Source organism: Fulvivirga ligni, assembly GCF_021389935.1.
Classification (GTDB): Bacteria; Bacteroidota; Bacteroidia; order Cytophagales; family Cyclobacteriaceae; genus Fulvivirga; species Fulvivirga ligni.
Genome location: NZ_CP089979.1, coordinates 4,045,968 through 4,103,638 on the forward strand (window position 1 = coordinate 4,045,968; position 57,671 = coordinate 4,103,638).

Sequence of the window (57,671 nt, forward strand, 5' to 3'; positions counted from 1 at the left end):
AATAGGAAGCCGGCCACATGGTAAGCTCGAAGGTATTACCAAATCGAAATGGATTCTTCATCGCTGATTTTGCCTCCCGATTACACACTTCGTAAACCTTGCCGTTATCAGTGTAGGCCGTAGCGCATAGGTAAACCTCATCGGCTCCCTGAAGATCGTTGTCTTTGATATCGCCCTGATAAGTAAAGGTTACAAGATCATCTTTAGTGGAAAATACAGGTTGTACAGAGTTAATGTGAAGCTCACAAAAATCTATTACATCTCCCTCACCATCAGTTACTTCAAAACAATCTGTAACTAGCATGTCGGTGTAGTTTCCGGAGCGTGTACCATCTTCTGTTTCTGCAATAACAAACATGGGCCTTACCCGCATATTCTGAGCACCCAGCTTTACTTTCAGGTCTACATCTATATGTATATCTTCTTCATTTTGTACAGCATAGGTTTTGTCTGACCAGTAAACAATCCACTCCATGTCGTTAATCACATTAGGACCAACACCATATTTGTTTCTCAGCGCTACTTTCCAGGTTTGCTTTTCGCCACCACCTTCATCACTCCAGTTGGCAAGTGTATTATCTGGTATCAGCGACATGGTGCCCACCATGCCTTCTTCCAGGTCACTAGTGTAAGTGACAACAGTGTTTTGGGCTGCTTTCCAGCTTTTAGGAGCTAGAAATCCGATAACCATTCTGGCGCCACTTCTTCCATCCGCTACATCGAAAAATGGATGCACGGTGAAGGTAACTTCTTCGCCTGCTTTGCCTGACTCCGGGTGATCCACTTCGCCTTCGAAAGAAACACAGGTCATCATGAAAATGCCAAGGAGCACAATGGCCACTTTGCTGTGCCACCATCCTCGTTTTAACTTCAAATTGATCTTCATTACGTTCAGATTTTTCATTATTCAGCGGATCTTTTCATGGTATATTCATATACATTTGAGCTACAGCCGGGGCTAAAAACCAGCTTCAGTCGTCTCTCACCATCTACCACAGGATAGTTGAGCTTGGTTTGCACCGTTTCTTTACCTGTCTCGTCAAATGATATATTGAATGGATATAAGGGATCATCCACTGCCCAATTGCCTTCTCCTTTTACTATGAAGGGTACATAGTTATCAATGGTGTAGGTATAGTCCGGGTTGAAATGAATTTTGAATGTAGTGAAATCAAAACCTGCCGTAATATCCTGTCCGTTACGCGTAACAGCGGTAATCTGCCAGGTCCCGTCTATGCTTTTCTCTGCTTCTTCTGCTATCTGTGTATCATCATTAAGAGAACACGCCCATAGAGACACGCTGAGCAGTGAAAACAAGCATAATCGCTTTACTTGTATAAGTGCTTTCATATTCTTAAGGGGTTGATTTAAATTTTAGTAATATGGATTTTGAAGCATTTCAGGGCTTTTACCCACTTCGCTCTGAGGAATAGGCCAATAGTAGAGGGCATCTCTGAAGATGTGCTTTCTCACATTAAACTTATTGTAGCTTACAGCCTCACCATTGCGCTTTACTTCCATACCAGTCATGGTATTGGCCTGAGTTTCTTCGGCTATCATCCATCTTCTTACATCCCAGAATCGGAATCCTTCAAAGGCAAGTTCTACCCTTCTTTCATGATGGATCACCTCTCTCATAGCTTCTTTAGAAAGGCCTGCTGGTAGTATAAATGGATCTAAACCAGCTCTTTCCCTCACTGCTTCTACAGCTTGATATACTTCTGAGATGGGACCACTAAATTCATTAGTTGCCTCAGCAAAATTGAGTAATACCTCAGCGTATCTAATCAGAGGACGCGACTGTGGGCCTCCTATCCAATAGTTAGCAACTATCTCTCTGTGAAGCATTTTGTTAGTGTAATAACCTGTAGGAGTGCCTGTAAATACTGCATCTTCAGAAGCAGCGGATCCTTGATATGTGCCAGTATAGATATCAACCGGGGTCAATGATCCTGCAGGGACAATTAGCTGTGTCTGATCATAAATGATGGAATTATAAAATCTGGGATCTCTACCCACATAAGGATCTTGAGGATCATAACCAGACGATGGGTCAGTGATTAATTTACCGTTGCTCATGGCAAAAGCATCTACTGTTTCCTGATAAGGAAAGCCGCCACCACCTGTTCCACCTCTGGATGGTGGTTGGAAAAGCCTTTCTCGACCCTGGCCCTTATCTTCCATCTTCATCAAAATGATGCACTGGTCAATGGGATCACCATTACCTATAGCGTCGCTGGCTATAAAAAGGCTATAGAAACCACGGCCGGGTTCCTCTGAGTTATCGTTGAATAATTTAAAGACTTCCAAATTAATGAGGTCTTTAGCGGCATCTGCGGCCAGTTTCCAACGGTTAGCATCAAAGCTAGCATAACCTAGTATTTCCTTAAGATCACCAGAAGCAAAATCGCTACCGTTATGCAAAGGGCTGGCAGCGTGCAGTAGCATTCTGGCTTTAAGACCCATACATGCACCAGCTCCTACCCTACCAAAATCACGACCTCTAGGTCTGATGGCCAATACCTTAGCTGCTTCATCGCATTCAGAAACAATGTAGTTCACACACTGCTCATAAGTAGCACGCGCACCAGAAATCTCACCCTCAGCAGTGTAGATTTCATCTCCAATTAACGGTACACCACCATAATGCTGCACCAGCAGGTAATAGTACCAGGCCCTCAAAAATCTACCTTCAGCCGCGTATTGTGCTTTAAGGTTATCATTCAGAGGTGCATTTGGAAGGTTCTTTAATAGCTGATTAACCTTCCTGATGTTTCGATAAGGAATGTTCCAGGGATCACTGCTGATAATAATGGGATTTACGGTGCCAGTGATAAACTGTATGTCAGTGGTGATGGCATTGATAATTCTCGGTTCGGATTCATCAGATGCCGTTTGCAGACCTCCAGTGGTCTGAGGGAAAAATCCGCCACTATTAAAACGGGCCGGACTGTTACTGAACCCAATATCTCTGTAGATATCGAAGAGAAACTGGGTAGTGTACGCACTATCAGAAAAAACTACCTCTTCATTGAGGTTAGTGGTTTCCGTTTCATCAAGAAATCTCTCTTCCTGACAGGACCAGCCAAGTCCCCCTAATAATGTCAGGATTAGCAAATAGTAAGTGTTCTTCATAAGGGTTATATTTCATTAGCGTTGTTTTAATTGCAATTCGGAAACGATTGCTTAATTCATCTTAAATAAAGCCATCAGATCTGAGCATGCTATTGCCAATTGTTGATGTTTACTAAAACGATTTAGTAAATGTATAAAAATTTTATCGTTAATCAAGTATTTCTGCAATCGTTTTAGTAAATCGATTTAGGAAATAAATGATATAAAACATAACAACAATCTGTAAATTCAAATTAATTAACTGATTTACAGATTGTTAGCAATAAAATAATTGAAAGAAAATGTTATGAAGGGCCTAATGAAATTATTGTAACTACTTGGTGTACTGCACGTTAAACGAAACCGTTACTTCGTCACCACATTTTAAGGTACCTAGCAAAGCTGTGGGCGGGTCAATCTTAAAATCCGTCATTTCAAAACTCACTTTACCAACAAATTTCACCACACCATTTTCTACTGAATATTTCACTGGAATGGACATACTTTTTGAAACACCAGCTATTTCCAATGTACCTGTTGCAGTCAGATCAGAAGCTGATACACTTTTAGCTGTTTTAAATTGGAAAGTGATGTATGGATGGTCATCGGTTTTTAAAGCCTCATAAATATCCTTTTCCATAGATTCCTTACCGCTTTTAAGGCTCTCCCCTTTCACTTTGAAACTAAGCGATTGAATTTCCAACTTATCACCAGTGGTCAGTTTAGCACTCCCTGAAATGGTTTCAGCTTTTAGCTCCCAATCATGTAGTGTAGAGGTACCGAAAACCTCTAGTTTACTGTTTTTAGCATCCACAGAGTATTCCTGGGCATAAAGTGAAACTGTAGAGATTAAAGCAAGGATTATTGAAGTAAGGTATTTCATAAGGTTTAAGTAAATGATTAAGTGTTACAAATATAGTGAAAGGTTTTGCAAGGATGGTGCCATGAATACTGAGTATTAGGTAGACTCAAGCAACGCCAATTTGTGTTTTTGTCTTCCAAATAACATGGAACATATGCCAATGTTATCTACAGGAATCAAATTTTCCTACCAAAGAGATAGTGCCAGACTTACTTCAGTTTTACCATTTCATTAAAGCCATGATACTCTTCTTCTATGAGATCACCTTGCTCATTGTAAAATTTCGCAGAATCATATTTATATTTTGTCTTTAATCTATCGCTAAGGAGCTCCTTATAATCTTTGACCAGGAAGCAGAACTCCCCGTCAATGTTTCCATTTCGATGAAATGTCTTTATTCTCTGAACCAGAAATGTATCCATTTCAATTACTTCAAAACTTGAAGACCATGATTCTAATAGTTTAAATTCAGATGCAATATTTGGTTTTTCGGTAACTGTTCTAGTCAGTATGTTACCATATTTGTCGTATAATATCGACCGTTTGTCTATGCCAAGAGGCTTTCCATTTTGATAATATTTGGATTCTTCAGTCCAGTTTCCAATTTCCACAAAATTAAAGCTCTTTGATCCTTCTGGGCGGGTTACATATAATTGCCCTTTAGAAAAGCCCTCTTCACTTTTGCTGTACCAATCCCAAATGATGTATCCCTGTTGATCAATCTTACTAATTTGGTCAGAAGATAATCCCTTTTCGTAGTAAGCATGCTGATTGTCTTTGTGTCCATCCAAGACAGCACATGATGATAAAGCGATAATGGTAATAATAACAAGTATTCTTGTCATAGTATGCTGAGATTCGTTAAAGGTTACGATATAGATTGCTAATGTAGAGAAACAGCTTGCGCAGGGAAAGACTGTCACTGCTACCGAACACTAAGATGCCGGATATTATTTCGCTACGCTACATAATTCCGGCATGAGGGTATTAATACAGCTTGTACTTACCTCGCTCCAATCCTGACTTCGACCGTTGAAACCTTACTACAGCCCTATTTTATACATCAATCCGCTATCGGTGATGGCATACAAAGCTCCGTCTGTACCTTCTAGGACATCGCGAAAACGCTCATTTTCAGAGGCTAGTAAGCGCTCTTCACCTACCACCAGGTTATCTTTTATTACCAACCTTACGATATGTTGCCCACTTAAAGCTCCGAGGAAAAGGTTATTTTCCCATTCAGAAATTAGGCTTCCGGTGTAGAAAGTGATACCACTTGGTGAAACTACTGGGTCCCAATAGTATACAGGCTGCTCCATGCCGGCTTGTTGAGTAATTCCCTGTCCGATAGGTGAGCCGGAATATTCTATACCATAAGATATAGTAGGCCAGCCATAATCTTTACCTGGCTCTATCAAGTTCACTTCGTCACCACCTCTTGGACCAAACTCGGCTTCCCAGAGATCTCCTGTAGCAGGGTGAACGGCCAAGCCTTGTACGTTTCTATGTCCGTAAGAATAGATTTCTGGTAATTTATTTTCCTGACCTGCAAATGGATTACCTTCGGCTGGCTCACCGTTGGTAGTTATTCTAAGCACTTTACCCAAGGCAGCGTCTAACTCCTGTGCTTCAGGCCTTGATTCCAAATCAGATCTTTCTCCTGTGCTAACAAATAAATTTCCGCTGCCATCCCAGACTAATCTGCCGCCATAATGCAAGGAGCTATTAAATTCTGGAATCGCTGTGTAGATCACTTCTGCGTTCTCAATGTTGGTTTCGTCATCAGACAATCTCCCCTTGCCCACCGCGGTAGCTGTTCCTCCAGATCCATCTTGAGAAAATGTCCAATAGACTATTCTGTTGCTTTCAAAAGCAGGATCCACCGCCACATCTAATAGTCCTCCTTGACCAGAGCTATTCACTGCAGGAAGACCTGAAATAGCTGAACTTACCTCTCCCGAGGCTGATACAATACGCATGGTCCCTCCTTTTTCTGTAACAATTATCCGACCATCAGGTAGATTGGTCATACCCCATGGATTGCTTAGTCCAGTGGCCAGCTTAGTTACTTTATAAGCAGTTTTAGTAACTCTACCAGAAACTCTGGTCTGCCCAGAAAATGCCGCTGCATAGTCAGTATTGGGAGGCAATGTTTCTACAGGAGCTGTTACGCTATCGCTCTCTATAGGATCTTTTTCATCGGTAACTTCATCATTACTACCACAAGAAACACCAATTAGACCAAATACTATAGAAACAAGACAAATATTGAGGATCACTCTCATATTAAAGTGGGTTATTTTAAAGGTTTTAAGCTTATGCTTTGTAAGATTAACACTTATATTATGATTTAGGTATGAATTGAGGGAGGAATTTTTAGTGGGTCATGCTTGAGAAATCGGTAATGCAGTATTTCATATTGAATTATTTTACTCAGGCTTCACCTTCATTAATTGCAAATCCGCAGCGAAGCGTAGAGCCAGAGTATTTGCTGATCAAGACTGCTATTGAACATTAGAGATGCCGGATATTACTCCACTACGCTACATAATTCCGGCATGACGGTTCTTTTATTGTTTGACAATGCAGAACCGTTGATACCTACCTCACCACAACCGTCACTCCGGCCGCAGAGAAGCGGAGAGCCGGAGTCTCTGCTGATCGGGACTGTTTCTGAACATTAAAGATGCCGGTATTATTCGGCTACGCTGTATAATTCCGGCATGACGGTTCTTGTATAGTTTAACAGTCTTACCTGCTCTTACGCCTTTTCACCACATAGTGAACAAAACAAAAACGAGCTATTCAAATATGATAGCTCGCTTTGTTTTGTTTAGTATGGTCAAAAAATGCTTAATGCACTGCTGAAGTGTCTGTTTTTGCATGTTTATCATGCTTCATTAGAAACAACAGTGGTAAAACAATTATACAGGCTAGTCCTACTACATGAAATGAATCTAGATATCCGAGGATAGATGTCTGCTGAAAAACAGAAAAATCCAGAACTTTTAATGCCATGGTTTGGGCTTCTTGCTGCGGGTAGCCATTACCTACAAAGCCTTGAGTGACATTTTGAATCGTTGCTGAAGGAACTACATCTATATTATTAATATTAGAAACTAAATCATTTCTGAAGACAGAATTCATAGTGGTCATGCGATTACTTACCAGGGCTAGTCCGCAGGCACTTCCTAGCTGACGAGTCATGTTACAAATACCTGTACCTTGAGACAAATCGTAGCCTTGAAGGCCTTCAATGGCTAGCGTGATTACTGGCAGCATTAGAAAGCTTAGTCCCAGCCCCCTAAGGATCATCGGCCAAAAGAGGCTATCCCAATTGGAGGCTGGAGACTGCGCAGACATCCAGAAACAAAAAACACTGGTTATAACAAAACCTGTAAGCACTATAATTTTCGGGTTTAAACCTTTTCTAAATAGCACCTGAACGAAGGCAATTCCTACACCTGTCATGATAGCGCCAGGTGTTATACCAAGACCTGTTAAGGTGGGTGTCCAACCCAGGCTTATCTGTGTAAATAATGGATAAGAATAGAGCACACTGATTAACACGGCACCAATTACGAAGTTAAATAGTGCCCCTACTGCTACGTTGGTTCTCTTTAGCAAGCGCAGATCAGCAGCAGGATACTTTGTATTTAACTCCCAGATAATGAATGATATAATTCCCACTACGGCTAGCGAGGTGAAGAATATAATCTCTTTACTATCGAACCATTCATAAGAATTACCTTCCTCTAGTACGAACTGTAGGCTTCCCAGCCCAATGGCAAGCAGAATGATGCCGCCCCAATCAAACTTGCCCGTTTTCACCCTATTCTTCTCATCGGCAATATAGAACCATGAGAGCATGGTTACCAACATTCCTAGCGGCACGTTGATAAAGAATATCCAGTGCCATGAAATATTATCAGTAAGATAGCCGCCCAAAAGTGGACCTAAAGCGGGGCCCATGGCAATACTGCCACCAAAAATAGCCATACCGACAACCAGTTTTTTAGGTGGGAAAACTTCTCCTAATACGGTTTGCGATGTAGCTATAAGTGCTCCACCTCCAAGGCCTTGTATAAATCTCCAAAGTACTAGTTGAGCAAGACTATCAGACAATCCGCACATCAGGGAAGACAGGGTGAATATAGCTATAGAGGCTGTGAAATATATTTTGCGGCCGAACAAGTTACTCAGCATCCCGCTCAGTGGGATAATGATCACATTGGAAATGGCATACGCCGTAACCACCCAGGTAATCTCTTTAGTGGTAGCTCCTATGCTACCACTAATCTCTCTCAAAGCTACGTTGACAATAGTCATATCCAGCAGTTCCAGCATGGATGCAAGTACCACCGTGACCACAATGATTACTAAAGTCAACCCTTTGGGATATTGTTTTTCTTCTGTAGTTAATTCAGCTGTCATTACTTGCTGGCTTTAATGTCTACCACTACATTCATACCTGGTACCAGTTGCTGTTTTTTCTCGTTTTGAATGTTAGTAATGGCTATTTTCACTGGTACTCTCTGAGTTACCTTTACAAAGTTTCCAGTGGCGTTGTCAGCTGGGAGTAGTGAGAATTTAGGTCCTGTAGCTCCAGCAAGACTCTCCACCTTACCAGTCATTTCAATATCAGGGTAGGCATCTATAGAAATGTTTACTTCTGCACCCATTGTCACTTTATCCAACTGCGTTTCTTTCAAATTGGCCGTTACCCAAATGTTTTCTAAGTCGATAAGCATGCCTACAGCTGTACCAGGAAGGCACAATTGACCCACTTCCACTGATTTTTTTGAGATAATACCATCGCTTGGAGCTATGATAAAGCAGTTTTCTAATAAATATCTTGCTGACACCAACTGAGCCTTAGCTTCTTTCACCATGGCTTCAGCCATTTGTATTTGATACTCCTGAGCAGTTATTTGTGTGCCTGCGGTAGCTCTCTGTGCTGATAGCGCTTTATATTGTGCATCGGCCATATCTAAACCAGACTTGGCTGCATCATAAGCCTGAGGCGTAGCAGCTCCTTTTTTGTACATGGCTTCTATCCTTTCGAAATCATTTCTCGCCTGAGTAAGTTTGGCCTTGGCGGAAGAGATGTTTTCTGATGCCGCTCTGGTATTATAGGCAGCTGATTGCTTACCAGTTTGATTGGCCTGCACACCTAACATAGCACTTTCTAACCTGGCTTCAGCCTGGTGAAATTTGGCCTTGATATCCACTGTATCCATAATGGCCAGCGTATCACCCTTCTTTACCTGCTGATTCTCTTCAAATCTTAGGTCTATGATGTGGCCACTGGTGTTTACCCTTAATGGAATGATATCTCCATCAATCTGGGCATTGTCACTATTTTCAAAGTTAGCACTATGGATAATGGCTTTTGTGGCGAAAAACAGCCCCACTATTACCACGGCACTTATAATTACTATCCTGATCACCTTGCTTCCTTTTTTAGCAGTCTTTTTGTTATTTGCTGTTTCCATTTTATTAATATTCTTTAATGTCTTCTGATTATAAATTATTTACCAAGAATGGTGTTGTAGTTGATATAGGCCATTACTAGTTGTATCCTGTGCATGCTGCTGGTAATGATGGCCTGGGTCTCAGCGTTAAGCTTCAAAATGTAGTCTGTGGTGGTGATACTTCCGTTTTCATATTGCACCGCTGCCACTTCTTTTACCTCTGTACGGATCTGCTCCACTGAGCTATCCTTCACAATCAGCTCTTGCAGTTTTCTGATTTCTATCTCCTGTTCCGTCAGCTGGCTTTTGGTTCTTATCTCGAATAGTTCTATCTGATTTTGAGCCAGTTCCTTATCTATAAGGTTCTTCTTCTTTTGATGTGTAGACGTGTAATACCCTCCTACATTCCATGATAAGCTCAATCCTGCCATTCCGTAAAGACGGAAATCATTATTAAAGAAATCAAGTCCTGGGCGACCAAAATATCCGTTTCCAAATAGTGATAATCTAGGTCTGTTGCCTCTATCAATAAGTTCGTTTCTATAGTCTACTAACTCCATCTGAGTGCTGAGTTGTCTATATTCTGGTCTTAAAGACACTTCCTTTTCAAAAGACGGTTGTTCTACCTCTGGCAGTTCGAAAACAGTGAAAGCATCAAGCTCCTCTTGTACCAGAAAAGATAGGGTTGAAAGCAAGGTCAATCTTTCGGCTTTGTTTTCTACCATCTGCTGATCTACTCCTATCATTTCGGCTTCCAACTCTCTCATGGTGCTTCTTAGGGTAGTTCCACTATTTACGGCCGCTTCAATATTGTCGTATCTAGCTATCAGATCCTTTTTCATGTTAGCGAGTGCCTTGAATGATTCTTCATTGATAAGCAACCCTAAGAACAGATCATTTACTGTGCTTTTTACTGTAAGTAGCTCACCTTCTATTCTGTTAGTTTCAGACTTAAGGTTGAGTTGTTCTATAGTTTTGCTGGTGGCACTGGCTCCTCCATCAAATATGAGCTGAGATAATTCCAACCCTATTTTATATTGGTCTTTCTTCGGACTTTCAATGCTCGCAGGAATACTCTCAGGTAAGGATACACTGGAAACCTCAGACTGGTAAGATGCTGTACCTACCACATTAGTTTTTGGCAGCCAATTGCTTTCTATCACTTTAATGGACTCGTCACCCTTCCTACTGGCCAATAGCAACTGCCTGGTTTGTGGGTATCGATTCCGGGCCATGGATTGTAAACTATCCAGTGTATACCTGGCCCTTTCCTGGGACATGGCATCTTCCCCTACTAACAGCATCACTATGCAGACGCACACCTTACAGATGGTGTAAAAGTCTGTCCTGGAATAAAATTTAATCATTGATTCTGATATTAAAATGTTGATAAATAACTAATTATAAGATTTAGGAATGATTGTGCTGGCCGTTTTAAAGCCACCTCATTAAACTATACAGATGAATTAATCATTTGATTAATTTTTAAGCAAAAAATATATTAAGCTTTTATAGATTGTATGATCATGTTGCTAATCTCCACCTTGCGGTTCAGCACAAATTGTTTGTAATCCTCAGAACTAAGACCATATGACTCCTGTATTATGGGCTGAGAAATAATAGGAAAAACAGTTAAAGAGATGATGTTAATAAAAATCTGAAGGATGTTAGTTCCTGGTTTGAATACACCAGCTTCCACGTGTTGCCTTAGCTTAACCTCAAAATCTTTATGGATATTGCTTTCAGAAACTTTCTCTTTGATCAAGGCAGCAATCTTCTTCGGATTCCGGATTATCTCACCTGATATAAATGATGGAATCTGCGGATTAAGCATGAAGAAATCTGTATACTCGTTCACTATTCCGGTAATCTTTTCTTCTATTGACTCTTCACGAAGAATGCATTGAGACACTTTGCTTAAAAGCGTTGTAAATGTTTCATCATTAATGAGATAAAACAAGTTCTCTTTAGATCTGAAGTAATAATTAACCATAGAAAGATTACCACCCGCTTCCGCTGCAATTTCCCTCATGGTGGCCCCTTTAAATCCCTTCTCAAAGAATACCTTGCGCGCTGCGTTGATAATCTTTATTTCAGTGTCAGTAATTTCTTTCATATTAAATCAAATGTTTTAAACAACTGTTTAATTTATGCAAATATGAAATTAATTTTTAAAATTCTCAAAGAGTGTTGAGAAAAAAATTCAGCGCATCATTCAGAATTTATCTGAGTTTAGATTCAAGCAAACCTACCAATCGCCAACATATAGTCTTGATTGTCAATTGCATATAAAATAACAATCCCCAAAAAAAAGTCTTTGTTTGAACTTTAAAAAAAAAATAAAACAAGTTGAGGTTGAAGCTGCGAAATAGGTTTGGGTATACTACTGGTCTACTCTTGAAGTAGGCAGGGTCTATGAAGATTCAGGTAATCAAACTGTCTTTTTTCGAATAGGTCCTCCAAAGCTTCAACGCCTTCTTCCATTTTGAAATCACGCTCTCTCTCAGTAATAGGAATAAACCAATAGCAATGGAATCTTTTGCCTGCAAACTCAAAGATTTCCAATGCTTCTCCATCTAAGTAGGGCAAGGAGATAAATCCATGATCACAGTTCGAGCCATGAATACAGGGCTGACCGATATTTACACTATGGTGAAGGTTTAAGGCATCGGCGTTTCTATGAAAGGAGGCATTGAGCGTCAGCAACTCTACCAGCGATTCATTCTGTGTAGGGGAATAGACTACGAGTTCAATTAAATTATGGTCTTCACGGTCCACTGACATTCCAACTGTAAGGTATGCCCACATATTATGTACTCGATTGGGTGCAATCTCCAATACATAAAAGTCAGGATGCAGTTTATCCTGAGGACCCTTTTTCCACCTCCTGACATTTCCTGATGATCCAAAATAGTTTTTATAATGCCTACGAAGTGCTTCAGTGTAGTTCCGTTTGCGGAATAGCCTCATTTGCGCATGATCTTGTGAACTGTATGGGCAAATTACGCTAATTTACTATATCTACCAGTTCGACTCGATATAAAAGTGTAGAGTCAGGGTGTGGGAAGCTGTGCTCACCAGTTCTTCTACTTAAATTTGGTGGTACAATCAGCTCTTTAATTTCTCGCTTTTTCATTCCAACTAATGCTTCATCTACACCTGCAATGGCCTGGCTTCCTCCCACTAAAATCTTAACTGGGTTAGGTAAAGTCCTGGAATCAAACAGTAATGAATCATTCATATATGACATGGTTTCATGCACCAATACCTCCTGCCCTGCTTTAGCCGGTTCACCAGAGCCTTCCTTAAGGATTTTATACTTTAGGCCTGAAGAGCTCTCAATAAAGTCATCATTATTTGAATCAGATACTGCGTTACAGCTCAAGGCAATAGTGAAGCATAAAAGCAGTATTGGTGATAGTGTATGCGGGTTATGGCTTATCATGGTATGTAGGATTAAGTAATTTTGCTATTTAAAATCCAGGTATTTGATTTTAGAGGTCATGCTTTGATAATAAATAATATCACAGCAATGCTCAACAGTCGCCATGCTAACCTTGCCAAACTGTATAATTTACAACCACACCATTTTTAATTTCAAGATCCAAGAAACCAGTATCTATTCCATGTCTGGCCATGCCGAGGTAATAGCACATCTTCGAAATACTCTGTTCAGATGGAATGCCTAAAAGCTCAATTATTTCCCCGGTTGTCATCCCTTTCAGTTCATAATTAGTCGTTAGGCTATGAGCCATATCCCATCTTAGAGATTGGTTCGTTTCCGTTTCTTCCCATTTCTTCCATGCTTCTGAGTTAAACTCCGTCCTACTTGTGTAGTTTTCAATATCACCACTAAAAATCATGAAAATGGTAAGTGCAAAATAACAGATTACAAAGGCTGCTACAATTCCAAATGCAAGTTTTAGAGTTTTCATGATCTATTTCAAAATTGAATTGTAACGGGCTACTTCTTCTGAAGTTAAATACATAAAGTATGCATCTAGTGAATCTTTACTGAAAATTGAAATAAGCTTTAGGTGCTCTTGATGATAAGCCATATCTACATTTTGAGAAAAATTATGAATTTTCATCATCAAATCATCATCTATTATCCTCACTGCTTTTTCCTTTCTTTTATGCTCTCCAAATCTGATCCTTTGCCAATCGCTGCCGTCATCAGAATAATATATAAAATGTTCTTGATGAAGCCTGATGTCTCCATAATAATTTTGGTCAACAATCAGATGATTATGATGAGATAGTGGTTCATACGTCAATTTACAGATATCTCTGCTAGAATAAAATGTTGCTTCATGATTAGTGGCACCGGTGATAACTCCTTCTCCACCCCAGTTGCTATTATTCATAAATGCTTGTTTCCAACCTTCCTGAAATTCTTCCAATGAATTTAGGGTATATTTCACCTTGCTGGTGTTACTCAATTCTTGATCAAATTGAGAGAAATTTATTAAGTAATAGCATACCACGGATATTCCTAAGGCAACTAAAATGATGTTAGCTAGCGCTGTTTTCTTTTGCAACGGACCTTTTTTAACTATCGAATATTAAAGGAAAACTGTTTATCTAAATAATGAAAATGCTACTAGTACTTTATCCTTGCTATATTTACCAGAACTTTCGCATTCTTGGATACATGAAATTGATATTTTTCGCCCACTTGAAAATGACCCAGATGCTTTTCAAAGGTTAAATATTGTTCAGTTAAGCCCAATGATGTTTCAATCACAAGTTCATAAGTTACATCACCATAGTCATTTTTCTTCCTAACCCATTTCACAATTTTACCAGTAGTGATTACTTTTTTCTTAAAAAGAATGTCATTCAAATATTTGTTTCGTGCCCAATAATACAGAACAAATAATCCCGTGATTAACATATATCCAGGTATCATATCAAAATATTCGCTAATAGATGGAAACGACTTAGATCTTCCCCTTTTAAATGGAAATACAGGAGCGACTAAGGCAATGAAAAAAATTGATGCCGAATAAGTTATTTGTTCTATGATTCGATTTTTTGCTCTTTCTTTTACAAGTAAGACTTCGTTAGTCGATAGCTTTTTTGTCTCCATTCTTGAAATTTTAATCCGGCTTAAATTATCAAATCAGTTTGGATATTAGAATTTAGTTTTCCCATTGTATAAATGATAGTTGTTAACAACACGAATCATTATCAAGAGAACATCCGTTCATTATTTCTTCTCCAATTTTGAAAGGAATTTAAATACACGTTGGTAAGCATCTTTTTGTGCTTTCATATCTCCCCCTTCGTTACCCCCAAATCTAAAGTTATAACTTTTTCCATCTATCATCATTTCTCCTTGTCTCATAGATGAAGGATTGTTAGGATTGGATGATATTAAATGACCAGCATTTTCATATTGAACATTTTCAATATCAAAACTTGAATCTATTTTTTTAACTCTAGTCTCTATCATATCGGCCATCATGGCTGAGGGCCATACCTCATCCTCAACACCAGAGAACAATAGTACAGGACCATTAATGTCTTCCACATGAATTACAGCTCGACTAACTGAGGCACTGTCTGCCAAGGGCTGAGACCAATAAGTAAGTGTCTCAATAGTATCTGATTTGCCACCCTTTAGCTTAGCCATAGGAATATATGGTATAGGCTGATTATCAAATGTCCAACTTGGTTTAATTGTGTCTGAATTAAAAGGAAGCACAGTATTAGACCAGCTCACTGCAGAGGGACTATAAGAAATAACTCCATGCACCAAATTCGGATATTTTGAAGCTATAAGCAGTGCTAATTCAGCATTTCTGGATGCGCCCATTACAACAATTTTATCTGCATTCACTTCGGGTTGATCTTTCAACCATTTAATAGCTGTTTCAAAATACTCCAATGGAATTTCTTCCATAAGAGTGGGTAGGCCTTCCTGACGGTAGTATGGCAGAGACAACCCTACATAATTGGCCTTACTCAATTCCTGCCCCCAGAAATCACCCCAAACTCCACCTCCTATCAAGACTACGGTGGGTTGACTTATCACATCATCTTTAGCAAAAAAGGAAGCCGTTATACCCTTATGATTTACTGACTGGGGTTTTACCCCGTCAAACAAAAAGCTATCTATGAGGAAGTAAGCTCCTATTAAGATCGCTATTACGATTATGATCTTTACTAAAATCTTCATATGGTCATGGTCAAATATTAATTCTTTCTTAACATAAAATTTAAATATATATAATTTACTTATATATATCAAATGTATAATATATAAATTAGAGAGTAACTATAATCCATTACCATTATACTACCTAGTTGATAATAAAAACATATGGTCAAAATGATCACAAGATTTAATTATCTGGATAAAATTACTTACCTTATAACCCTTGTACCTACTCATGAATAACCTGAACCAACGTGTTTTACATACTCAAAAAACTGCTGTTTTGTCTACCCTTTTTGGTGCTCACTCACCACTGTCTGGCGCAGAGGGCCCGGCTCTTTTCTACTGACTCTGAGCTTTCTAATAGCTTGATAGGTGATATAGAACAGGACTATTCTGGCAGTATTTGGATCACTACAGAAGAGGGTATTAATCGATATGATGGTTCTAAATTCACTGCTTATAAGGAGGAAGATGGCATTCTTAATAACTACGTTAGGTTAGTTTATGAAGATTGCCATCATCAGCTCTATTTTGGTTATTTCAATGGCGTTCAGACCTTTGACCATGCCACTGACTCATTTCAAAATATACCTTTAATATTAGCCACGCAAGATACTTTCCCGGCACATGTGCTCAGCATGATAGAGCGAAAAGATGGCTCCACGCTTATCGGTACTTCTGGTCATGGTATTTTCAAAGTCATAGAAACCAGTAAGGGTAAGGTAGCGCGACAGCAGATAGATTTTATACCTAGCTATTTTGTCAATCATATGTTTGAGGATAGTGAGGAGAATCTCTGGCTCGCCACGCAAGATAAGGGCTTGTTTTGTATTCAGGCTAATGGCAATACTGTGAGCTATTTCGACCCGAAACATGGCATTGGTAATAATATAAACAGCGTCTGTGAAGATCATCAAGGCAATATTTATGCAGGAAGTTTAAGCAAAGGCCTTTTTAAGTTGAATAAAAGCACCGGTCGCTTTGATAAAATTCCAGATACCGGGTTTCCTCCCCCACCTATTATGGTGCTGCACACGCTGCCTAATAATCAAATCCTCATAGGTACCGATGGCCGTGGCACTAAGCTTTATGATCCTGAAAACAATATCATTTCTGACCTTAATTTCAACGTCTCCAACTTCGATTTTTCAAAATCTAAGGTACATACCATTACTGAAGATAATAATGGCAATTTCTGGCTCGGTCTATACCAGAAAGGTGTAGCGGTGATACCGGCCCGAATGAATAATTTCAAATATATGGGCTATCAGTCCGTGACCAAAAACATTATAGGTTCCAACTATATCATGTCGTTATATAAAGACCACAATGACATTCTATGGGTAGGCACTGATAGTGATGGATTGTATGCTGTAAAGGATGATGCGGAGCAAGTGGCCCATTATGCTTATTCCAAGGAAAACACTGGGTCGCCGTCTACGGTGATGTGTATTTTTGAGGACAGCAACCTTGATCTCTGGGTAGGCTCATACCTGGGCGGATTGTCAAAATTCAACAAAACTACTCAGCAATTCGAAAAGTTTGATCATTTGCTGGATCATCAGTCGAACCCTATACAGCGGGTGTACAGCATTACCGAAGGTGATGATAAAACACTGTGGATCGGTACATTAGGCTTTGGTTTGTATTCCATGAATCTGAACACTGGCGACATTAAAAACTACAATGCCATTCCTAATCCCATCCAACCGCATGATGCCTCAAACACCTTACACAATGCCTGGATTAGCAGCTTGCTGATAGCTGCAGATAAAAAGCTTTACTTTGGCACTACTGATGGAGTGGGTTGCTATGATCCTGATACTAAAACCTTTACTTCGCTTAACGCCCTCTACCCTAGCCTGTCATTACAAAACGTAATGACGCTGTTTCAAAACAAACAGGGTGAGCTGTGGGTAGGCTCATCTCATGGGCTGCTGAAGCTAGGACTTGAAAATCATTCCATAGTAAAATACACTGCTGATGACGGTCTGCCCAGTAATGTCATCGGTGGCATTTCTGATGATTTGAAAGGTAATCTGTGGATCAGTACCAATTATGGCATTTCAAAGTTTAACCCTTCAAATGAATCATTTGTAAACTATTATTTTCATGATGGCTTGCAAGGCAATGAGTTCAGCAGAAGAGCCTCTTTTAAAGATGAGAAAGGTCAATTTTACTTTGGTGGAATCAATGGCATTACCTATTTCAAACCAGAAGAAATTACAGACCATGTTAGAGATTTGGATTTAGCCATTACAGGCTTTTACCTGAATGATACTCCTGTGAAGAAGGGGCTAAAGTCAGGCAGATATCAGGTAATCGATACCACCGTAATGGCTGCTAACCACTATAATTTGGCCTATGACGATAATTCCTTCACCGTAGAGTTTTCGGCCATGGAATATATTAATCCAAAGCGTATCACCTATTTATATGCCATTGATGGCGGCCCGTGGGTAAGATTGCAAAGAGGCATTAATACCGTCACATTCAATAATCTTGATCCTGGCACCTATCATTTTCAGGTAAAGGCCAAGGATTTTACCACTTACTCTGAAACGAGAAACTTAACAGTAGTGATTCATCCTGTCTGGTATTTCTCGCCATGGGCCAAACTGGGTTATTTTCTATTAGGTATCATCATAGTGGTGGCCATTCTGCACCAGACTAACCAATGGTACAAAACCAGAAAGCGCATGCGAGAACATCAGTTAGCAGAACAGATCAATGAAGCCAAACTAGAGTTCTTCACCAACATATCTCATGAAATAAGAACGCCACTTTCCTTAATTCTTAATCCACTAAGAAAGCTGATTGCTAACGATGGTGATAATGACCGTCAGCGCGCTTATACCATCATGCGAAGAAATACGGAAAGAGTGCTGCATTTAGTCAACCAGCTGATGGACCTGAGAAAGATTGACCATGGAAAAATAGCTCTAAAATTTCGTAAAACGAATATTCTGAAGTTTGTACATGAGACCACAGAGATGTTTCAAGAGCAAATTCTGGCCAAGCACATCCATTTCCAGATATTAAGGAAAGAATCGCTCCCTAAGGTGTATATAGATCAAAACTTCTTTGATAAAACTATCCATAATCTTCTGTCTAATGCCATTAAGTTCACTCCTGAAAATGGTGAAATCACTTTGTCGCTAGAAACACATGAGGTTATTACATTCAATGGCACCTTTGAAAAGCAACTAAAGATCACCTGCAGCGACACTGGCATTGGCCTTAAAGACCAGGATCTGGAACGCATATTTGACCGTTTCTACCAGGTCTCGGATAATAACTCTTCCGTAGGTAATGGCATAGGATTGCACCTTACCAGATCGATTGTTGATTTACACCATGGGCACATTTATGCCCTGAATAATGCCAATGGCTTCGGTTGTAGCTTTGTGATCAGTCTCCCATTGGGCAAAGAACATCTGCAAGCAGATGAGATTATAGAACCTAACACCCAAAAGCCCAGACCGTCAGACCAAGGGGTGAAAATAACACCACCACCGGTGATGAGCACTAATGATGATGCCAGGGTAAAGTCTAAAACTAAAAAGCGGGTGCTGGTAGTAGATGATAATGCAGAAGTGCGCCAATACATATGCAATGAGCTGGCGTCTGAGTATCATATGAACGACTGTAATAATGGTAAGGAAGCTTTGTCCATCACCCTTGCCGAGAAGCCCGATCTGGTGATCAGTGATATTGTAATGGATGAAATGGATGGTATTACCTTTTGCAGGAAGCTAAAGCAGAACGTGAACACCAATCATATTCCGGTGATCCTATTAACCGCCAAATCAGGTGAAAAGGACAATATAGCCGGTTTAGGCACAGGTGCTGATGCCTATATCTCCAAGCCATTTAATATGGAGATATTGAAAAAAACCGCTGAAAACATTATCAAAAATCGTGAGCTATTGAAAAACAACTACAGTGGCCAGCAAGCTCAAAAAGATAAGATTAAAGACCTGGAAGTAGAATCTCCTGATGAGAAACTGATGCAGAAGATCATGGAAATCATTAACCAGAACCTTGACAACCCCACGCTCAATGTAGAAATGATAGCCAATGAAATAGGTATCAGTAGAGTTCATCTCTATCGTAAATTAAAGGAGATCACCAATCAATCGGTTAGAGACCTGATCCGGAACATAAGACTAAGACAGGCCGCTGAAATATTGAACACTAAAAACCTAAACATCAGTGAAGTAGCCTATGCTACCGGCTTTTCCAACCCCTCAAAATTCTCCACCAGCTTTAAAGAGTTTTACGGCGTATCCCCTACTGTTTACCTTCAAAACATACAGCGGGGTGATAGGTAGCGTGTGAAAATGTTTTATTGGGGTTTAAATTGGTGGTGAGTGTGGTTGATGGATTTGACTTAAGTAAAGTGAATACCTGCCTGTTTCCTAATATATAACCACTGGACATTTTATGCAGCTAAAGAAAATTACTTAAAACGATAAAAATCAGTTACTCTATACCGTGTCTGAGACACTAGTAATCATTGAAAAATTCGTAGTCTCAGACTACGAATAACAAGGGGCATTACAAATGCCCATGAAGATAGCAATCGCAATATAATTGCGATTGAGCTGGTTTTTAATGATTAAGACTATTTTAAACAGGGTCCTTGCTAGCTTCTCATTATTTCATTCATGCGTTCAATCGCTTCTGGCTCTCCTTTTTCAACTGCCTTTCTCAGGTATTCCATTCCTTTTTCTTCTTCACCCTTTTTTATAAGGAAATTAGCGTAGTGTAATTCTAAAAGATCAACAGGGAAAGTTTCAGTTTCAAAAGCCAACTGGAAATTTGTTTCTGCTTGCTCAAGATCATTTTTAGCCAGATGATATAAGGCTAGATTTCTATATGTATATGCATTGTCATTATTTTCGGTTTTCAATGCATTTTCAAGTTGCTGTCTTCCTTCTTCCAGTTGTCCCATTTGGATTAAGGAGTATCCTAAATTATCATATGCAAAACCGTAATTCGGATCTATCTCCAGTGCTTTTTGAAAATTCTGAATACTCTGTTCATAGGCACCGTTTCTCAACTGATAATAGCCCATATTGTTGTATACATCAACTTTTAGAAATACATCTTCAGTTAAATGCAAAACTTTTTGAATCGTATTAATGGCAGAATCAAAGTCACCATTTTGGTATTCCTCGTGCGCCTGATTAAATAAGTCATGTGCCTCCAATTCAGCTTTATTAAAAACGTTCGAAGGCGAATCATTTAGAAAAGAAATGGCTCTTTCAAATTGAAGTCTAAGGTCACGTGGCAATTCATTTTTCCAAATTGGATCATCTTGTTCAATTAGTTTTGAAAAGGTAGCTAATGCAAAAGCCATTACCTCATTCGGCATTTCAGAAACGTAATGCCATTTGGTTTCCCAAAAGCCATCATCCGTTCTCCCTACATCTGTCAAGTTTTGAGAAAGTGGAATTCCAAATCTGAAATAGATCCCTGCTATATAAATGAACAGAGAAGTATCCTCTCCAGTATCATATTGCACCTTGCTTTCAGACAGCCGGATTCTGATAAACTCATATATCAGGTTGAATATTAGTCGGTTGGGGCGTTTAGAGATACTTTTAGCGATGTGTATTTTATAATAATTGTCGCTTATTTCTGTATCCGTTTCGAAAGGCTTGCCTTGAATTTCATATGGCATTCCATAATTATCTCGTAAATCTTCATGTAGCTCAAACCCGATTTTACCAGACTCTAAGTTGAGCAAATTACAGAGATCTTCAATCAGATTTTTCACTTCTGGTTCACTAGTCGAAAAAGTCTTTGGAAAGAATTTGTCAGTAATTAGAATTTGTTCACTTTGTCTATTAGGATAGCCAAATATTTGAATCAACCACTTAAAATTATCCTCAACCCAATCTCTATCTGGTTCCGTTATTCGAAACTTTGGTTCTTTTGTTTTCTTATTGAATCCGAATAATTTCATTATATCTGTGTGAAGGACGCGTTAAATAACATTTTAAGCTGCCCAATCTAGACATTTTAATGAAAAACTCATAGTAATTAGGCGGAAGCCTATTTGTGATTCCTTATACACAAGTTTGGGAATTTATTGTTTTTAGATTATACGCCATTCACAATTATAGCATTGGTTTTAGCTCCCTTTTTCCTTAGCTCAATGGCTTTCTGGTATTCTTCCGAATTTGACCACTCTATAGCTTTTTCATAACTTGGAAATTCAATCACCACAATTCTTTGTGGATTCCATTCTCCTTCCTGAACGACTGACTCTCCTCCACGGATTAAAATTTTTCCTTCATATTTTTCTATAATCCCGGGGGCTAAATTTTTATATTCTAGATGTTTTTCGGTGTCAAAAACTTCTAAGTCAAGTATGGCATATGCAGACATATTTTTGTTGTTTATTTTCTTAACATTTAAATAATCAATAAAATTATTATTAAACACAACTAATCTCATTATACGTTTTATGGAACTGTATCTTGGTATTTAATCAACAACTTAGAATGAATTAGATACGGCCGTTAGAGAAGGCTAAAAATTGACTTTTATTTCGTTTTGGAGAGAAGTAATACTTTCTTGCCGTATTTATTTTCAGCATTACAGTTTTTTAATCACTTCTTTAGGTGCTTCTATATCTTCATGATGTCTAAACCCAAACTTTGAATAAAAATGAAATAAGTATTCAAAAGGTAAACACCATATGGTAGATGCATCGAATGGATTTTTCTCACATAAATTGCGAACTATATCCTGGGCAACTCCTAAACCTCTAAAACTTGGAAAAGCATAAATTCCTCCTAGTTCTATATTGTCCTCATCAATTTTAACTAATCTACCAAGTCCAGCATTTTCATTCCCAACTTTGGCAATAACAATATACTCGTTTTCGTAATTAGATTTCACAAAATCTACTTCACTATATTTCTCATTGATCCAGTTAATCTGACTTATTTCAGCCTGTATCACTGTTATTTTCTTCATTTTGGTGCTGGTTTCTTAAGATCGAAGTGTCTGGCTATAAAGTGTTATCGTAATTTATTTGTTATTTATAAGCAATACCAAGGGCCGTATAACTGACGTGAATCTCCTCTGATACATTTCACGCAACTGAATCTAATCATTTAAACAAAGAATTCATAGTGAATTAGTTGACCAGGGTTGGTGAGATTTTAAGTTTGATAGAATAGGCATGGTAATTATACCAATATGCGGAGGATGGCTCAACCCTTAATAGATTATTAAATGAAATAGTACAGTAAACAAATTAAGGATGCCAATATTGAATAAATTATAAATGATTTCTTTAAAAACTTGTAATTAAAAGTCAATCTTGAATTATGTTCACTTACAAGCATATTATATTCAGGATTTATTAAATATGACTCTACAATTGGTGGGGGATAAAGTTTTGCGCCTGAATCATTAAATTTGAAATTTCTAAATGAACTTATTTGGTACCCTAATCTTTGATCTGATTTCATTCTTGATAATGAGGCATTTAGAAACAATATTTTCTGAGTATAAATATTTCTAAACGCTACAAATCTGATATAGTTTAGAGCGTTCGACTGAAGAAAAATTATCGTTAAAAATAGTAATATCAATTGCAAATCATTCATACTATATATTGAGTCGCTAAGGAATTTGGGTATTGCTAATTAATGAACAATTCAAAGGTAATAATTTAAATCTGACACATATCCGCTTTCCGCAGTTGCTCGGCTCTGCCGCGTGACAATCATTTCTGAGGCCTCTGGCCGGTTAGGTACAAATGCATTTGGATAAGTATGGTTAGAATTAGGTTATGTCAGGCTTTACTTTATCTTTCAAATCTTTAGGTTTATAATATTTAGTGCTATATCGGCCAGAGGCCTAAATCATAATGATCACTCGGCTGGAGCCGAGCGATTGTTTAAAGAGTGTGGTTGATGGATTTGGCTTGAGTAAATGAATACCTGCCTGTTTCCTTATATAACCACTGGACATTTTATGAAGCTAAAGATAATTACTTAAAACGATAAAAATCAGTTGCTCGATACCGTGTCAGAGACACTAGTAATCATTGAAAAATTCGTAGTCGGAGACTACAAATAACCAAGGATCATAATCTCAAATTCGCTTGAATCAGGTTTCAATATTAGTTGCAATTGCCCCTAATATCTGAACCAATAGAATAGTTGCCCCTAGAGAGAGCATTGTGCTAACAATTAAGCAAACTATAATTCTTAACCATTTTTTTTGAATGCGATTTCTTAGAATGTTTGATGTAACAAGTTGCCTGAGACAAACAACATTGAGAATAATGAAAGTCCCACTCACCAAAAATATAAAGACACCTCCTAGAACGAGCATAATTTGAATATGTATGATGTGTTACAACGGACAATGCACCAGCCGGGCCGGCTTTTTTGTGTTTCAATTTGGCACTCGGAATAACAAGCTCCCAAGCACATTTTCAAGAGGCATGGTTGGTACATACTGTTGGCGTTCGTGTAATCAATACCGTGTCAGAGACACTCTTAATCATTGTAAAATTTCGAATAACTAGTAGGCTTATACATACATCTAACTAGGGCTTGATTCATTTCAGTCAAATATATCTCTCACGAACACCTCGGTACTATCAAGATTAGACCAAATGGTTTGGACATTTCTGCTGTCGTTGGTCGAATATTTGAATAACACTATTGTATCTCCCAAAGTGGATGGATTAAACCACTCTAGCTCGCCAAGTTGAATTGAGCCATTCCAATTCTCAGTTGATAGTTTCTCTCCACTAAAATCGTGTTTTGCTAAAATCCTATTGAGTTCTTTTGGGCATGTTTTAAAATGAAGCCAAATCGCATAATCTATCTTAGGAATAACCTGGTCTTGATAATCCAAAATTTCAATGCAATCTGTTTCTCTCTGATCAAATAATGCGTCATAAATCTCATCCCCAGTTCTCATTTCAAAAGTTTCAACTACCCTGTTATACGTTTTACTAACAATTTTATATCCAGTCCAACTGCAACAGCCAATAAACGCAAGAAACAAAAGCCAAGAGGTCAGTTTTAAGTTCTTATTCTTATTTGTGAAGCCCAACACAAGAGTGACGAGGAAAGTCAAGAAAACAAGCCCCGATATTACTACTGCTATAATTACTTCTTTCATTCTTATATATCCATGAGTTTAGACTTCTTGTATTTGATAATTGATTCTATTTCTTCTCCAGCCTAATCTAACCATTCCAACATAAAATTATATATCTAACCCTGTAACAATTACTTTTCGCTAGGTAACATTGGCTTGCATAATGGGTTTCATTGCATTTATTCCACTCTAAAATTGGATAACTTAGAATAAGCGCTCATGCTTAATCACACCTCAACCTAAACGTGATGGACTATGTAATATACGCTACTTTGTGCTGGCTTGGCTTTACATTTAAGGGCATCTATGGCCTTTCAATATTGTTGGGTGTTCTATTCACTCCTCTTATTTTCTATCGGTTTACTTTGTTTATTAAAGGGCTCTTGCGGTCCCTGGGAAGAAAGAACAGGAAGGAGGATCTTCATAAAAACCGAGAGACTATTCACTTTTTGAAGGTGAATCAAATAATGCTGGAATCTTCTCACAATGAGTCAGTTACATCATCGGAAAGAAAACTAGCGTTCTTCAAAATGGTGAACGAAAACATAGAGCAGGGCATACTTGATGGTAAACTGAGTGTAGCTGAATTAGCTAGTAAAATGAATATGAACAGAAGTCAGTTATACCGGAAAATAAAGGCTCATACTGGAGAATCCGCCACGCAATACATTCGCAATGTCAGGTTAAATAGGTCTTTGGATTATTTAAATGATGATACTTACCATATTTCTGAGGTAGCCTATATGGTAGGCTTTGATTCTCCCTGGTATTTCAGCAAATGTTTCAAAGAAAAATACGGCCTCTCCCCTTCTCACTACCAGACATTATCAGCAAAAGGCAAACATGAGCTCATATTTAAATGATCATTTACGCAATCGATTGTTAAATATAAAATAATGCATCATCTGTTGTATTCATAGTATCATCTCTTCGGTATAAGCATCATTGGGTCCACTAATTTGGGATATGTTCAATCTAAATTTTTAAACCTTATGAAATGTAAACTAATGCTATTACTGAGTGCCGGCCTGCTCCTCGCAGGCTGCCAGAGTGATCTCACACTTAAAAGTGTAGAGAGCGATGTACAGCAGGCGGCTGTAACACCTTACCGGCTTCGGGCACGTAGTACCGATGGTCTGGCCAATATCAACTTCAAAATTGGCAATCAGACTGTTTCCAGTGTTACCCTTACCTCTACTGCCATGGCTGACTACTGGTTTTCCAGCGAGCTCGAGGGTGATATCATTGTTCAATTTGATAATGATGCCAGCGGCAGAGATGTGCAAATCGACTATTTATCTGTAGATGGTGACTGGCGACAGGCCGAAGACCGCAGCCATAATACCGGCGTATGGCAAAACGGCAGTTGTGGTGGTTCCAAGAGCGAGTGGCTACATTGCAATGGCAGCATAAGCTTCGGTAGCACACCGGGTTCAGGAGGTGGTGGCGGAGCTGTCAACCCTAACCCCAGTTGGAATGTGGAATCCAGAGTGTTCTTTGACGGACCCAGCGGCGCTTTTGATGATATAGCCGTGAAGGATCCCAGTATAGTCTATTCAGGAGGCCGTTATCACCTATTCTATACCGGCAGGGATAACAGCTACTGGCGTACCGGATATGCCTCAGCCACCTCTTTGGCTGGTTTAGCCAACTCCAGTCACAACTTTTTAAGTGCCATCAACGGTGGTGGCTACTTCTGTGCTCCTCAGGTTTTTTGGTTTGGTGCCAAGGGCAAGTGGTTTCTCATTTACCAAAGTGGTGTTGGCGCATCGTTTTCCACAAATACCGATGTAGGCAATCCATCTGGCTGGACAGCGGTCAGATCTATGGGCTTTTCAGATGGCATCGACTTCTGGGTAATTTCTGACGGCAGCCGAGTCTACTGCTTCTATTCCGCTCAGGACGGCTCGCGAAGTATTAAAAGAAGGAGCACCAGCATAGCAGACTTCCCCTATAACTGGTCTTCTCCTACCACCGTGGCTACTAATACATTTGAGGCCCCTCATGTCTATAAAAACCTGGCTGACAGTCAGTTTTACATGGTGGTGGAAGATATAGCCCGCCATCAGGAGTTATGGCGAGCCTCTAGCCTGAGTGGCAGCTGGACCAAAGTATCAGAAGAATGGGCCCATCGCAATGACCTTAACTATCTATCTGACCATTGGACAGATGAGGTGTCCCATGTAGAAGTAATCCGTGCGGGCAGCAATGAGCTACTTGAGGTTAACGACCTGAACAGGTGCCAAATGATCATTCAGGGTGTACCTAGCGGCAACTATGGAGACTATTATCAGATACCTTATGACCTGGGCATTATCCGTAATTACTGATTGCTCATCCAACTCATCTTTAAACTTAAATTTACAACTTATGAAAACTTATAATCAGCTATATATCAAGGTCTTATTGCCTTTATTTTTAATTACTATTTCATTTACAAATACGAGAGCCCAGAAGTTTTTAGGTAACATCTACCAGAACAGCGCGCCTTCTAATTTCACACAGTTTTGGAATCAGGTAACACCAGAAAACTCAGGCAAATGGGGCAGCGCAGAACCCAGTAGAGACAACTATAATTGGGGAGCCCTGGATAATGCCTACAACTTTGCTAACCAAAATGGATTGCCTTTTAAGGGCCATACGCTGGTTTGGGGTAGTCAGGCACCTTCATGGATCGGAGGCTTATCTCAGAGCGACCAGCGCGCTGAAGTAGAAGAATGGATTCGAGACTATTTTCAGCGCTATCCTGGTACCGACTATATTGATGTGGTGAACGAGCCTCTGCATGCTCCGGCCGGTTACAGAAATGCTCTTGGCGGCAGCGGATCCACTGGCTGGGACTGGGTAATCACTTCCTTTCAGCTGGCCCGTCAATATGCTCCTAGCGGATGTAAACTACTGTTGAATGAATATGGGATCATCAGTAATCCTACTGAAGCCAACAACTATATGCAGATAGTAAATCTGCTGAATGCCAGAGGTTTAATTGATGGTATTGGTATTCAATGTCATTCCTTCAACATGGATAATGTATCTACCGGTACAATGAACCAAGTGCTAGGTATCCTTGACAATGCTGGTTTGCCTATTTATGTATCAGAATTGGATATGAGAGGTACTGACTCACAACAATTGCAGCGCTATCAGCAGAAATTTCCTATTTTCTGGGAAAACCCTAACGTAGCTGGTGTCACACTATGGGGCTACATTCAAGGTACCATGTGGGAATCAGAAGCATGGCTCATCACTCAGGGAGGTACACAAAGGCCGGCATTACAGTGGCTTATGAACTATGTAAATGATAACACTGGTGGTGGCGGCTCTGAAACCATTACTGTAAGAGCCAGGGGTACCGCCGGCAGCGAACATATCAATGTAAGGGTGAATAATACCATTGTTGGCTCGTTTACACTAGGCACCTCCATGCAGAATTATACAGCCACCACTAACGCCACAGGCACCGTATCGGTACAGTTTGACAATGATGGCAGCGGAAGAGATGTGCAGGTAGACTATATTCAGGTAAACGGCACCACCCGACAGTCAGAAGATCAGAGCTCCAACACGGGCGTGTACCAGAACAGCTCTTGCGGTGGCAGCTATAGCGAATGGCTGCACTGTAATGGTACTATAACCTACAGCGGTGGATCTAGCGGAACAAGCATTAGTGTAAGAGCAGTGGGCACGGCAGGCACAGAGCACATTAACCTGCTAGTGAATAATCAGGTGGTGGCCAATTGGACTCTATCTACCTCTCTACAGACCTATACCACCTCTACTACAGCATCAGGTGAAATCAGAGTACAGTTTGATAATGACGGCACTGGCAGAGACGCTCGAATAGATTATATACAGGTAAATAACAGTACACTGCAGGCTGAAAATCAAGCTACTAATACGGGGGTTTGGCAAAACAGCTCTTGTGGTGGTAGTTATAGTGAGTGGTTGCATTGCAATGGCTACATCAGCTTTGGAAGTAGTAATGCTTTGGCGAAGAAGGCCTCTGAGAATACCTCTGGGCTAATAGGTGAATCTGAGCTGTTTCCAAATCCGGCCAGTAACGTACTGCATGTAAAAGTATCCGGACAGCAAGACCTGAATAGTGATCTTCAGATTTATGATTTGAATGGAGCAATGATAAAGCAAATAATATTGCCGTCAGGTGCTCATGAGATAGACATATCTCACTTACAGAGAGGAATTTATATTGTGAAGTTAAAATCTCAGGATCAGGTAAAATCCTGGAGGCTTTTGAAGCAATAATTTAGCCTGGAGGCTGTCTCAAAAGGAACATCATTTCTATTTTGAGACAGCCTCTAAATTTCTAATGTTGTTTAAAGATCAAACCTCCCTGAGGCTGAATGGTAAATTTCAAAAGTCCATCCTTTTTCACCTGAACTGACTTATGATAGCTGTATCCTTGCTTATCATCACCATAAAACTCCACCTCACTTCCGGCCAACATGGGAAAGTGAAGTTTTAAATTAATAGCTTCTTTTTGAGCATTTACACCGCAGATATACCATTTATTGTTACTTCTTCTGCCCATAACACAATATTTACCCGGGCTGCCATCTAAAAGCAAAGTTTCATCCCAGGTGGTAGGCACTTCTTTCATAAAATCAATGGCAAATCCTGGGGCATCCTCCAGATTGTTAGGAGCCAGCGCAAAAAACTGAACCGGATTTTGATATAAAACCGCGGTGGCCAGCTGAAAAGCATCAGTAGTTCTTCGGTAATTACCTCCATCATTGGTTTTATTATACCTTTTATTGAGCACTACCCCACCAAATTCCATACTGGCCACTGCATTTCTGATAAATGGGTAAAGCGTGGCATTCAAAGCTTCAATATCATTAAATGCCTGACTAAACATCAGATTTTCAGAAGCTAAAACTGCCTCACTACCTACATAGTTAGAGTACATCCGCTCCCAGCCCCTGGGCAAGGTGGCACCATGAAATACTACCATCAATCCATAATCATTGGCATCTGAAAGGATATCTTCATATAGCCTCATGGTCTCCTGTTTATCGCCACCAAAGAAATCCACCTTAATGCCTTTAACACCTTGCTCCTGCAGCCATTTCATCTCTTTTTTTCTGGCAATGGACGTTTTCATTTTATGTTTCGGCGTTTGTGGAGCATCACTCCAGGCGCCGTTAGAGTTATACCAGAGGAAAACTGAAACATGCTTAGAGTCAGCATATTGGATAAGCTCTTCCATTCTATCATAGCCAATATATTTGTCCCACCAGTTATCTATTAAAACATATTCATAGCCCAGGCTGGCAGAGAGGTCTATATACTTCTTCTGGTCTTCATAGTTGATACTTCCATCCTGCCACATGATCCAGCTCCAGGTGCCCTTACCATATTCATATTTCTGGGAGGGTTCGTATAGCGGCTCCACAACATCGTAAGGGATGGTAGTTTCAACAATAGGCTTTAAGCTTTGTCCTACGGTGATGGTTCGCCAGGGCGTATATGCCGGAAGGCCTATGGCGGCACCAGTGCTTCCAAAACCATTATTTTCACCAACGTTAGGAAAGGCTATTTGATAATTCCCTTCATCATCAGGATCACTGAGGTGCGATCCGCAATAGAGGCTCCTTACTCCTGTTTCTGAGATTAAAATCCATTCACTACCGGATTGAAAGAGTGCCGGAAAGGTGTAGCCATTGCCATTTGGTGAAACTGTATTTATGTCTTGACCTACTTGATATGGTTCTTCATAACTAGGCTTGGTGCGCTGCCAACCTACCATTGGTTTAGACTGGGCCGATAAATAGCCTTTAGCCTCAGGCAAGAAGTTGAAGCTTGTCAATTCTTCCTCTACCACCAGTGCTACAGGATCTTCTGTATGGGGCAGAAAATAACGGAAAGCAATATTATGATTACTGACCTGGAAAATGATATGTATAGGCCTTTGATCACTGTTTTTGAGCTTACAAATCAGTTGATTTGCCTGATAATGATTATCATACCTCTTGATCTTCTCTTGCTGATAAGTGTAATCCAAGTTATTAAGTTCTTCTCCTTCCCAACTCAGGTTTTCGGCATAGTTAACCAGATTGGTTTTCAGACCTAAACGAGATTCTTCCAGCACTAAATGATCAGTGTACCATACTTTGTAGAATAGGTTTCCTTGCTTTAATTCAACATCTACTTTGAGTTTGTCATCAGGACTTTTTACTTCTGCCTTTTGCGCCTGTATGAGAAAAGAAATACTAATGAATATGGACAGCAGAATATATCTTAACGTGTGCATAATTATGGATTGGCAATTTGAATAATGGACAGAACAATAGGCTTTGCATGGTTTTGACGATCAAAGAGTAATGGATAGTCTGTACGTCCTCTTACTGGCCAGTTATTTCTCCATGAATGGCCATCATTCACGCCCCATAGTGTTACGCGTTCTATGTGTTGTTGGTGCTTCAGAAATAGCTTAAAAAAGGCTTCATAACGCTCGTGAAAGCTTTTACTGATCGAGTCTGGTAGCTGCTCAGCATATGGATTCATTTGTTTTTGATATTCATATTGATCTGAAACCTCTGCTCCCCTGTTTTTCCATGTTGATGGAAGCACGGTAAGATCCAATTCCGTGATACTCACCTTTACGCCAAGATCTGCAAATGCCTGCAGGCTTTGCTCAAAATCCAACAATGAAGGATGATCCAGACCAATATGTGCTTGCATGCCTACGCCATCGATAGGAATGCCAGCTGCCATCAACTTTTTGACCAGCGCCACCACACCTGCTCGCTTGCCAGGGTTGGACATAGAATAGTCATTATAATAAAGCCTGGCCTGAGGGTCGGCTTCATGAGCAAACTGAAAGGCCAATGAGATGAATTCTTCACCGATTATCTCATAGAATTTACTCCTTCGAAATGAGCCATCATCCAAAATAGCTTCATTCACTACATCCCAGGTATGAACGCGTCCTTTATATCGGCCTACTACGGTGGTTATATGATCTTTCATGCGTTGGATCAGTACGTCCCGAGAAACATCATTACCGTTCTGATCAGTAAAAAACCATTTTGGTGCCTGTGAATGCCATATCAGTGTATGGCCGTTAATAAACATGTTCTGAGCCTCACCGAAGGCTACAAAACGATCAGAGAAATTGAAATTAAACACGCCCTCCCGAGGTTGGATATTGGCGCTTTTCATGCAGTTTTCAGCTACTATGGCGTTAAAATGGTGCTTCACCACCTGCATGGCAGCAGTATCTCTGCCCATGATCTGGTCAGTATTTAAGGCCGTTCCTATATAAAACTTGTCTTGCAGGGCATCCTTTAAATAAACAGTAGATTTCTCTTTTTCCTTCATCACATCGAACCCGACTATGATGAGTAAGAGCAGTAAGCCGAAGGCCATGATTAAGCTTTTATTCCTATTGATCATAATGGCTAAAGCTTTAATGTCTCCCCTTTTTCAGGGATATAACCAATGGTGGGATCCACTTTAAACCAGTCAATATCTACATAACCGCCCTGGCTTTTAGTAGCATAGTTGAAGAGCATGTACTTGTTGCCAGTGAATATATTGAGCTTGAACTGCATATTTTGATCATTTCCAATTTTAGTAAAGCTCTGATTATCGAAACTGTAAGCAAAAGAGGCTTTTCCACTGCCGAAATCCGGCTGAGCCATGAGGTAAACGATTTCATTCTTGAGAGGGATGGTTTCAATAATCTCTCCATTATTCATCATGACTAACTCATACATTTTCCCTGTTTTTCTCACCGCCACATAAGCGTATGGATCTTGAAAAATAGCCAGTCCGGCTACATCTCCATCTGCCATTTTACTGACATCTAGTTTGGTAATTGCAGTGCTTGGAATGGTGTCAGAATAATAGGCCCAGGTTCTTTGAGTCAAGCTATTCCTGGCCATTTTAAGATCAGTGGTAATGCTGGCCGTGTGCAGTCTTAAATGGCCTTTACGTTCTTTTAATGACCACTTGCTATCATCAGGATTATGATTCCAGCCCCACTGCATCCCCAACTCAGCCTGATCAAAGTCTGATGAAGTGGGAAAAGTTTTTGCAGGATAGGTCTTTCCAACATCAGGCTTTCGGTAAGTGATCACTCCGCGGCCGTTTTCGCCCACCATGGGCCAGCCATCTACCCAGGTTACAGGTTGCAGCGAAGGGAACCGACCCAGCGGGCCACTATCCACAAATAGCATGGTCCACCATTCTCCGGTTTGCGTCTGAATCAGAGCGCCCTGATGCACCCCAAAAGTGGGTCCGGGATTAAGATCTTTAATGACTACTTTTTGCTCATAAGGCCCCCAGATGTTCTTTGAGCGCAGCGCCACCTGAATACCATCCCGACCGCCATAAGTGGCGTATAAGTAATAATAGCCGTTGAGTTTATATACATGAGAGCCCTCCAGTCCACCTCTGATATTTCCTTTGAAAACTAATGAATCTTTGCTAATGGCCCTGAGGTTCTCGTCTACCTCAGTAATTTTCACATCGCCATAACCATGTGCAACATAGATTTTACCATTATCATCATAGAAAAGGCCTGGATCATAAAAGCCTTTGGGTAGTTTTTCCATTTTCCATGGACCTTCAGCTTTATCAGCAGTAAGATGATAGCCGCCTTCATCCAGCGTGATAAATAGAAGATGGAACTTTCCATTATGATATTTCAAGCTGGTGGCCCACTGACCGTGAGCGTAGCGGCTGCAGCTGTCAAGGTCGTAGCATGGGCTTTCTTCAAATCTGGGTACCGCATTGCTACAATATTCCCAATTCACAAGGTCTTTTGATTGAATTATACTGACACCCGGAAAAATAAACATTGTGGTGGAAACCATGTAATAGGTATCTCCTACTCTAATCACATCCGGGTCAGGAAAGTCTGAGGCTATCACCGGGTTGGTGAAAGTACCGTCACCATTATCGCTATGCATTTTCTGCGCCTTAGTGGTCACTGATATAGACAACGCCAGGCATAGAAGCCACAGGCATTTTTGATTAGGTTTAGTTTTCATGAGTTGATTTTTAAATTAGCCTTTGTCCTGCCTCACCAGTCTTACGCCAAATACGCCACCTGCTACGGCATTTTTATCGGCTTTAAATTTCACAGTAATGCGTTTTTTACCCTCTAACATGCCCGCTGGAATCCGGTATTCTACCGGTTTAAATTCTTCTGCATTCCATTTAGCTGACAGATCCTCACTGGCCAGTTTTTCATTGTCAATGAGAATATCAAAATGCCTTTCACCTCTTTCATTTCCCCAATAAAGTACCCTTAAAGCTAGAGCCGTTTCTCCTTGTGTATCTAGCTCATAGCTGAAATAGCCACCATTTTTGGCGTCTCTCCAGAACTGATCCAGGTGAACACCTTTTTCTGAGTTTTCAGTTTTTAAACCATGATCAACTTCCGGCTGCTGCTGGCCTGGTATTATCATATCCAATGTTCTTTTTTCCAGGGCTAATCGTTCTGCTTCCAATACAGCCAGGGAGTCCTGCATGGCGGTATATCCTTCTTTTGAGGTGACCATCCAATACATCATATAGCGAGAGTCGTGAATTCTGAAAAATGGCTCCAGCGTTAGTGCTGACGACACATTGGCAAGGTTCAAATTGGCCGTAGTAAACTCTAAATCAGCACCTTGCACAGGCTTTATTTCATTTACAACTCCACTTTTGTCATCTTCCACAATGATCGGAGCCTCTGTTACTGGCAGCTGCTCGCCATGAGCGATATGCTCCCACCTACCAGCACCGGCTACCAGACCGGCTAAATCCTCTGAACCAGTTTTGGCGCCCAGCACAATAGGTCCATGAAGAAAGGCAACATAATCTGGCAGGTTTATTAACGGTTCCATTGTGGTGTGCATGGGTAAAGTCAGCTTTACCTGATCACCCTTCTTCCACTTCCTGGCTATGCTTATAAAGTGACCTGGTTTAGCCTTTACAGCAATTGTTTTTCCATTCACGACCACTTGAATTTGGCCATCACTGACCCAACTTGGATATCTAATCTGCATATCAAAGTCAGCTGATCCTTTGGTGATGGTCAGGGTTGTGGTTTCTTGATCTGGGAAACTGGTTTCTTGTTTTAAAGTAATGCCTTTTTCCTTCCAGGATAATTCAGAAGCAATGAAAAGATTGATAAAGAGCTTGTTATCCTGATGAGCATAGATAAATTCGCCGTACTTGCCGTGATTCTCCATACCTGTACCTACACAGCACCACATGGCTTGATTAGGAGCCGAATAAACCCGGTAATGTCTGGGTCTTGCGGACGTAAAATACACATAACCGCCATGAACAGGATGCTGAGTGGAAAGTATATGGTTATATAAGGCTCGCTCATAGAAATCTACATATTTCACCTGATGATCGCTCTCATAGAGATCTTTGGTGAGCTTCAGCATGTTATTGGTGTTACATGATTCAGGCCCTTCTACCATATTAATGAAATCGATAGTATTGGAAGCTGGGGGAAAGAACTCTCTTCGGCTATTACCGCCAATGGCAATGCTGCGTTCGCCTGTTACATCTTTCCAAAAGAACTCACTTGCAGCAGCATATTTTTCGTCGCCAGATTCCTGAGCAATACGCTGAAAGCCAACCACTTTTGGCACTTGGGTATTTGCATGAAGGTTGTCTAAGTTATCCTTACCTTCAGCCATGGCATTAAGCAGCATTTTATGAGAAAACCGCCTGGCCGCTGTGAGATATTTCTTATCGCCGGTGATGGCATAGGCATCAGCGTATGATTCATTCATGCCTCCATGCTCGTTGGCCAGCATGCGCTCCATGTCCTCATCAGAGAGGTTTTCTGTCAGGGCTATGCCCCAATCACAGAGTTGAAGAAACACAACCTTGGCCTTTTCACTTTTGCCATAAAACCAGGCATCTCTAAGGCCGGCATATATCTTATGAACATTATACCAAGGCACCCAGTAATCCCAAACCGCTGCTACCTCTCCTTTTTTCACCCTTGACCATATGCCTTCACTATTAGGCACTCCCCCAACATAACCTTTGCCCCATTCCGGATGTGATATAGCATTTTGCTTCTGACAGCGCTCCAGCTCATCCAGCATATAATTCATTCGCTGAAGGCATGCTTCATTATCGGTAGATGCATAATGGATAGCCATGGCAGAAAGGTAATGCCCACCCACATGGCCATCCAGACCCGACCAGTTTTCAAAACCAGCGGCCTTAGGTTTTAGACCTGCCTCTTCTAAAAAGGGATGCAGCAGCCGATCGACATCATATTCAAGTAAAGTCTTAACGTTAAGATCTTGGGCATGTTTGAAAGGGCCATCTAATAATTGAACATCGGAAAGAGGGAACAGCTCAGTCCTATTTTGGGCCGAAAGGCTATCAAAAATTAGACACAGAGCAGCAATAAGAAAGGTATAGGTGTAGCGATTCATGAGTTTAAAACGTTATTCTATAAATATATATAAAGTGTAAATAATACACTTGTTATTTATGAAATAACTTTCCTAGAATAAAATCGCATTAGTAACTATATGCATTGTGGTAGATTAAGGTAGAGCAGCACCCGGAGATGCCACTCTTAATTAACCTTACTGTTTATTTTAATTCCTGCAAGCCATCGGCAAACCCGGCATAGGCAGGCTTTCTTTCATAATCCAGTGTCCATAGACTTTGGCTTTCACCAGGTAGCCAATAACTATCTTCCGGGCTATCGGTAATGCCCCACACGGTTATGCCATACCTCTGTGCAGGTGGAATATATTGGTTATACATATCGACTACATATTTATACATGGCGGCCTGCTCTTGCAGTAGCTCCCATGAGGGATCTGAGGTGCGAAGCCTCACATCTAATTCAGAAACCTTAATCATCTTACCAGTAGCAGCCAGTAGCTTGAACATCTCAGCTATATTATCCTTATTAGAATCCAGACCAATGTGCATTTGAGTACCAATACCATCAACCACAACTCCCTGATTTTCAATGTATTTAATATATTCTATTATACCTCTACATTTATCTAAATTGTATTCAAGGTTATAGTCATTGATAAACAATATGTCGCCCTCATTACCGTATTTGCGGGCTAATCTGAATGCTTCGACTGCATAATCTTTACCCAGATAGTCTTGCCAGAAGAAGTTGTCAGCAGGTAAGTCGTCACGGCCAATGCCTGTTTTTAACTCGTACGGATTACCATCATCCATGGGCTCGTTTACTACGTCCCAGGCTTTGGTGTTACTCTTAGTTACTTCCATAACTCCAGCAATCCAGCGCTCTAGCTCATAGGTAAGTGTATCACGTTTTTCTTCTGGTGTCTTTTCTTCTATTAGCACCCCTCCTTCTTCATTGTACCTGGTCAACTTCATGTTATCAAAGTAATAGTTAGTGGCCGTAGCACCCAGATTGAAGGCTATGGTTGTGACGCCTGAAGTGTTATCAGCTATGGTAATCTCACTGGTGTAAGTGGTCCATTCGGTGGTAGAACTTAGTGAACCAAAGAAATTCCAATGTTTATAAGCATAAGGCACGGTATGCGCTTGCGTAGGAAAGGTAGCCGGAGCATCTGATTTAATATCCATACTGAAGGTGTACCGCTCGCCCACCACCGTTTCGGGCGAAAAGGTGATAAACAGCTGGCAATCCCAATCATTGGGTCGGACCTCAGCATTGGTCACTTTTAAGGCCCGGCCTGTGCTATTAGCGCCCTCACCATCAGCAGTAAAGCTCATTACTGCATTGCTGTTACCCAGGTAATTAGAGGCATCATCACTTTCAAAATCATTACTGGTCACCTCTTCCCAGGTTGGTCCACCATCACCAGGGATTACTACCGGAGCTATGGTGCTGTTTAGGAATTCGGCATTTTGGTTTGAATGCCAGCATAATGTATGTCCGTAGATAGATACATCATTGGCAGCCGACAATTCTACTAACTTCTTCACTCCTGTTAAATCCAGGTGTCCGTCATTCTGCACAATAGCACCGTGTTTCATGGCATAGCCAATAGTGATTTCATCAAAATTATTATTCACCAGGCGATACATTACGCCCTGATCATTATATTCTCCTAATGACACACCGGCCCCAAGCTTAAAATGAGGATTCTCATCTCTGCCTACATATTCCTTTAAAGGGTTATAAGCATCTATCACCTCTTGCTGGGCTATGCTTTCAGGCTTATCTACATCAAAATCCAATGGATCATTATCTGCACAGGCCATGCTGACAAATATCAATGAGCCACATACAATATTTCTATATTTAAATTTCATATTAATTAATATCTAGGCTGTAGTAAATCATTTATTTACAGGCATATATGTCTCAAAAGTTACGGCTCGGTCTCTCAACACTAAGGTGTCAGTGCTGGACACCTGCATATCATTGAAGTCAATCTCGTAGCTCAGGTAAATGGCATCTCTGTCCTTTTCACCCCAGCTATTTTTCTCGCCGTCTTGCACAAACTTGCCGCTGCCAGAAGCAGAGAAAGTGGACGAATTGGTGCTTACACTACAGTTGCCATCTTCATCAAAAGACAATAGCAAGTCAATATTTACATTTTCACCCGTTGTGTTTTTAAATACCAATGGCAACTGAGCCTGGTTAAGGGAGGTGGTGGTCAACTTCTTCACTTCGTCATATTCTACGTACTCTTTGTGACGGACCACGGTTTCTGCTGTTTCATTATCCCTTTCTATCACATCTTCACCCCTTCTGAGGTAGTTTCCATGCCAGGGGTTCACATATTTCACCGCATAAAGAATGTAATCTTTGGGCTGAACACTCCAATCTGTGGGAACTGTTCTGTTTGGCTTTTCTACTACCGAAACACCTGATAAGATAGTGTCTGCCTGTAACACATTGGTCATTACCAGCGGGATGACATAGTTATTACTAAGTGCCATAGGATCAGCAAAAAAGGCATCAGTAAGCTGTACTTCTAACCCTCCTGACAGCTGCCCTTTGGGAATAATGATGTGATCAGCGGCAAGCTCATAATAAGAAGCAGGCATTGGAATAACATCATCCCCAGCTTCTTCAAAAAGCAAGTTGTCACAAAGTGTGTTATCTACCGCTATGTCTATGGTAACATCACCATCATTATCATAGACACCACCAGTGGTAGCCATGATCATACATTTGTGCTGGTTATCCAGTGAGGTATCGAAAATATCTTCACCCAGGGTAATGGTCCTGACCGGATATTGATAAGCAAAGTATATGCTTTGATACTCATAATCAGGAAACTCCCATTCATTATTATCACATGAAGATGCACCTGCCATGAGTACAAGAAGGAATATTTTTATAAAGTTATTTTTCATCTTTTCTGTATTTAAATCAGATAACATCATGAATTACCACCCGCTGTTTTGTACTAAAGCATCAAACTTTAATATTTCACTGTATGGCACCGGACCATAGTGCATATAGTCTTGATATAGTCGATCTTCCACTGTGATAGTTTCAAAATCACTGCCTTCGATTCTTACTCCAAGGGCTGTTTCGGTAAGGCTTTCGTCCCACCTCCTGAGATCCCAGAAGCGGAAGCCTTCAAAACATAGTTCCAGCCTACGCTCATTTCGAATAAGCTCACGCATGGCGGCTTGATCGCCTTTAATAGACTCGAGGTAATTATCTGGCTGACTGATTCCTGCTCGCTGTCTTATGGCGGCAATCACATCATAAGCAGAAAAGCCATAATCTCCAGCTCCCATTGGTCCCCAGGCCTCATTAGCCGCTTCGGCATATGCGAGATAGATCTCAGTGTACCTTATTCTTGCTTTATAATGTTTCTGCGTGTTGGTGGTGGTAGGATTAAGGTTAACATCCTGGCGTAGTAATTTGCGCAGGTAATAGCCGGTTCTGGTAGAGGTTTCTACGCGATTGAGCGCATCATTAGTAGTACCATCTGCTGATGTGTTAATGGTGACGGCTCCTGGTCCTGCAGTGGCTCCGTTCACTAATACATAAAGTCTTAATCTTGGATCTCTATCTATATATGGTGCGGCTGGATCATAGCCGCTTGACGCCTCATTTATAGGATAACCATTGGCCATAGGAAAGGCATCCACAAGATTTTGAGTGGGATTAAGCATGCCATCACCATAGAGCGTAGGCGGAAAATGCTGTTGTTCCAAAGTGTTGCTCTCTGCCACATCGCTGCGCCACAATATCTCTGGCGGGTTCACGCCTGAGGCAAGTCCGTTGATCTCGGCAGCATTAGCATACCAGGTGTGACCCGTTGGGGCTATACCTCCTACACCGTTATTTAAGCTCAAGACCTCTCTTGCATAGCTGGCAGCCTCTTGCCAGGTGGTGCTATTGCCAGCACTGTATGCGGGGCTTGCTGCCAGCAAAGCAGCCTGTGCCCTTATGGCTTTAGCTATTCGGCCCGTCATCCTTAATCTGGCATATTCACCAAATACACGGTTATAATTGTCAAGATTTTCATACTGAGTGGGAATGTCATTAACATCACCCACCTCTTCGTAATCTAAAGGCAACAGCTCTTCTGCTTTAGCTAAATCACTGTATATCTGTTGCATACAAGCTTCAAAGGTATCCCTGCTCTTATTAAAATCAGATTGTGGTGTTTCAGGATCAAGGATGATGGGCACACCAAGTAACTCGCCATTGGAACCCCAGCCGGCATGAGATTGCAACAGGTAGTACATGAACATAGCCCGCAGTCCGTAAGCCTCACCTTTTAACCTGTCTTTAAACATCTCGCTTACTTCTTCATTTTCAGCCCAAGCCACTTTATCTACCTCAGCCAGGAAGATGTTCATGTACTGAATGCCTGATTTGGCATTGGTCCACTGGCTCAGCGGATTGAAATTAGCAGCCCACTGACCTGTAGCGATCTCTCTGTAATCATTGCCATTTTGATTGGTGACAGCATCATCAGTGGCCACATCATTAAATGACCACCCGTTAGTAGGTACTCTGGCGTAACCATTGAGCAAGATGCCCTGAGCATATTCAGCTTCCTGATACATATCATCCAGACCGCGGTTGTTCTCCAGGGCTGGTTCAAACAGGTCATCGCAACCTGATAGGATAAGTACAGCAGCGATTAATATTATGAGTTTATTCTTCATTTCGGTTCAAAGTTAGCGTTGACTAAAAGAGGGCTTTGATACCCAGATTATAGAATCTTGTTTGGGGTGCACCGCCGACATTCATCTCCAGGATCTCGCGCTCTGGTGACAGTGTGAGCAGGTTAGCTCCGCTGATATACACACCTAATTCTTTAAGCATAGATTTACCCAGAATACCTGCTGGCAGCTGATAGCTCAGCTGCACTTTGGCCAGATCAAATCGGTTAGTGCTGTAAAGCCAGAAGTCAGAAGACCTGAAGTTATTGCTACTATTTAGCGTGGTTAACCTGGGATAAGTAGCCGCGTTGCTGGTCTCTTCAGTCCAGCGATCACGTACCACTTCAGAATATTTGTCTTCACCATCTACCCAGAAATAGGAGTTGTTTTTCATGGCTTTAGCTCCAAACCTGCCAGTGGCCAATGCGAAGAGCGTCAAATTTCTCCAGCGCGCTGATAGATGAACTCCGAAGTTCAATGGACTTCCGCTCCATCCGGCTTTACCCAGATAGACTTCATCTTTATTATCGATGACACCGTCACCGTTTTGGTCTTTGTATTTGATATCTCCCGGTGATACCTGTCCGAATACTGACTCTGGCGAGTTCTCAATATCTGCTTGATCTTTATAAAACCCCTGATTTTCCAGCCCATAAATAGCGTCTAAAGGCTTACCTTCTCTATACTGGTAATCATCCTCAAAAAGCTCCGCTCTTTTGGTGGCTTTAGTATTCAGGTACAAGCCAGAAACACCCCACGACAGGCTTACAGGTCCAACGTTTTGATTTAAATTGATATTAAAGTCTACTCCAGTACGTCTGTCATTATTATAATTGACCACTGGCGTGAATGAAGAAACTGGCCATCCTGTATTGAAGTAGCTCGGATAAAGCACCGATGCTTCTACTACATTTCCGGTAATTTCACTTATAAAGAATGATCCATTAAATGTGATTACCCTTTTTAGTAGCGATGCCTCCAGGCCTAAGCTCATTTCCTTTCTTTTAGCGAATGTAAGATCAGGGTTTTCACCTCTTCTGGCATCTGTAGTGCGGTTGAGCGCACCATCTCTCCAGCTGTACCAGGCGCCATCTGTTTGGGTATAAATACTCTTATAAAGATAGTATCCATCAATATCCAGATCAGTATGTAAAACACCTCCTGATACTGATAGCTTCAAATGATCTATAAATGCTACACCATCCATAAAATCTTCCTCGCTAATCAGCCAGCCCAGAGTAGCAGCGGGTGAGAAGGCCTTTCTTTCACCGTCTGGTAGTTTGGCTGAATGAATGAGAGCTCCATTGAAATCTATGAAATACTTACCCTTAAAGTCATAGCCAAGATGTAGGCCCAGGTTCACATTGCTGGTTCTATGATATTCTTCAGAAAATGACTGCTGAAAGCCCGCAGCAATCAGGTTAGCCGATAAATGATGTCGGTTTCCTATATTTTTTAAGTAATTAAACTGACCTGAAAATGACACCGTTTGTGCGTACCAGCTATCACTAATATTCTGCACTCCAGACTTAGAATCCTCTCCATATTTTATTAGGCTACTGATCTGATCATAACCTGCATAGTTATTCCAAACCGGCTGATAAACAGCATAATTATAGTTGTAAGACTGATTGTAGGATGTTTGATAGTCAACACCAAAATTGGTATTAAAGCTCAGCCCGTCCAGCAAGTTTCTAAGGTCAGCATTAATGCTTGTATTGAACTGAAACTGTCTGCTATTATACTTGTTGTAACCTCCTGCGTAGGTGCTGGCAAAAGCATTGGTTTGATCCAATTGGGAGCCGCCCAGCAAATACTGACCATCAATCACATAGTTACTATTGGCTACCTGCTGTAAAGTAATCTCATCAGTAGTTTCTATCATACTGATGGGGATTAAAGGCGCAAATCTGTTAGGCCTCATGGTAGCGGCGCTGCCCCAATAGTTGGCGTTGGCCCCTCTACCATTGTAGTAGATGGCCGAAGCACCTATTCCGCAGGTGATATAATCACTTAAGTTAATATCAACATTACCTCTCAGATTGAATCTTTGAGTCTGATTATCAGCTGCTTCTCCAAAATTCAATAACGACCCGGCCGTCCAGAAACCAACGTTAGTATAATAGCGCGCCAGCTCGTTACCACCAGAAATCTCCATGGTGGCATCATGCCTGTTATAGCTATCTTTCACGTATTCAGGTGAGTAATAATCTACATCAGGATAACGATACGGATTATCGCCCGTAGCATGATTATAAATGTCTTCATCACTGTAAAGTGGGTCTAGACCATCATTGGTTCTGGCTTCATTATAGAGGGTCATATATTCAGCAGAACCGAGATATTTTGGATATCTTTTTGGGGTATAAATACCTGTATTGGCTCTTACGCTAACTTTCTGCTTATGCACTTTGCCATGCTTGGTGGTAATGGAAATCACACCTTTGGCACCACGACTTCCATACAGAGCCACAGCAGAAACACCTTTTAAGAAGGTGATCTGATCTATTTCCGTAGGCATTATACTTCCCACATCTCTTGGAACACCATCTATGAGTATCAGATTGTCATTCAACCCCCAGATATTTCCTGCTGCGAATCCGCCAGTAAATGCTTCAATACCATCCAGAGGATAAGTAATGTAGTTCTCTTCCATAATTTCTGAGAGATTCACCACTGCCACGCCTCCGGATAATTCATCATCATTTACTTTTCTATAGGCAATCTGAACCGGTTGGGCATCAGCATCTGCTTCCATAGATATATTCTGAGGACTGGCAGAGGCAGTAAAGCTTTGGGTTATGAAACCGAAAGCAGTGATGGTTATTTCGTTGCTGGCTGAGGCTTTCAAACTGAAAGCACCTTCACTATCTGTTAGTGTCTGTGTGCTATCAGCAACACTGGCCACGATAGCACCCTGAACTGCCTCACCATTAGCACTTTGCACCTTTCCTTGTACGTTGATCATTTCAGTATTTTGAGCTATGAGCAGCATGGGTAAAATCATGAGCAGCACAGTGATACCGATCTTTATATTTATCTTCTTCATTGTCTTTGCATTTATCATAGTACTGCTTACCATCCCGGGTTTTGAGGAAACTCGGCGTAAAGGTTGACATCAGAATTCTTCAGCGGAAGCCAATAATGCTTGCTGCTGAAATTTCTCTCCAGGATCACTTCTTCCCGAATGTTCATTACCCTGTTCTGTGAGGGATCATCCGTATTGATGACGCTTGCCCTATCAAACTCAACTGATTTTTTAAGGGTGTAAGGCTTCTCGATCAGCAACAACCACCTTCTTAAATCATTAAATCTGTGCCTCTCAAAGGCGAGCTCCACGGCTCTTTCTCGTCTTACTTCGCCCATAAAATCATCCAAAGAACCCAGGAATTTAGCGGCCACATGGCCTACTCCTGCCCTATCTCTCACTGCATTGATGGCATCTACGGCAGTTCTGGCATATCCTGGAGATTGGCCCGCCGATGAACCGTAGCCCTGGGCTGCTGCCTCTGCATACATGAGATATACATCTGACAATCGCATCCATGGAATGTGGATGTTAAGATTGTTTCCCCAGCCATAGCCGTCATCGTATTTATTGGCCGTAATCGGAATGAATTTATAAAGCAAGTAGCCCGTACGACTTCCTGTACCTATGTTTCTATAGCTGCCGCCAGAATAGAGATTAGCATAACGATCTCCAGCCACATCTTCCGGCATAGAACCTTTGACACACTTCACTCCGTCATACACTATGTCATTATAAAACCGGGGATCACGGTCTTTCCAGGGATATTCAGGGTCATAGCCCGATTCAGCATCGGCCTGGGTGATATCCTGGATGGGAAGGCCATTGGCCATGCCGTAATTATCCACGTAGTTGGCTGTAGGTAAGAATTTCACATCTCCATCTGCCAGCACAGGAGCCGGCTGATATTGTTTACTGGTACCCCAGTTAGAACCATTGGCACCATAGTAAGGGCCTCTGAATATAGCCTCAGAGCCGCCGGGTATCTGCCATCCCTGCCCTGTGGTATAGAAGTTCTCGTGATAATCTTCAAAGGGTAACAGGGCATAAGGTGCTTCACCGTTTTCGCATAATTGAAGTAGCTCAGCAAAAGCATCTGCTGCTCTCTTACAGAGGTCAGCATTGTAAGTACTGCTCCCGGTAGATTCCTGATTCATCAGAGGACTTCCAGCCCAGAGTAAGTTTTTACCAAGGTACCCTAGAGCCATAATCTTATTAATACGTAGATCATTTTTACCAAGAGTATTGGCTCCAACCGTGGTTAAATCCCAATCGGTAGGTAAAAGATCGGCTGCTTCTCTGAAATCCTGCGCTGCTTTTTCGGCACAAGCCTGATAACTTAGCCGCTCCATAGCCATGCTTTCGCCAGAGCTTGGTATCACCATATCTATATAAGGCAGGCCACCAAAATACTGCATAAACTGAAAGTGAAACCAGGCTCGGAAGAACAGAAGCTGACCCTTTACAAGATTTCTTTCCTCTAGGGTGGCATCGGTCATTTTCTCCATATTGGCAAGGCCGAGGTTGGCCTTTCTTATGCCATACCAGCCCATATTCCAGAGGTCTTTATTGAAGCGATCATCATCAGTAGCAGCATTAGGGTGGTTCATCCAACCAGCACCCCAGCCGTCAAATTCTGACTGCCAACCCCAGAAGTTTCCATCGTCTATTTTACATACAAAATGGAAATTGCGAGCCGTAGATTGGATCTCATCATCCCCCCAATTCCAGGAGTTAGTCCAATAAGCATTAGTAAAGTCCGGAATGCAGTGGTATAGCTCTTCAGTATATCCTTGAAAATTATTGAAATTTTTAAAGGCTTCATCTTCAGAAATAATGCTCTCATCGGTTTTATCCAAATAATCTTCACATGCTGTCATGATGAAAAGTGAGCATAAAATAATACTGCATCTCTGTATAGCTGTTATGAGTTTATTCATGATTAGTAGGTTTAGAAAGTGAGATTAAGACCGAGGTTATATCTTTTCACCGTAGGGTAAGCTCCCTGAGATGCCCAGCCTGTACCGGCGAAGTTAGATTCACGATCATCAGGCATATCCGTCCATAACCACAGGTTGTTACCATTCATGTAGAGGCGTAATGACTCAAAACCTAGCTTCCCTATCCAGGGAGATGAAATGGCGTTAAATGTATAGGCCAGTTCCGCATTTTTCAGTCTCACATAAGAACCATCAAACATGTACTGATTGGCTCTATTGTATTCACTAGGTGTAGATAGCCACCTGGGCATAGGTGCATCAGGATTGGTGTTATCTCTAGACCAGTAGCTGCCTTCATCATACACCACATGATTTTGAGAACTTAAGCTGGTAAGTACCACCTGGCGAGTAACGTTATTCACTCCATAAAACTGTACAAAACCACTTAATCCTTTCCATTGGAAGCCTAAAGTGGCATGGTAGGTGTTTTGCGGTGCACCTGAAAAGCCATAAGGAATATTATCATAAGAGTCTATGATGCCATCGCCGTTATAATCGACAATGTTATAATTACCTGGAAGTTTCTGATTATCATTAGTGTTATGCTGAGTGCTGCCATATACTTCATCCCACGAGTTGTAATAGCCATTGCGTACATAAGAATAGGCCTGACCAATTTGCTTACCGGCTCTTTTTTGGTAGTCTGGTAATAACTGAGCATCATCGGCAGCCAAAATCTTGTTTTTAGCGTGAGTGAGGTTGAAATTAGACCATAACCTCAAGTTTTGTCCAAACTGATGGTTAAGTCGTACTTCTATTTCATATCCTTTGTTTTCTACCTTACCTAAGTTGGCTACCGGAGCGGCGGTTCCGAAATAAGAAGGTATGGCCCTGTCAGTAATCAGAACATCGGTTCGGGTGTCTTTGAAAAAATCAACATTACCTTCTAAAAAGCCATTGAAAAAGCCATAGTCAAATCCGAAATTGACCTTCTTCACTTTCTCCCACTGCACCTGATCATTACCCACGGAAGCTTCTCTATAATACACATAAGGACTCTGCGGAGCAGCCTCACCTGACAATCCTAATCGGGCCTGGCCACCGTACGACCATTGGTCTAAATACAGCCATCTGCCGTTCACATTATCATCTCCTATTTCACCGTATGAGGCCCTCAGTTTTAGTAAGTCCAAATATGGTATTGACTCCATAAAAGATTCTTTCGAAATGATCCAGCCTAGTCCCCCAGATGAGAAGAAAGCAAAACGGTTTTCTTTACTGAATTTCTCAGATCCGTTATAGGCTCCATTGTACTCCAGCATATACTTATTATCGAAAGCATAGGTAGTTCTGAACACCCAGTCTTCTCTATAATGCGGTATTTCACTTCCAGTGGCATTTTCATTTCTGTTGAATAGAGCCATGGCAGTAACATCATGTCTATCAGCCAGATTTACTTTATAGTTCAGCTGAAACTGGTAGAATAGCTTGCGATAAGAAGCATAATCCAATACTGTTCCCGGTGCGGAAGTCCATTTTATACCTTCCTGAAAATCAAAGCGATTATTATTATCGTAACTGTTTTTATAGGTTTCCAATCCTGTTACCGGATCAATCCATTTTTGCTGATTATCATTATAGAGGTCGTTTACGCCACGGTCACCTTCCAGAAATGAATTATCTAAGGCGATTGTGGCCCTGAAATTCAGGCCTTTGACCAACTTCTCCAGGTCCTGATCTAAAGTGAAATTGGTATTTAAACGAGTGGTTGTTCTATACTGCACGCCGCTGATAGCCAGCGTTCTCACTGAGTTTTCTGCTTTACCCTGATTCGGCGCATAATAGCCCCAGCTTCCATCAGCATATTGTGGAAGGAAGGCATCCGGAGCATTACTATAAGCTGCGATCCACATACCATATTCTGCTCCGGTCGCCCCCCACGGGCTCTTTTTTTACGCCGTACGACCCTGCCAGTCCTACACTGAGTTTGGTGGAGTTGGTAAGTTGAAAATCCAAGTTAGAGCGTACATTTAGCCTGTTAAATCCATATCCAGGATCGTAGCCCCTGTTATTATCAAACTGTCTGAAAAGATCACCTTCTCGCTGAAAATCTGCACCAGCAAAATATTTAACGAATTCGGTCCCGCCACTTATATTTAAGCTGGCATTGTATGACATGGCATAATCTTTAAAGAGCGTATTGGCCCAATCCACGTTAGGATACCTTTCCATTTCTTCTTGATTAGCAGGATTACGGTATTTATCAATTATGGCCTGAGGTAAATATTCATTCCAGCTGGATGGACTCATGGCCAGCTCATATTCTATCACCTCATTTCTAACCTTTAAGGCATCGTAGGCATCATATTTACCGGGCAGCTTGGAGGGCACTTTTACAGTGCTGTTTACACGGGCACGGATGGTGGCCTTACCTTCTTTACCACGTTTAGTAGTGATGAGGATAACTCCATTAGCTCCCCGGACACCGTAAACTGCTGTGGCTGAGGCATCTTTCAACACAGATATGCTTTCAATAGAACTTATGGCTACGCTGGACATTGGCCTTTCCACTCCATCTACCAGAATCAGTGGTGTAGCATTATTCATGGTGCTCACCCCACGGATGTAAATGAGTGGATCTTCCTCTCCAGGCATCCCTGTACTGGCGGTAGTGATCACTCCGGGTACGTTACCTGTAAGAGCAGCTCCTACACTGGATACACCTCCAGTGCGCTCCAGCGCCTTGCTATCAGTTTGGGTAATAGCGGCCACCACGCTCTCTTTTTTCTGTTCTCCGTAGCCTATAATTACTACTTCTTCCAATGAAGTGATATCCTCTTTCAGGCTAACATTAATTTGAGACCTGGCATTTACGGGTACCTCCTGAGTAGCAAAGCCCACGAAACTAAACAGTAGCACAGCTTCGTTTGAATTGATTTTGATGCTGTACTTGCCATCAATATCTGTGGTAGTTCCTCTGCCTGTGCCCTTCAAAAGCACCGTTACGCCGGGTATTCCTTCCGAGCCATCGGCTGAAGTAACCTGTCCTGTTACTGTTCTCTCACTTTGATAAAGTAATGTCTTTAAAGTAGCGTTTGAGGTATTGTAGCTGTAATCAGTTGGGCCTTTACTGCTGAGATTGTTGTCGCTGTGTTTTCCATAAGTAGTAGAGTGAAGGAGAAAACATAGCAAGCTCATCATCAGCAAACCCACCTTGCAGCATGGTTTAGATAAAATTGCTTTCATACAAATTGAGTTAATTATTCAACATTTCGTTAAGGTGAAGTTGCAGAGCTGCTAGCCCGGCCTCAATTGTGGGTAATGGTTTAGGGTGTTTTGGTTAAGGTTATTCATGGTTGTTAAGGTTTATGTTTCAAGTAAGTAATGCTTTAAAGCTCCACCATCAGATCAAAGCCTGTTGGTGGCGTACATGCCTACCGTAGTTCCGGTAAAGCCAAATGAATTAGCCGTTGATAAATATTGGGCACTGATATTTTCAGCAATGGTCTCCCATTTTTCGCCATCAGTGCTGCAGTAAAAGTTAAAATTGGTGCCATCAGAAGTAACCTTCAGGTCTATCTTATAATTTCCGGAAGGCAGTGGTTTACGCTCTATTTCCTCTGTTCCGTTTTCTGAGATCTTCTGTAGAGATACCCTCATTTGACTGTCAGTACCATGAATAGCGAGGAAATACTGGTGCTTTTCATCCTTATAGAGCAGCAGACCAGCGGCGTCAGCTGCTGTGGCCGGTTCAAAGTGAATGGTAGAATTGACTTCAAACTTATGGTGTTGAATTCTTCGTGCTATAAAGGGTAATTCCTTCTTTTTCTGTAGATGCTACCGGCGCACATTTCAAAGCTAAATAGCCAGGATTATCTGTTAGAGAATAATAATCTAAAGCTCTACCTCTCATGGTGAACCATTCTTGATTAAGCTCCTGATTATCAAATGATTCTAATCGATTGAAGTTACCAAATACTGGCTTTTCAGCTCTTTGGAGACCATTCATCTGCACTACTCTGGGCACTTCTTCATTATCTCTGGTGATGTACGGATAGCCATCGTCACTCCACTTTACAGGCATTAGAAAAGTCTCTCTGCCCAGATTTTCAAACTCATTATTGATTGGCCGGCAGCCTAAAAACACGGACCACCATTCTCCGTTGGGCTTTTGCACTAAATCAGCATGCCCGGCACAGGTAATCGGCTTATTTCTGGAGGGATTTAAATGCTTTTGGGTAAGAATGGGGTTTTGATCCCAAGGTGTGAAAGTTCCCATGGGACTATCTCCTTTAAAGATCACTTCTCTATGATTCACTGAGGTACCACCCTCAGCGCACATCAGAAAATATTGGCCTTTGATCTTATACAAGTGCGGTCCTTCAATCCAAACCGGTTTTTCAGAGATATCAACACCACCATTGATCAGTACTTTTCTGAGACCAAATGTCTTTTCCGCTTCTACGTCAAACTGCTGAACTCTTATGGCTCTGTGACCATCATAAGTAGAGCCTTCCTCAGGCTCATCGTTATTCACGATGTAGGCCTTACCATCATCATCAAAGAAAAACGAGGGATCAATGCCCTTCACCTCAGGAAGCCATATCGGCTCTGACCACTCACCAAACGGATCCTTCGTCTTCACAAAGAAATTGCCCTTGGCTATGTTAGTGGTAATCATGTAATAGGTTTGATTATTCGGATTGTAGCTGATGGCTGGCGCAAAAATACCCTGACTGGTCCGTTGTCCATCTAGCGGTAATTGCGATGGTCTATTAAGCACATGACCGATCTGCTTCCAGTTCACCAGATCTTTACTATGGAAAATAGGTACACCCGGAAAGTAAGAAAAGGTAGATGTTACCAGAAAATAATCATCACCATTAGCGCATACACTTGGGTCTGAATACCATCCTGGTAAAATGGGATTATAGAAGTAGTCATTGCCCGGCAGCGGATTGTCATTATAAAAATCATCATTGCCGATATAGTTGAAGGAATCAAAATAGGCTATTGACTTTTGTCTATTCTCCGGACCTTTAGAGCCATTACCATCCAGCCGAGAGCTGCATGATGTTATAAGGAGAATAAGGGAAAAGTAAAGTAGTAGGTTGGGTTGAGTAAGTAGTTTTAGCATTCGACAAAAGCGATAAAATAAGTTGCAATCAATTCCGAAATACAGAAAGTCTAAAGAGTAAGAGTAGAGCTATTCAACTCTTTCCCTATGTGGACTTTATAAGTATTTCAATCGATTGTAAATGTATTATTTTAAGCTTCTGTCGATATTCTGATTTGTTACAAATGCTTTATACTAGGTAACATCTGGGTATAGAAAGGCGGAAAAGGCCCTGATTCTGTGAAATTTATAACAGTTTTATAATCTATTAGGTACGCTACTTCAAAATCGGATTTTCCCTTTCAAAAGTATCGCCTTCGAAAGACACATGATATTCAGATTTGAATAAAGTACTAGGCACATAATAGTCTGTAGTGATGATATGTGCACCTGATTGCTTAGCGGCTTCGAAATCTGAGTAGTCATTATCTCTAGCCTGCTTGGTGCCAGCGTCGGCCCGGGTTCTGATGATGTAACCCTGCTTGACCAATTCTGGTATGCTGGCATCATGCGGATCATTAATAATCATAGCCGCGGCCTCTGGAGTACCTTGAGGGGCATTTATAAATAGAACTCTACTTTCAAGATTAGGATGGTCTTGTTTGTACAACTCTCTCTTAGATCCATTATTATCAAGTATGAACATGAACCTGCCTCGTCCTTCAGAAGCACTTGGCCAATTGCCAGCTAACACAGCTTGCTCTAAGGTTTCATGGTCACCACGAACCATATCCGGAGTAATCAGGTGCTCCTCTCCTAACCCACTGATGAGTTCACGATCCAGTTCATCGAAAGCAGCCGCTGTATAAGGCTCTGGAGTAGTTCCCCATCGGTTAGTTTCTCCATCTTTAGGCTCCAGTGTAATAAATACAGGCGAATGATCAGGATGTTGCTCTGACCATGATTTCATTGCCTCCAAACAGTCTTTTAAAGTATAATATGAAGTTCTAAAATCAATGTCTAATACATGCAGCATTTTAAAACCAGGCTTCAGCATTTTTCCCTCCGGGTCATAATTACTATCACCATCCACCAGGTCCAGACCTTTAGGATGTGCATATCTGCCACCTTCCGTATCTATATAAACATCAATCTCCAGATTTCTAAGCCCCATGCTAAGCTGCTCAGGAATAGGAATATGGGTATATTCTAAAGTCTGAATGCCGTCGGTAGTATCTTTTTCTTCCAGATAAGCATACAAATTAGGTTCTATGGCTTGCTTATAGCTGTTGTGAGACCCAATGATTTGCACCTCATTGATCTTTTTGTCAACGGGTGATGCACAAGATAATACACTGATTATTAATGGAATATATGCTAGTCGCTTCATGTTTATTTTAGGTAAGTAGAAAGGACAGCAAAGTTGTTTCGGCCGTAAAAAACAACCACAATTTTAATGTAATGATTTAATCAATTAAAGATTATCGAGATGTTAAGCAGCCTAAGCCGCTGGCCTCTCATTACTTATAAGTTAAATTTATTATAGAAATATTACAGGAATAATAACCCTGTGAATGGGTGTTAATATTTCCTTAATGATATTGTAACATTCCTATTCTGGCCATGTGAAAAAGATTCTACTAGCTTAGCGCCAAAATTAAGAGAGCAAGCAAACGTACTTCTTATTTTACCTAATAAATAAGAGGAATAAGCGTCAATAAGCTAAAACGCTTTAGCCCAAAGCTTAAACTGACATAACTGTAGAACCTAAATACGAGATATGATAGAGAACTAATACGATCCTAACACCCAAAAAAGAAACCGCAGTTGCTGCAACAACCACGGTTAACCTTTAAGCATTACTTCACTAACACTTAAATTGATGAACTTTAAAGATACTTATTTAAAGCTGGAAAACATAGCTTTTCTGGCCACTATAGCCCTTTCCGTTACGGTAGGGCAAGCCCAGGCAGAAGGAAATCTGCACAAAGAGAGCAATACAATTGCTGCCACATATTTTCAGTCTAACAAGCAAACAGTAACAGGAACCGTAAAAGATGAAACGGGATCTCCCCTTCCAGGGGCTACTGTACTAGAGGTTGGCACTAATAACGGAGTTATCACTGATTTCGACGGTAAATTCACCATCCAGGTAAAATCTGGGGCTTCTATCCAGGTTTCTTATATTGGTTACAAACCAGAGCAGCTAGCGGCTTCTACAACGCCTATAGATGTGCAGCTGGAACTAGATGCTTCTCAACTAAATGAAGTTTTGGTAATTGGTTACGGTAATCAAACCAAAGCTGATGTTACCGGATCATTAACTAAGCTGGATAGAGCTGACTTTAAGCAAGGCATCAACCTTTCTCCTGATAATTTATTGCAGGGTAAGGTTGCTGGTGTACGTGTGGTTAACTCCAGCGGTGAGCCAGGTGCAGGCATCGATGTTACTATTAGAGGTGTAGGATCTATCAGAAGTGGTAGCACACCTTTATTCGTGGTAGACGGCGTGCCTTTGGCTAATGATAATGTAAGCCCTGGTGGTACTAACGTAGGTTTCGGTTCTTCTAATGCCAAGAACCCATTAAACTTCCTAAACACCAGCGACATTGAGTCTATCAACGTATTGAAAGATGCATCTGCTGCCGCTATCTATGGAGCCAGAGGTTCTAATGGTGTGGTTATCATCACTACTAAAAAAGGTAACATTGGTGAGCCTACATTAAACTTTGAGTCTTCTATGGGTTTCTCTAACGTGGCCAACAAGCTTGATGTATTAAGTGCTTCTGAATACAGAAATGCTATAGAAGATCCTGCTTTTGATCATGGCGGCAATACTGACTGGCAAGATGAGATCTACAGAACAGGTGTTACTTATAACAACTCTCTATCTTTCGCCAAAGCTACTGAGTCTGGCAACTATTATGTTTCTCTTAGCAACATAGATCAGGAAGGTATTGTGAAACAAAGTGATTTCCAGCGTACTACAGGTAGAATCAATGCTTCAGAGTCATTCTTCGATGATGAAAGATTAAACTTACAAGTAAACTTAACAGCCTCTGAAACCACAGACCATGGTGTGCCTACCAGTGATGATGGTGGATCTGACGGTCAATTGATCATCCATACTTTGATGGCAAACCCTACCTGGCCTTTGAAAGATGCTGATGGTGAGTACACTAACTTTAACATGAATGCTCACTATAATCCGGCTTATTTGCTTAGCATTTATGAGGATGAAACCCGTACGGTAAGAGTGCTGGGTAATGCTCAGTTATCATTCAGAATCATTGACGGTTTAACCTATAAGATGAACGTGGGTGTAGACAGATCTACGTCTGAAAGAAACACTACCATCTACCCTAACCTTACTGACAGAAGCCCTAATGGTATGTATGTGCAGAGTGATTTTGAGACTACTAACAGCCTTATTGAGCACTATTTAACTTACAGCCTGCTGAACACTACTCACAAATTAGATGTGTTAGCTGGTTTCTCATATCAGAAGTTTGAGCGTTCGGGAACTACCTTCGGTTTTGACAATTTATCGCCTAAAGGTGAAGGTGTAAAGCCTGAGAACAACCCTACTCCAAGTAATTCCTTGATCAACATTTCTGGTTTTGCTCAGGAGAATGAATTGCAGTCTTACTTCGGTAGAATTAACTACGCTTACAATGGTAAGTACATGGTTACTGCTTCAATGAGAGCGGATGGTTCTACCAGATTTGGATCAAACAACAAGTATGGTTACTTCCCTTCATTTGCCTTAGGTTGGAACCTTACCAAAGAGGATTTCTTAAGCAACACGAATAAAGTAAACAACCTGAAACTTAGAGCTAGCTGGGGACAAACTGGTAATCAGGAAGTTCAGAACAAGATCACTCAGGAGAGCTATGCACTTTCAGGATCTGAAGGATACTATCTGTATGACAATCTTGATTTAGTAAACGGTGTAACTATTTTAAGAACGCCTAACCCTGATTTGAAATGGGAAGTGGTAACTCAGTTTAACGTTGGTTTAGATTTCACTTTATTCAACGAGAAGCTTTACGGTACATTCGACTTCTTTAACAAAGCCACAACCGATGCCATCCTTAACATTCCTTCACCAGTGCTTAGCCCCTCAGAAGATGTATGGGTAAACATGGACGGAAAGATTGTTAACACTGGTTTTGAATTGACTTTAGGTTCTACCATTGTGAAAACAGATAATTTCTCATGGAACTTAGATGTTAATGGAGCAGCTATTCATAATGAAATAAAAGACCTTCCGGTTTCATACATCCTTTCAGGTAAAGTGTCTGGTCCGGGTATGTCTGGTGTGCAGGCTAACATCTTCACTAATGGCCACTCTGCTGGTTCTTTCTACTTGTCTGAGCACGCTGGTTTTGATGAAAATGGCTTTGACGTTATCACTGACAGAAACAATGATGGCAGCATTAACAGCCAGGATAATTTCATCTATGATGGTGCATTACCTAAGGTTACTTACGGCTTGAATAGCCAGATGAGATATAAAAACTTCGATTTGTCTTTAGCTTTCATCGGCCAGGCAGGAGGTTATTTATTCAACAACACTGCGCTTAATGCAATCAACATCAACAACTTAGCATCTGATCGTAACGTAGCTACAGACTACTATGAGTCTGGTGCTAATCCGGCTAACTCACCTACCGCCAGTTCATATTACCTTGAAAAGTCTGATTTCTTCAGATTAAACACTGCTAGATTAGGCTACAATTTTAAAACAGCTAATATCAACTGGTTACATGGTGTGAACCTTTACGTAACAGGAACGAACCTATTCACAATCACTAATTACAGTGGTTATGATCCATTAATTAACAGCCCTAAGGCCACAGGTGGCAACCAGTCTATCGGTATAGATTACACCAGCTACCCTACTGCCAGAACATTCATTTTAGGCGTAAATGTTAAATTCTAATTGACCATGAAAACTAACAATATATTTAAAAAGACCACTGTAGCCCTTATGGCTGCTGGTATGTTCTTCTCCAGCTGTACAGATTTAAATGAAGAAGTACTGGATGAAGTGCTAATAGACAACAGTGTTACTAACCCTGAAAGAACACTTGCCGCTGCTTATGACAGACTTGGTGATGGTACATTTGTAGATAATAGTGGTATGATCGCTATGCAGGAGTATACTTCTGACATCGCTTTGTTACCAACCCGTGGTAGTGACTGGGGTGACGGCGGTAAATGGAGAGCATTCCACGAGTTTACCTGGACTCCTTATAACGAAGTGGTTTTAGGCAACTGGAACAGACTTAACAACGGCATTGCAAGATCTCTCACCGCTATTGAAACTGTAGAAAACAGCGATTTTGCTGATAAATCATTATTCCTGGCTGAGGCTAAGGCTTTGAAAGCATTCTACACCTATACTATGCTAGACCTTTTTAACCAGGCTCCGGCTATGGAAAATGAGGCAGTAGTAGCTCTAAAGGGCGCTGATGATATCGATTTGTTGATTCAGGAAGTAGAGTCTTTAATCCCTGATTTGGCTTCATTAGGAGAAAAATCAACCCATGATGGTAGGTTTACAAAAGAGGCTGCTTATGGATTCTTAGCTCAGATGTATTTGAACCGTGCTGTTTTCAAAGACAGATTCAATGCTGCTTCTGAGTTTAACTTCAACGAAGCCTCATTAACTGCTGGTAAGTCAGACATGGATATGGTAATTGAGTATACTTCTAAGCTTATCGATTCTGGAAAGTTTAACCTGGCTAGCAACTTCTTCGAGAACTTCTCTATCAATAACTCTGGTGGCTCTGAAATGATCTTCACTGTGGTACAAAAGATAGAAGGTGCAAGATCTGGAGACAACGATTTAGGCTATGTAAACATGGCTAGAAATCAACGCCCTTCGCCAGGAAACAGAGGTACTAATGCTGCTTGTACAACTCCTGAGTTCTTCCACAGCTGGGACGGTAATCATGATGATCCTCGCTTCTCTAGAAAGTATCAGTATGGAGATGGCACCTGGTTTATGAATGACGGTACAGATGTAAGTGTACCTGCAGAAGATGTAGTGCCAAACAGCTCTAACGTATGGTTTCACTTTAACAGTGGCATTCTATACGGTCAGCAATATGGCCCTGTTTTAGAAAAAGGTAATTTTATAATGACCGAGGATGGCAGAATAAAAGTATCTGCCTTGGTAATGGAAAAAAGCTCTGGTACTCCTATGGACTTTACTCCTGAGCTTGACTTTGACACCCCTAGCGAGTCTATCTTCGCTCAAAATCAGATCAACAGAGGAGCAAGAATCTTCAAGTTTGAGCATGATCCTATGAACGGTAACGGTAGCAGCCGTGTAGATGTGCCCATCTACAGATTAGGTGGAATCTACATCATGAGGGCTGAGGCCTATTTCAGAAAAGGTGACAATACCAACGCACTGGCAGATGTAAACATGCTACGTACCAGCAGAACCAGAGAAGCCCTTTATGGCAGCGTAGCTGGTGAAGCATTAACAAGCTTAGATGAAGCACAGCTTTACAAAGAATTGGGTTTTGAGTTATACTGGGAAATGCAAAGAAGACCTCAGATGATCCGTTTCGGCAAGTTCGATGAGGCCTACACAGCCAAGCCTAAAACAGAACCATTTAGAAGAGTATTCTGTATCCCACAAGCCACACTTGATGTGAACGGAACACTTTTCAAACAAAATGACGGATATTAATCCACTCTGATATTAATAACGAAAGCCCGGCATATGTCGGGCTTTTTTTATGGTGATTATCATGATTTGAGTGTTTTTTTTTC

40 protein-coding genes (1 of these 40 only partly in view) are annotated in these 57,671 nt (G+C 41.0%); 6 read left to right on the forward strand and 34 right to left on the reverse strand.

Features of this window, described 5'->3' with window-relative positions; all coding sequences use genetic code 11:
* The 16 genes from LVD16_RS17085 to LVD16_RS17160 form a co-directional block, all read right to left on the reverse strand.
* Positions 1-904, reverse strand: the 5' portion of a protein-coding gene (locus LVD16_RS17085) for a DUF4961 domain-containing protein (protein ID WP_233769489.1). It extends 137 nt beyond the left edge of the window; only the first 904 of its 1,041 coding nucleotides appear in the window; it begins with the start codon at positions 902-904; its stop codon lies off the left edge, out of view.
* On the reverse strand, positions 904-1,350 hold the full coding sequence (locus tag LVD16_RS17090) for a DUF5004 domain-containing protein (RefSeq protein WP_233769490.1): 447 nt from the start codon (positions 1,348-1,350) through the stop codon (positions 904-906). Before LVD16_RS17090 ends, LVD16_RS17085 begins: the two co-directional genes overlap by 1 nt.
* A gap of 24 nt (positions 1,351-1,374) precedes the next feature.
* Positions 1,375-3,135 carry a RagB/SusD family nutrient uptake outer membrane protein gene (locus LVD16_RS17095; protein ID WP_233769491.1) on the reverse strand — a complete coding sequence of 587 codons (1,761 nt, stop codon included), beginning with the start codon at positions 3,133-3,135 and terminating at the stop codon, positions 1,375-1,377.
* Positions 3,136-3,448: 313 nt separating this feature from the next.
* Positions 3,449-3,997 (reverse strand): YceI family protein, encoded by a 549-nt coding sequence (locus LVD16_RS17100; protein WP_233769492.1) that lies wholly within the window; start codon positions 3,995-3,997, stop codon positions 3,449-3,451.
* Between the two features lie 188 nt (positions 3,998-4,185).
* Positions 4,186-4,821 (reverse strand): hypothetical protein, encoded by a 636-nt coding sequence (locus LVD16_RS17105; protein WP_233769493.1) that lies wholly within the window; start codon positions 4,819-4,821, stop codon positions 4,186-4,188.
* 198 nt (positions 4,822-5,019) lie between these two features.
* Positions 5,020-6,261, reverse strand: a complete 1,242-nt coding sequence (locus LVD16_RS17110) for a PQQ-dependent sugar dehydrogenase (protein ID WP_233769494.1) — start codon at positions 6,259-6,261, stop codon at positions 5,020-5,022.
* Between the two features lie 568 nt (positions 6,262-6,829).
* Complete coding sequence (locus LVD16_RS17115; RefSeq protein ID WP_233769495.1) at positions 6,830-8,410, reverse strand: DHA2 family efflux MFS transporter permease subunit; 1,581 nt, start codon at positions 8,408-8,410, stop codon at positions 6,830-6,832.
* Positions 8,410-9,471 carry an HlyD family secretion protein gene (locus LVD16_RS17120; protein ID WP_233769496.1) on the reverse strand — a complete coding sequence of 354 codons (1,062 nt, stop codon included), beginning with the start codon at positions 9,469-9,471 and terminating at the stop codon, positions 8,410-8,412. Before LVD16_RS17120 ends, LVD16_RS17115 begins: the two co-directional genes overlap by 1 nt.
* A gap of 35 nt (positions 9,472-9,506) precedes the next feature.
* Positions 9,507-10,817, reverse strand: coding sequence for a TolC family protein (locus tag LVD16_RS17125; RefSeq protein ID WP_233769497.1), 1,311 nt, complete (start codon positions 10,815-10,817; stop codon positions 9,507-9,509).
* A 134-nt stretch (positions 10,818-10,951) separates the two neighbouring features.
* Entirely contained in the window at positions 10,952-11,566 is a 615-nt protein-coding gene (locus LVD16_RS17130) for a TetR/AcrR family transcriptional regulator (protein ID WP_233769498.1), read from the reverse strand.
* Positions 11,567-11,841: 275 nt separating this feature from the next.
* Positions 11,842-12,420 (reverse strand): suppressor of fused domain protein, encoded by a 579-nt coding sequence (locus LVD16_RS17135; protein ID WP_233769499.1) that lies wholly within the window; start codon positions 12,418-12,420, stop codon positions 11,842-11,844.
* 37 nt (positions 12,421-12,457) lie between these two features.
* Complete coding sequence (locus LVD16_RS17140; protein ID WP_233769500.1) at positions 12,458-12,895, reverse strand: FKBP-type peptidyl-prolyl cis-trans isomerase; 438 nt, start codon at positions 12,893-12,895, stop codon at positions 12,458-12,460.
* A 106-nt stretch (positions 12,896-13,001) separates the two neighbouring features.
* The gene (locus tag LVD16_RS17145; RefSeq protein ID WP_233769501.1) at positions 13,002-13,385 is read right to left on the reverse strand and encodes a hypothetical protein; all 384 of its coding nucleotides are present in this window, start codon (positions 13,383-13,385) and stop codon (positions 13,002-13,004) included.
* Between the two features lie 3 nt (positions 13,386-13,388).
* Positions 13,389-13,991: a hypothetical protein gene (locus LVD16_RS17150; protein ID WP_233769502.1), complete on the reverse strand. Its 603-nt coding sequence runs from the start codon at positions 13,989-13,991 to the stop codon at positions 13,389-13,391.
* A gap of 62 nt (positions 13,992-14,053) precedes the next feature.
* Entirely contained in the window at positions 14,054-14,542 is a 489-nt protein-coding gene (locus LVD16_RS17155; RefSeq protein ID WP_233769503.1) for a hypothetical protein, read from the reverse strand.
* A 120-nt stretch (positions 14,543-14,662) separates the two neighbouring features.
* Entirely contained in the window at positions 14,663-15,634 is a 972-nt protein-coding gene (locus LVD16_RS17160) for an acyl-CoA thioester hydrolase/BAAT C-terminal domain-containing protein (protein ID WP_233769504.1), read from the reverse strand.
* 233 nt (positions 15,635-15,867) lie between these two features.
* On the opposite strand from LVD16_RS17160, the gene LVD16_RS17165 reads away from it, so the two are divergent.
* On the forward strand, positions 15,868-19,950 hold the full coding sequence (locus LVD16_RS17165; protein ID WP_233769505.1) for a two-component regulator propeller domain-containing protein: 4,083 nt from the start codon (positions 15,868-15,870) through the stop codon (positions 19,948-19,950).
* A 314-nt stretch (positions 19,951-20,264) separates the two neighbouring features.
* On the opposite strand, the gene LVD16_RS17170 is transcribed toward LVD16_RS17165, so the two are convergent.
* The 4 genes from LVD16_RS17170 to LVD16_RS17185 all read right to left on the reverse strand — a co-directional run bounded on the left by LVD16_RS17170 (position 20,265) and on the right by LVD16_RS17185 (position 24,781).
* Positions 20,265-21,590: a tetratricopeptide repeat protein gene (locus LVD16_RS17170; protein ID WP_233769506.1), complete on the reverse strand. Its 1,326-nt coding sequence runs from the start codon at positions 21,588-21,590 to the stop codon at positions 20,265-20,267.
* Between the two features lie 137 nt (positions 21,591-21,727).
* The gene (locus tag LVD16_RS17175) at positions 21,728-22,084 is read right to left on the reverse strand and encodes a DUF1330 domain-containing protein (protein WP_233769507.1); all 357 of its coding nucleotides are present in this window, start codon (positions 22,082-22,084) and stop codon (positions 21,728-21,730) included.
* A gap of 141 nt (positions 22,085-22,225) precedes the next feature.
* Positions 22,226-22,609, reverse strand: a complete 384-nt coding sequence (locus tag LVD16_RS17180) for a GNAT family N-acetyltransferase (protein ID WP_233769508.1) — start codon at positions 22,607-22,609, stop codon at positions 22,226-22,228.
* Between the two features lie 1,605 nt (positions 22,610-24,214).
* A complete protein-coding gene (locus tag LVD16_RS17185; protein ID WP_233769509.1) occupies positions 24,215-24,781 on the reverse strand; it encodes a hypothetical protein in 567 nt (188 codons plus the stop codon).
* 227 nt (positions 24,782-25,008) lie between these two features.
* Between LVD16_RS17185 and LVD16_RS17190 the strand changes: the two genes are divergently transcribed.
* The 3 genes from LVD16_RS17190 (at position 25,009) to LVD16_RS17200 (ending at position 29,023) form a co-directional block, all read left to right on the forward strand.
* Positions 25,009-25,623, forward strand: a complete 615-nt coding sequence (locus tag LVD16_RS17190; protein ID WP_233769510.1) for a helix-turn-helix domain-containing protein — start codon at positions 25,009-25,011, stop codon at positions 25,621-25,623.
* A 129-nt stretch (positions 25,624-25,752) separates the two neighbouring features.
* The gene (locus LVD16_RS17195; protein WP_233769511.1) at positions 25,753-27,090 is read left to right on the forward strand and encodes a non-reducing end alpha-L-arabinofuranosidase family hydrolase; all 1,338 of its coding nucleotides are present in this window, start codon (positions 25,753-25,755) and stop codon (positions 27,088-27,090) included.
* 40 nt (positions 27,091-27,130) lie between these two features.
* Entirely contained in the window at positions 27,131-29,023 is a 1,893-nt protein-coding gene (locus LVD16_RS17200) for an endo-1,4-beta-xylanase (protein ID WP_233769512.1), read from the forward strand.
* A 61-nt stretch (positions 29,024-29,084) separates the two neighbouring features.
* Here LVD16_RS17200 and LVD16_RS17205 read toward each other — a convergent pair whose 3' ends face one another.
* The 14 genes from LVD16_RS17205 to LVD16_RS17270 form a co-directional block, all read right to left on the reverse strand.
* Positions 29,085-31,031: a glycoside hydrolase family 97 protein gene (locus LVD16_RS17205; RefSeq protein ID WP_233769513.1), complete on the reverse strand. Its 1,947-nt coding sequence runs from the start codon at positions 31,029-31,031 to the stop codon at positions 29,085-29,087.
* A gap of 2 nt (positions 31,032-31,033) precedes the next feature.
* Positions 31,034-32,176: an endo-1,4-beta-xylanase gene (locus LVD16_RS17210; protein ID WP_233769514.1), complete on the reverse strand. Its 1,143-nt coding sequence runs from the start codon at positions 32,174-32,176 to the stop codon at positions 31,034-31,036.
* A gap of 5 nt (positions 32,177-32,181) precedes the next feature.
* Positions 32,182-33,777, reverse strand: a complete 1,596-nt coding sequence (locus LVD16_RS17215) for a glycoside hydrolase family 43 protein (RefSeq protein WP_233769515.1) — start codon at positions 33,775-33,777, stop codon at positions 32,182-32,184.
* 15 nt (positions 33,778-33,792) lie between these two features.
* Entirely contained in the window at positions 33,793-36,183 is a 2,391-nt protein-coding gene (locus tag LVD16_RS17220; protein WP_233769516.1) for a glycoside hydrolase family 127 protein, read from the reverse strand.
* A gap of 163 nt (positions 36,184-36,346) precedes the next feature.
* Positions 36,347-38,026 carry an endo-1,4-beta-xylanase gene (locus tag LVD16_RS17225; protein ID WP_233769517.1) on the reverse strand — a complete coding sequence of 560 codons (1,680 nt, stop codon included), beginning with the start codon at positions 38,024-38,026 and terminating at the stop codon, positions 36,347-36,349.
* 27 nt (positions 38,027-38,053) lie between these two features.
* Positions 38,054-39,079 carry a DUF5627 domain-containing protein gene (locus LVD16_RS17230; RefSeq protein WP_233769518.1) on the reverse strand — a complete coding sequence of 342 codons (1,026 nt, stop codon included), beginning with the start codon at positions 39,077-39,079 and terminating at the stop codon, positions 38,054-38,056.
* A 33-nt stretch (positions 39,080-39,112) separates the two neighbouring features.
* Positions 39,113-40,858, reverse strand: a complete 1,746-nt coding sequence (locus LVD16_RS17235; RefSeq protein WP_233769519.1) for a RagB/SusD family nutrient uptake outer membrane protein — start codon at positions 40,856-40,858, stop codon at positions 39,113-39,115.
* Positions 40,859-40,880: 22 nt separating this feature from the next.
* Positions 40,881-43,904 (reverse strand): SusC/RagA family TonB-linked outer membrane protein, encoded by a 3,024-nt coding sequence (locus LVD16_RS17240; protein ID WP_233769520.1) that lies wholly within the window; start codon positions 43,902-43,904, stop codon positions 40,881-40,883.
* Between the two features lie 26 nt (positions 43,905-43,930).
* Complete coding sequence (locus LVD16_RS17245) at positions 43,931-45,823, reverse strand: RagB/SusD family nutrient uptake outer membrane protein (RefSeq protein WP_233769521.1); 1,893 nt, start codon at positions 45,821-45,823, stop codon at positions 43,931-43,933.
* 11 nt (positions 45,824-45,834) lie between these two features.
* Complete coding sequence (locus LVD16_RS17250; protein ID WP_233769522.1) at positions 45,835-47,736, reverse strand: SusC/RagA family TonB-linked outer membrane protein; 1,902 nt, start codon at positions 47,734-47,736, stop codon at positions 45,835-45,837.
* Positions 47,717-49,069: a SusC/RagA family TonB-linked outer membrane protein gene (locus tag LVD16_RS17255; RefSeq protein ID WP_233769523.1), complete on the reverse strand. Its 1,353-nt coding sequence runs from the start codon at positions 49,067-49,069 to the stop codon at positions 47,717-47,719. The genes LVD16_RS17250 and LVD16_RS17255 overlap by 20 nt, the downstream gene beginning before the upstream one ends.
* A 162-nt stretch (positions 49,070-49,231) precedes the next feature.
* The gene (locus tag LVD16_RS17260; protein WP_306309408.1) at positions 49,232-49,630 is read right to left on the reverse strand and encodes a beta-xylosidase family glycoside hydrolase; all 399 of its coding nucleotides are present in this window, start codon (positions 49,628-49,630) and stop codon (positions 49,232-49,234) included.
* Positions 49,605-50,960, reverse strand: coding sequence for a glycoside hydrolase family 43 protein (locus LVD16_RS17265; protein WP_233769524.1), 1,356 nt, complete (start codon positions 50,958-50,960; stop codon positions 49,605-49,607). The genes LVD16_RS17260 and LVD16_RS17265 overlap by 26 nt, the downstream gene beginning before the upstream one ends.
* A 256-nt stretch (positions 50,961-51,216) precedes the next feature.
* Entirely contained in the window at positions 51,217-52,269 is a 1,053-nt protein-coding gene (locus tag LVD16_RS17270) for a phosphatidylinositol-specific phospholipase C1-like protein (RefSeq protein ID WP_233769525.1), read from the reverse strand.
* Between the two features lie 492 nt (positions 52,270-52,761).
* Between LVD16_RS17270 and LVD16_RS17275 the strand changes: the two genes are divergently transcribed.
* On the forward strand, positions 52,762-55,824 hold the full coding sequence (locus LVD16_RS17275; RefSeq protein WP_233769526.1) for a SusC/RagA family TonB-linked outer membrane protein: 3,063 nt from the start codon (positions 52,762-52,764) through the stop codon (positions 55,822-55,824).
* Between the two features lie 6 nt (positions 55,825-55,830).
* Entirely contained in the window at positions 55,831-57,588 is a 1,758-nt protein-coding gene (locus LVD16_RS17280; protein ID WP_233769527.1) for a RagB/SusD family nutrient uptake outer membrane protein, read from the forward strand.
* The last annotated feature ends 83 nt before the right edge of the window (positions 57,589-57,671 follow it).

Excerpts from the sequence above, each read along its gene's own strand:
- LVD16_RS17090 (WP_233769490.1), bottom strand. The coding sequence starts at position 1,350 with ATGAAAGCACTTATACAAGTAAAGCGATTATGCTTGTTTTCACTGCTC.
- LVD16_RS17095 (WP_233769491.1), bottom strand. The coding sequence starts at position 3,135 with ATGAAGAACACTTACTATTTGCTAATCCTGACATTATTAGGGGGACTT.
- LVD16_RS17100 (WP_233769492.1), bottom strand. The coding sequence starts at position 3,997 with ATGAAATACCTTACTTCAATAATCCTTGCTTTAATCTCTACAGTTTCA.
- LVD16_RS17105 (WP_233769493.1), bottom strand. The coding sequence starts at position 4,821 with ATGACAAGAATACTTGTTATTATTACCATTATCGCTTTATCATCATGT.
- LVD16_RS17110 (WP_233769494.1), bottom strand. The coding sequence starts at position 6,261 with ATGAGAGTGATCCTCAATATTTGTCTTGTTTCTATAGTATTTGGTCTA.
- LVD16_RS17115 (WP_233769495.1), bottom strand. The coding sequence starts at position 8,410 with ATGACAGCTGAATTAACTACAGAAGAAAAACAATATCCCAAAGGGTTG.
- LVD16_RS17120 (WP_233769496.1), bottom strand. The coding sequence starts at position 9,471 with ATGGAAACAGCAAATAACAAAAAGACTGCTAAAAAAGGAAGCAAGGTG.
- LVD16_RS17125 (WP_233769497.1), bottom strand. The coding sequence starts at position 10,817 with ATGATTAAATTTTATTCCAGGACAGACTTTTACACCATCTGTAAGGTG.
- LVD16_RS17130 (WP_233769498.1), bottom strand. The coding sequence starts at position 11,566 with ATGAAAGAAATTACTGACACTGAAATAAAGATTATCAACGCAGCGCGC.
- LVD16_RS17135 (WP_233769499.1), bottom strand. The coding sequence starts at position 12,420 with ATGAGGCTATTCCGCAAACGGAACTACACTGAAGCACTTCGTAGGCAT.
- LVD16_RS17140 (WP_233769500.1), bottom strand. The coding sequence starts at position 12,895 with ATGATAAGCCATAACCCGCATACACTATCACCAATACTGCTTTTATGC.
- LVD16_RS17145 (WP_233769501.1), bottom strand. The coding sequence starts at position 13,385 with ATGAAAACTCTAAAACTTGCATTTGGAATTGTAGCAGCCTTTGTAATC.
- LVD16_RS17155 (WP_233769503.1), bottom strand. The coding sequence starts at position 14,542 with ATGGAGACAAAAAAGCTATCGACTAACGAAGTCTTACTTGTAAAAGAA.
- LVD16_RS17160 (WP_233769504.1), bottom strand. The coding sequence starts at position 15,634 with ATGAAGATTTTAGTAAAGATCATAATCGTAATAGCGATCTTAATAGGA.
- LVD16_RS17170 (WP_233769506.1), bottom strand. The coding sequence starts at position 21,590 with ATGAAATTATTCGGATTCAATAAGAAAACAAAAGAACCAAAGTTTCGA.
- LVD16_RS17175 (WP_233769507.1), bottom strand. The coding sequence starts at position 22,084 with ATGAGATTAGTTGTGTTTAATAATAATTTTATTGATTATTTAAATGTT.
- LVD16_RS17180 (WP_233769508.1), bottom strand. The coding sequence starts at position 22,609 with ATGAAGAAAATAACAGTGATACAGGCTGAAATAAGTCAGATTAACTGG.
- LVD16_RS17185 (WP_233769509.1), bottom strand. The coding sequence starts at position 24,781 with ATGAAAGAAGTAATTATAGCAGTAGTAATATCGGGGCTTGTTTTCTTG.
- LVD16_RS17190 (WP_233769510.1), top strand. The coding sequence starts at position 25,009 with ATGGACTATGTAATATACGCTACTTTGTGCTGGCTTGGCTTTACATTT.
- LVD16_RS17195 (WP_233769511.1), top strand. The coding sequence starts at position 25,753 with ATGAAATGTAAACTAATGCTATTACTGAGTGCCGGCCTGCTCCTCGCA.
- LVD16_RS17200 (WP_233769512.1), top strand. The coding sequence starts at position 27,131 with ATGAAAACTTATAATCAGCTATATATCAAGGTCTTATTGCCTTTATTT.
- LVD16_RS17205 (WP_233769513.1), bottom strand. The coding sequence starts at position 31,031 with ATGCACACGTTAAGATATATTCTGCTGTCCATATTCATTAGTATTTCT.
- LVD16_RS17210 (WP_233769514.1), bottom strand. The coding sequence starts at position 32,176 with ATGATCAATAGGAATAAAAGCTTAATCATGGCCTTCGGCTTACTGCTC.
- LVD16_RS17215 (WP_233769515.1), bottom strand. The coding sequence starts at position 33,777 with ATGAAAACTAAACCTAATCAAAAATGCCTGTGGCTTCTATGCCTGGCG.
- LVD16_RS17220 (WP_233769516.1), bottom strand. The coding sequence starts at position 36,183 with ATGAATCGCTACACCTATACCTTTCTTATTGCTGCTCTGTGTCTAATT.
- LVD16_RS17225 (WP_233769517.1), bottom strand. The coding sequence starts at position 38,026 with ATGAAATTTAAATATAGAAATATTGTATGTGGCTCATTGATATTTGTC.
- LVD16_RS17230 (WP_233769518.1), bottom strand. The coding sequence starts at position 39,079 with ATGAAAAATAACTTTATAAAAATATTCCTTCTTGTACTCATGGCAGGT.
- LVD16_RS17235 (WP_233769519.1), bottom strand. The coding sequence starts at position 40,858 with ATGAAGAATAAACTCATAATATTAATCGCTGCTGTACTTATCCTATCA.
- LVD16_RS17240 (WP_233769520.1), bottom strand. The coding sequence starts at position 43,904 with ATGAAGAAGATAAATATAAAGATCGGTATCACTGTGCTGCTCATGATT.
- LVD16_RS17245 (WP_233769521.1), bottom strand. The coding sequence starts at position 45,823 with ATGAATAAACTCATAACAGCTATACAGAGATGCAGTATTATTTTATGC.
- LVD16_RS17250 (WP_233769522.1), bottom strand. The coding sequence starts at position 47,736 with ATGTGGATCGCAGCTTATAGTAATGCTCCGGATGCCTTCCTTCCACAA.
- LVD16_RS17255 (WP_233769523.1), bottom strand. The coding sequence starts at position 49,069 with ATGAAAGCAATTTTATCTAAACCATGCTGCAAGGTGGGTTTGCTGATG.
- LVD16_RS17265 (WP_233769524.1), bottom strand. The coding sequence starts at position 50,960 with ATGCTAAAACTACTTACTCAACCCAACCTACTACTTTACTTTTCCCTT.
- LVD16_RS17270 (WP_233769525.1), bottom strand. The coding sequence starts at position 52,269 with ATGAAGCGACTAGCATATATTCCATTAATAATCAGTGTATTATCTTGT.
- LVD16_RS17275 (WP_233769526.1), top strand. The coding sequence starts at position 52,762 with ATGAACTTTAAAGATACTTATTTAAAGCTGGAAAACATAGCTTTTCTG.
- LVD16_RS17280 (WP_233769527.1), top strand. The coding sequence starts at position 55,831 with ATGAAAACTAACAATATATTTAAAAAGACCACTGTAGCCCTTATGGCT.